Below are 57671 nucleotides of genomic sequence, written 5' to 3' on the forward strand. Positions count from 1 at the left end.
AATCTGAAGGACAATGCCGGCAACTCCGGCCCCTTCGGTCCTTACAGCTGGAACTACAGCTACACCCGCAGCTTTGACGGCGACAAGATGGTCAAAGACATCCAGATCAAGTTCTCGTTCGACGCGGACCTGAACTACAGCGACACGCAAAAAAGCGACTACATCAAAAAGGTGGAAGCCGGTGTCGAAGGGATCTGGGACAACAAGTACGCTATCAAGGACAACGCCACCGGCAAGCTGATTCCGATCCTGGTGGACGTCACCACCGACGGCCCGTTCAACCAGAACGTGCAAGTGCATGCCGGCGCCGGCCGCTCGGACATGCTCAACTGGTATGTGGGCGATGGCGCCAGCGTCAACGCGCACGAAGTGGGTCACATGATGGGACTGTACGATGAATACATCGGCGGCGCCGTCAACCAATATCCGAATCCCACGTTATCCAATGACGGCTTGATGGGACTGGGTGCGCTCAACGCCAATCCGACCATGTACGCGCGCTACTATCAGCAGTATTACGATTACATGAAAGAGCTTAATCCGGACTCCAGCATCATACTGACGTCGGTGCCGGAACCGTCCGAGCTGCTGATGATGAGCCTGGGCCTGGCGATGTTAGGACTATATGCGACGAAGCGAAAAACGTAGGCGGATGATGTTGCTGCTGCTGGCGCTGCCCTTGCCCGTGCTGGCCAGCGTGGATCAGGTCAGCGCGATCACGCTGCGCGATGTGCATCCACTGTACGGTGGACAGATCCTGTATCTGTCCGCCGACGGCAGCGGCTATTGCCAGCTGGTGACACATCCGTCCGGCACGGCCGAATTGCACGAACAGCGCTACCGGCTGGCGCTGCCGCCAGCGCGCGTGCGGACGCTGTGGCAGCTGCTGTCGGCCGACCAGCTGCGCGCGGCTAGCTCCAGCACGCAGCCCGGCCTGCCGGGCGCGGCCAGGCCGCGCATCGTGGCGCAGCTGGCGTCCGGCCAGCGCATCGACCTCAGCCGCTGGCAGCATGATCGCCAGCCGGAATTCGACGCCATCTACCAGGCGCTGCTGGCGATCACCCGCGACGCCGCGACCGGCAGCACACTGCTGGCCGAAGGCCGCTTCGATCCGCAATGGCAACCGCAACAATCTGCAACACATTAACAACTGGTAAGGGACACGCGCATGAATGTGCGTTAAGATAACACTCCCTCCTAGCATGAACGTGGTATCACACTGCTTTGCAAAACTTAACATAAACCTTCATTTTGTAGGGTTTATGTTTCTGCTTCTTTAAGCACGTATCCCTTACTGTAGAAACTGTATCCAGCGGTAATTGTCGGCTGGATGTCCCCTGCCCGCTGCTAAGCTCGTCATCGAAATCTCCTGTCGCCCCAAAGCTTCGGCGGCGTCCCTTCTCCACTCACCAAGGGATATCATGATCTTGCTCTTTTGCGGCCTGTCTGGTGCCGGCAAATCGACTCTCGCCCATAGCGTAAAAGCCCGCCTGAGTCGCGCTGTTGTTCCAGTCGAAATCATCGATGGCGATACTTATCGCGAACGCCTGTGTACCGATCTCGGTTTTTCGCGCCGCGATCGCAGTGAAAACCTGCGCCGTCTCGGCTTTGTGGCAGACCGTTTTGCCGCACACGGAATCGTCTCCATCATCAGCGCCATCAGTCCGTACGAAGACGTGCGCAACGAGCTGGTACAGTCGTATCCCAACGTCAAAGTAGTGCACATCGATTGCGCGCTGGACGAGCTGAAACGCCGCGACACCAAAGGTCTGTATCGCCGCGCCAGCCTGCCGGACGATGCGCCCGACAAGCTGCATGGCCTGACCGGCGTCAGCGATCCCTTCGAAGCACCCGCCGAGCCTGATCTGTATTTCAACACCCAGCACGACAGCATCGACGATTGCACCACCCGCATCTGCGACTACGTGCTGAGCCAGATGGCGGTGGCCAAGCGCCGGAGGGCACGTCTTGGATAACACCACGCTGGTCATCACCGGCATGCACCGCTCGGGCACCTCGCTGGTGACCAACTGGCTGCACAACTGCGGCCTGCAAGTGGGCGAGAGTCTGCTGGACGCCGGCAAGGGCAATGTCGAAGGCCATTTCGAAGACCTGGAATTCCTCAAGATCCACGAGGAGATCCTGGCCGACAAGGGCGCCGATCCATCCGGCCTGTTCGCGCCGTTCGACCTGATCCCCAGCCGCTACGAAACGGCCAAGATGAAGGCCATCATCTCGGTCAAGAATGCGCGCTACCAGCAATGGGGCTGGAAGGAACCGCGCACCTGTCTGTTCCTCAGCACCTATACCGAGCTACTGCCGCAGGCGCGCTACCTGGTGCTGCAGCGCGATTATCGCGAGGTGGTGCAGTCGCTGCTGAAGCGCGACTTCAGCTACATCGACGACAAGTACCAGGCCCGCAGCTGGCCGGTGCGGCTGGTGTGGAATCACTTCTACCGCTCGATCCGCTTCCGCAAGCACCGCGCCAAATACTACGACCGCTATCTGACCGCGTGGATCGTCTACAACCGCATGATCCTGAAAGCGCTGCACACGCTGCCGGAAGACCGCTACCTGGTGGTCAGCTACAAATCACTGAAGAGCCAGTGCGCCGACGTGTTCAACTTCCTCACCGACGCGTGGTCGTTCCGGCTGACGTACAAGAAGTTTACCGACATCTACCGCAGTGAGCTAATCAACACCAACACCGACCATCTGCCGGAAACCGCCGACGACCACCTGCTGGCGGAAGCGCAGCAGATCAGCGGCCAGATGCGCGCCTATCTGCAAAAGAGCAGCGAGCGGCTGGCGCACCAGGCCGGCACCCTCAGCGCCTCATCCGCCGCCTGAGATCTGTAGCATGCCGTTTTTGTGCAGCGTACTGATCTTGTTGTCCACGACGCAAAAACGCCCTGTATCATAGTGGGCTATCGCACCAACCGGTGCGATGGCCCACTCGTCCAACAGGGAGATGTCTGTGACACCAAAAATTATCAGCACGCTGCTGGCGGCTACCGCCATGACAGCCGCCAGCGCCACCGCGCTGGCCGCCCCCGCCGCCAAGCCCACCGTCGCCGAAGCCGAACGCTTCCTGGCCGACACCGAGGCTAAACTCAACAAACTGAATAACGAGCAGTCGCGCGCGGCGTGGGTCGGCTCCAACTTCATCACCGACGACACCGAGGCGATTTCATCCTACTTTGCCGAGCGTTACCTGACCGCCTCCGGCGAAGCCGCGATCGGCGCGCGCCGCTACAACGGTCTGAAACTGTCGCCGGCATCGGCGCGCAAGATCAACCTGCTGCAGCAAACCCTGGTGTTCGCCGATCCCAAGGAACGCGAACAATACGCCGCGCTGCAGGCCGCGCTGAACGGCGCCTACGGCAAAGCCAAATACTGCCCGACGCCGGACAGCTGCATGGCGCTGGGCGAAATGGAAAAAGTGCTGGCCACCAGCCGCGACGAAGCCAAACTCAAAGAGATGTGGGTCGGCTGGCACGCCCAGGCGCAGGACTACAAACAGAAATACGTCGACTACGTCGCGCTGTCCAACAAAGGCGCGCGCCAGATGGGCTTTGCCGACACCGGCGCGCTGTGGCGTTCGCAATACGACATGCCGCCGGAAGCGTTTGCCGCCGAAATGGAACGCCTGTGGCAGCAAGTCAAGCCACTGTATGACTCGCTGCTGACCTACACCCGCTACAAGCTGCGCGCCACCTACGGCCCGGACGTGGTGCCGCTGGACAGCCCGATTCCATCCCACCTGTTCGGCAATATGTGGAGCCAGAGCTGGAACAACCTGTACCCGCTGCTGAAACCCGCCACCGGCGCCAGCAGCTATGACCTGACCAAGGTACTGGAAGATCGCAAGACCGACGCCAAGCAGATGACCAAGTATGCCGAAGGCTTCTACACCTCGCTCGGCATGCAGAAACTGCCGGCCACGTTCTGGGAACGCTCGCTGCTGACCAAGCCGCGCGACCGCGACGTGGTGTGCCACGCCTCGGCCTGGCCGATCGACGAAAAGGACGACGTCCGCATCAAGATGTGCATCACGCCGACGGCGGAAGACTTCACCGTGATCCACCATGAACTGGGCCACGTCTACTACTTCCTCGGCTACGGCGGCCAGCCCTACCTGTTCCGCAACGGCGCCAACGACGGCTTCCACGAAGCCATCGGCGACACCATCGCGCTGTCGATCACACCGGCCTACCTGAAGCAGATCGGCCTGATGAACGAAGAACCCGACGTCACCGCCGACATCCCGCAACTGCTGCAGCGCGCGCTGAGCAAAGTCGCCATCCTGCCATTCGCCTACTCGGTCGACAAATGGCGTTGGGACGTCTACGCCGGCAAAACCAAACCGGCCGACTACGACAAGCGCTGGTGGCAGCTGCGCGAGCAATACATGGGCATGAAGCGTCCAGTAGCGGGCGACGACATCAAAGGCTTCGACGCCGGCGCCAAATACCACGTTGCCGCCGATGTCGCCTATTCGCGCTACTTCCTGGCCGACATGCTGCAATTCCAGTTCCACCGCGCGCTGTGCCGTGAAGCTGGCTATAGCGGCCCGCTGAACCGCTGCTCAATCTACGGCAACGCCAAAGCCGGCGCCAAGCTGCAGCAGATGCTCGCGCTGGGTACCAGCAAACCGTGGCCGGAAGCGCTGAAAGCCATCTCCGGCGAAGACAAAATCGACGGCAACGCCCTGCTCGAATACTTCGCCCCACTGAAAGTCTGGCTGGACCAGCAAAACACCGCCTTCGCCGCCGCCGAGAAGAAGTAACCCCAAACCCGGGGTCAATCCTCCCAATCCAACACGAGCTCTGCTGTAGGCGACGCCTACAGCAGAGCTCGTGTTGGATTGGGAGGATTGACCCCGGATTTACCTCTTTAGAGTAGCGCATTCTGGCTGCGCGGCTTCTACAATCTGCTCACCTTTTCAAGGAGAACGCAGATGAAGAAAACTTCGATTCTTTTGCTGGCGGCAGCGGCCTTCACTACGGCGCATGCGGCGCCGGCTACCTTCCAGACTATCAAGCAAATCAACGCTGGCGCGCTGAATGTCGGTTATGTGGATGAAGGCCCGGCCAATGGCCCGGTGGTGATTCTGCTGCACGGCTGGCCCTACGATATCTATAGCTACATCGATGTGGTGCCGATGCTGACCAAGGCCGGCTACCGCGTCATCGTGCCCTATCTGCGCGGCTATGGCACTACCCGCTTCCTTGATCCGCACGCGCTGCGCAACGGTCAGCCGGCCGCGCTGGCGCGCGATATCGTGGATTTGATGGATGCGCTGAAGATCGACAAGGCTACGCTGGCCGGCTACGACTGGGGCGCGCGCACCGCCGATATCGTGGCGGCGCTGTGGCCGCAGCGGGTGAATGGTCTGGTGTCGGTCAGCGGTTATCTGATCGGCAGTCAGCAGGCTGGCAAGCAGCCCTTGCCGCCGGCGGCCGAGCTGCAATGGTGGTATCAGTTCTATTTCGCCACCGAACGCGGACGCCTGGGCTACGAAAAGAACCATCATGATTTCGCCAAGTTGATCTGGCAGACGGCGTCGCCGAAATGGCGCTTCGATGACGCCACCTACGACCGCAGCGCGGCGGCGCTGGATAATCCGGACCACGTCGCCGTCACCATCTACAACTACCGCTGGCGCATGGGTTTGGAGCGCGGTGAAGCCAAGTACGACGCGCTGGAGGCCAAGCTGGCGACCGCGCCGCCGATCAGCGTGCCCACCATCACCATGGAGGGCGACGCCAACGGCGCGCCACATCCGGAACCGGCCGCCTACGCCCAGCGCTTCACCGGCAAGTACAAGCACGAGACCATCAGCGGCGGCATCGGCCACAACCTGCCGCAGGAGGCGCCGCGCGCGTTTGCCGATGCGGTGATCGAGGTCGGCCGGCTATAGCTTAGCAGTCGGCCGCTGCCACGCTGCCCTTCTGCATCTGGTCGCGGCAGCGCGCCGAGTCGCGCGCCATGGTGCGCTGGTTGTCTTCCTTCAGCCGCTGCGCTTCGCGCGCGCGTTCTTCCATGATCGGGCCGGCCGCAGCCAGATCCTTGTCCAGCCCCGGCACGCCGGCCGGACGATCGATGGTGGCGTTCAGGTCGGCGCGCACCGGCAGGTTGGTCCAGTAGGTGTTCTTGGCACCGCTGGTCCACACCGCCGTCACTTCCGGCGTGGCGATGGTGTTGACGCCGTCGGCAAATTCATAGGTGCGGCTGACCGGCGCCACGCCCAGCGACTTGCCGCCTTCATAGATGGTGGCGCCGGCCGGTTTGCTGTCGTAAGTCAGCATGGCGGTGCGCGGACCGGTGGTGGCGCAGCCGGCAAAGGCGGCGGCCATGGCGGTGATCAGGGCAAGACGTACGATTTTTTTCATTGGATATCTCCTCTCTCAGCGTTTAGCCGCACAGGTGGCGGCGATAAATTCGGCGTGGGTCGGCATCGCGTTGGCGCAGTTGGCGACCACGGTTTCTACTTCGTCCAGGAAGCCTTTGATCTCTTCCTCGCTGGTCAGGTCCACCAGCGGATGGTAGGACTTGGGCCGCATGCGCTGGCCGTGCATCACCTGTATCCAGTTATTTTTGGTGAACAGCTCCATCCCTTCGCGGAACACGCGGCCGTTAGTCAGGAACAGATCGATCTTGTGCTGCAGGCGCGCCGGCACTTCCATCTGACGGCAGTAGTTCCAGAACCGGCTGTCAGTGCGCTCGGTGGCCTTGTAATGCAGGATCACGAAGTCGCGCGCCCAGATGTATTCATCGTCCATCAGGCGGTTGAATTCGCGGATGTCGGCCGCCTCGAAACCGGCCGACGGGAAGTGCGTGATCAGATGCGCGATCGCGGTCTGTATCAAATGGATGCTGGTCGATTCCAGCGGCTCGATGAAGCCGCACGACAGTCCGATCGACACGCAGTTCTTGTTCCACGCCTTGGTGCGCTTGCCGGTGCGGAAGCGCACCGTGCGCGGCTCGGCCAGCGCTTCGCCATCCAGATTGTTCATCAGGATGGCGGTCGCCTCGTCGGCGCTCATGAATTTGCTGGAGAAGACGTGACCATTGCCGATGCGGTGCTGCAGCGGAATGCGCCACTGCCAGCCGGCGCTGTGCGCGGTGGCGCGCGTGTATGGCGTCAATTCCGGCGCGCTGGCGCACGGCACGGCAATCGCGGTATCGCACGGCAGCCAGTGCGACCAGTCCTCGTACGGCGTGTGCAGCGCGCCGTCGATCAGCAGGCCACGGAAGCCGGAACAGTCGATGAACAAATCGCCTTCGATCTTGCGGCCATCGTCCAGTACCACGGCGCTGATGTGGCCATCGGCGTCGCGCAGCTGCACGTCGCTGATCTTGCCCTCGATGCGCTGCACGTCGCGCTGCTCGCTGTAGTTGCGCAGGAATTTGGCGTACAGGCTGGCGTCGAACTGGTAGGCGTGCACGATGGTGTTGACCGGCGAATTCGGAATGTCGCTGCGCGCCCGCATGAACTTGTTGTGCATGCTGGCGACGTTGTTCAGCGCGTAGTGGTCCAGCGGCGGCGCCTTGCCGGCCAGGTACTGCTTCAGCCAGTACTGGTAGAAATCGATGCTCCACGCCTCCTGGCCGATGACGCCAAAGCCGTGGTAATAACGGTCCCCGATCTGGCCCCAGTTGACGAATTCGATGCCCAGCTTAAAGGTGCCCTGGGTCTGGCGCATGAACTCATCCTCGTCCAGGCCCAGCAGCCGGTTGAACAGGTTGATCATCGGGATGGTGGCCTCGCCGACGCCGATAGTGGCGATCTGGTCCGACTCCACCAGCTTGATGTTGTACTGGCCCTTCAATGTTTTGGCCAGCGCGGCCGCCGTCATCCAGCCGGCGGTGCCGCCGCCCACGATGACGATGTTCTTGATTTTGTGTTGATCCATCGGTCTCCCTCTCTGCTGCAAAGAAAAAAGGCCCCTTGCCGAAGCGAGTCGGTCAAGGAGCCTTTGGTCGCCTCAGGCGATTATCTTACATCTTGTAGTTGACGCTGAAGAACAGCGTGCGGCCGGTCTGGGTACGGGTTTTGACCGAACCGTCGGCGTTGCGTTCCACATAGTATGGGCTGTTCAGGTTGTTACCTTCAACGCGCAGGCCCAGGCCTTTCAGCGGACCGCTCTGGATCTCGTAACCGATCTGCGCCGACAGCCATTTCTGCGAATCGATGTACACCAGCGATGGGAAGCCGCCGACGGTATCGTTGGCTACGCTACCGACGTAACGCGAACGGTAGTTGTTGGCCACGAAGGCGCTGAAGCCCCATTTCTCGAAGTACAGTTGCAGCTTGGCGTTGGTTTTCGACAGGCCCGGCAGCGGGATGTTGCCGGCGTCCGCCACCTGGTCCGGATTCTTGCCGATGGTGTTAGGCAGTTTCACCGAGCTGAAGGTCGACGAGTAGCTGCCGCTGGCGCCAAAGCCGTTCAGAATCGGGTGGATCAACTCGAATGGTGCGGAAGCGGTCAGCTCCGCGCCTTTCAGGTTGCCGCCGCTACCGTTGACGGTGGTGGTGTAGATACCGCGATTGCCGCCCGCCAGGCTAGGCAGGCCGAAGGCCGCCAGGTAAGGCGTGAAGTCGTAGTTGGTATCGGTCTTCGACACGATGTAGCTGTTCAGCTTTTTGTAAAACACGGCGGCGCTGATGTAACCCTTCTTGGCGAAGTATTTTTCCAGCGACAAGTCCAGCGCATCGGCGCGGAACGGTTTCAGGTGCGGGTTGCCGGACGAACCTTCGTAGCGTGCTGGCGGTACCACGCCATTGACGGCGGTTGGCGTGTCGTTCTTGGCGAAGCTGAACGAGTTGCGCAGGTCGGTCATGTTGGCGCGCGCCACCTGCTTCGAGGCCGCGAAGCGGGCCAGGTAGCTATTGCCCAGGTCCACATTCAGATTCAGCGACGGCAGGAAGTCGTTGTAGCTCTCGCCATCAACCTGCTGGCCCGGTGCCGGGTTGTCCAGGGTCGGGGTCGAGCCGACGTTGGCGCGGAAACCGGCCGATTCCTGCTTGGTGTGCACAGCCTGGAAGCCGACGTTACCGCTGACCGGGAATTCGCCCACACGGGTATCGATGTCCAGCTTGGCGTAAGCGGTGGTCAGTTTTTCCTGCACGCCGTAGGACTTCGACAGAATGTCGTTGTTGTACTTACGGGTCAGCACGGTGCCTGGGATCAGGTCCACGCCCGGATCGAACACCAGCATGCTGAGGCCGGTGCCGCCAACGTTGTTGGCCACGGTCGAGCTGCTTGGGAAGGCCACGCGGTCGTAACCGTCGCCGGTTGCCGACTGGATCACGCCTTCATCGGCCACGCGTTTTTTCGAGCGGTTGGTGAAGTTGGCGCCGAATTTCAGATTGCTGAAGTAGCCGTTTTCCGGCAGTTCGTACTTGGCTTCGGCGCGCAGCGCGTTCACCTGGTCGGTGACGGTCGGGCCTTTGTAGTAACCGGCCTGCGACACCGAACCGCACGCCGAGTTGTTGGAGATGCCGGACCAGCCGCACTGGTTACGCACCGCCATGGTCGACGGATCGGTCAGGCTGTTACCGTAGGACATTTGCGGAATGGCGTTGTTCAGACCGGTCAGGGTCAGGTTGGCGTTGGCCGCAGTGCCGCCGTAGTACTCGACGTCACGCTCGACGCGCTCGGCCGAGTTGTGGCTCAGGTCGACCATGGCGCTCCAGCCATTGCCGATCTTCAGGTTGTTTTTCCAGCCGATCGACTTGATGGTGTCCTTGTCCAGGATGCCTTCGTTGCGGTCGATCAGGCCGACATTGTTCATGGTGGCCGAGCTCACCACGCCGTTCGACACGGTGGCGTTGGTGAAGGTGCCGGTGCCTGGAATCTGTACCTGGTTCAGCTTGATGTAGTCGTCGATCTTCGACCAGAACATGTCGATCTGGCTGTTGAAGTCGCGGTTAGGCTTGTAGGCGATGATCGCTGCCACGCCCTTGCGGTCGTCGCGGGTGTTGCGGGTGATGGCGTTGTAGCCGGAGCCGCCTGGCACCTTGGCGGTGACGGTGTCGCCGCTGGTGGTGGTCACTGGACCGGTGTAGTCACCCCAGGTGCTGAATTCATATTGCGACGAATCGTTGGTCTGACGCACGAAACCGATCGCCACACCGACGGTGCGGTTCAGGAACTGGTCGATATAGGTGGCGCTTTCGCGGTGACCTTTACCCTGCACGTCCAAGCCCAGGCCGTTCTTGTTGCGCTGAACTTTGAACTGGATGGTGCGGCCGCCGAAGGCCAGCGGGTCGATCAGCTGCTGATCGATGGTACCGGCCAGGCCGGCACCCATGACGGTGGCGTCGGTGGTTTTGTAAACGGTGGCGCCGGCGATCAGTTCAGCCGGATACGCGCTGAGGTCGACCGAGCGGCTGTCGCCGGTGCTGGTCTGTTCGCGGCCATTCAGCAGGTAGCCGGCGAAGTCCGGGCCCAGGCCACGGATGCTGACGGTGGAGGCGTTGCCGTCCTTGGTACGCTGGGTGGTCAGACCCGGCAGGCGTGCCAGCGATTCCGCGATGGTGGTGTCCGGCAGCTTGCCGATATCTTCGGCCGAGATGGCTTCAACGATGGAGCTGGCGTCTTTCTTGACCGAGATCGCGTCTTCAATACCACGGCGGATACCCGACACCGTCACGCTTTGTACCGAGTCGGTCGCGGCTGGCGCGCTCTGTGCGAACACAGGCTGGACCATGGTCGACAGCAACACGGCGCAGCCGGCTGCCACCGGGCTTAATTTAAACACAACACTGGCTGGAGCCGAGCCGGCGCCGCGCTGGTTGACGGAATTTTTCATCAGTGTGTCCCCTCATCATCTAAAAAATACCCGCCACTACCGCCGGCTTGCGCCATATCGACTACACGGGTCCAAGGTTTACGAACGTTCTGAAGGACGTTCTGAGCGGAATTTTGTACTAAAACTAGATTTCATGTCAATCAAGCTTCCGTTCACCTACGGCGTTACAGGGGCGCAAAGCCTGAGATTCCCTATGAAAACGTTGTTCCCGTTGTATTTCGGCTACAAAGTTTTTATCGCCACGGTGTAGTGGAACTACATTTTGACTACCAAGCTGGCTATTTTTTGTAGCAATTCCTACCGAGCTCCGATTGCTTGGTAGCAATTTGCTAGGTTCCGGGATGCCGCTTTGTATTAAAACTAGAAATTAGCCTGATTTCCATAGTATCCTCGCTGGATAACCACCACAATGCATCTGTAGTATGGCTACTACATGCGCTCCTGGGAGACTGTATGAACAAGCTGTTTGCCGCCGCGCTGCTGTCGGCGCTGCCCTTGGCCACCCTCGCCGCCCCTTACCACATCGATCACATGGACCCACCGCTGTGGTGGGCCGGCATGCATAACACCAAACTACAGCTGATGGTGCATGGGCCACAGATTGCCGACCTGGAGCCGGCGCTCAGCTATCCCGGTGTGCGCATCGCGGCGGTGAGCCGGGTGGCCAACCGTAACTACCTGTTCATCGACCTCGACATCGCGCCGGACGCCAAGCCTGGCAACCTCGACCTGCGCTTCGAGCGCGAGCGGCAGGTGGTGCACTATCACTACCAGCTACTGGCGCGCGCGCCCGGCTCGGCCCAGCGCGCCGGTTTCAGCCCGCGCGACGCCATTTATCAGGTGATGCCGGACCGCTTCGCCAATGGCAATCCGGCCAACGACAACGCCGCCGGCATGAGCGAGCGGGCCAACCGCGCCGATGGCGGCGGCCGCCATGGCGGCGACATTCGCGGCATGGCCGAGCATCTGGACTACATCGCCGGCATGGGCTTCACCATGTTGTGGCCGACGCCGCTGCTGGAATCAAATATGCCGGCCTACTCCTATCACGGCTACGCCACCACCGACCATTACCGCATCGATCCGCGCTACGGCAGCAACGAGGAGTACCGCGACTTCGTGGCGCAGGCGCGTGCCAAGGGACTAGGCGTGATCCAGGACGTGGTGCTGAACCACATCGGCAGCAAGCACTGGTGGATGCAGGACATGCCGACGCCGGACTGGCTGACCTATCAGGGCAAGTATGTGCCGACCGAGCATCACCGGGTGGCGCTGCAAGATCCGTATGCGTCGGAACAGGACAAGCGCAACTTCACCGCCGGCTGGTTCGTACAGAGCATGCCGGACCTGAATCAGGCCAATCCCTATCTGGCCACTTACCTGATCCAGAACGATATCTGGTGGATCGAGTACGCCGGGCTGTCCGGCCTGCGGGTGGATACCTACGGCTATTCCAACACCGACTTCCTGAGCCGCTGGTCCGGCGCGCTGATGGCCGAATATCCACACCTGAATCTGGTGGGCGAGGAATGGAGCACCATGGCGCCGGTGGTGGCGCACTGGCAGGAGGGCAAGCGCAATTTCAACGGCTATGTGTCGCACATGCCGAGCATGATGGACTTCCCGCTGACTGACGCCATGCGGCGCGGCCTGGCCGGCGGCGATGGCGACCAGCATAGCCTGACCTCTCTGTACGAAGCGTTGTCGCTGGACTATCTGTATCCGAACGCCGGCAATCTGGTGCTGTTCGAAGGGAATCATGACATGTCGCGCATCTTCAGCGAGCTGCATGGCGACGAGAATCTGTTCCGCATGGCGATGGCGTTTGTCGCCACCGCGCCGCGCATCCCGCAGTTCTACACCGGCAGCGAGATCCTGATGACCAGCACCATCAAGGAGCGCGACGATGCGTCCTACCGCGCCGACTTCCCCGGCGGCTGGAGCGGCGACACCATCAATGCCTTTACCGGCAAGGGGCTGACACCGCAGCAACTGGCGGCGCAGGCGTATGTGAAAAAGCTGTTCAACTGGCGCAAGGGCGCGTCGGTGATCCACAATGGCCGCATGATGCACTATGGCCCGGAGCAGAACACCTATGTCTACTTCCGTTACGACGACCAGCGCAAGGTGATGGTGGCGTTTAACAAGAACGCTACCGAGACGGTGCTGAACACGGAGCGCTTCCACGAAATGCTTGCCGGCGCCAAGGCCGGCAAGGACGTCATCACCGGCCAGCGCGTGTCGCTGGACGGGCTAGTCAAATTACCGGCACGCTCGGTGCTGATCCTGGAGGTGGAACAATGAAGCGCCCTGTCGCCCTATTGGCGTTATTGCCGTTCGCTGTGCTGAATGCCTACGGCGCCGCCACCGCCACCACCAACTATCGCACCTGGGACGGCAAGCAGGAGACGGTGCAATACGCCACGCCGGACGCCGGCGCCGCGCTGCGCAGCTACACGCAGTCGACCACCATGCGCGTGCGCGAAGGCGGCAAGCAGGAAATCGGCTACACCGAATCGGACGCGCTGCCGACGGTCCGCAGTGGCAATCTGGCCTTCGATGCGCTGTTCGCGCTGGCCGGCAATGAGATGAAGCTGGATTCGGTGAAGGAGATCCGCGACGGCAGCTACAACGGCGGCAATGCGATCGCCTGCGATTGCTTTGAAACCGGCGAGTTGTGGCATTACGTGTGGACGCGCGATCTGTCCTACGCGGCATCGCTGGGCGTGGGCATGCTGGACCCGCAGCGAACGCGCAATTCGCTGGAATTCAAACTGGCCGGCTATCGCGATGGCGCGCAAGGCGGCCCGCACGTCAGCGGCGACGGCTTCCAGATCGTGCAGGACACCGGCAGCGGCGGCAGCTGGCCGGTCAGTTCGGATCGTGTCAGTTGGGCCTTCGGCGCGGATGAAGCCTTGAAGGCGCTGCCGCCGGAGCAGCGCAAGGCGTTCGCGGCGACGGCGCTGCGGGCGCTGGTCAACACGCTGGAGAATGACCGCATTGCGATCTGGGACGCGGTCGATGGTTTGTACAGCGGCGAAGAATCCTTCCTCGATTGGCGCGAGCAGAGTTATGCGGCGTGGCTGCCGGGCGAGCTGTCGTTCATGGCCACCTCGAAGGCGCTGTCGACCAACGCGGCGCACTACAAGGCGCTGACGCTGGCGGCGCAACTGGCGGCGGAACAGGGCGACGCGTCGCGCGCGGGGCGTTATGCCGATTGGGCGGCGGCGCTGAAGGTCGCCATCAACAAGCGTTTCTGGCAGGCCGACAGCGGCATGTACAGCAGTGTGACGGCGGGCCATTTCGATGGCGCGGCGATGTACAAGTATGACTGGCTGGGACAGTCGCTGGCGATCGTCACCGGGATCGCGGATGCGCGCCAGGCGCAGAGCATATTGGCGCATTATCCGCATGGTCCACTGGGGGCGCCGGTGATCTGGCCGCAGCAGGCCGCGACGGCGGTGTATCACAATCGCGCGATCTGGCCATTTGTGACGGCGTTCGGGCTGAAGGCGGCGGCCATCGGCGGTAACGTTGCCGTTGCTGATGCGGCTTACGATACCTTGATGCGCGGCGCGGCGACCAATTTGTCCAATATGGAGAATCTGGAGTGGTTATCCGGACAGCCGATGCTGGATGATGGCAAGCTGAGTGGCCCGGTGGTGAATTCGCGCCGGCAGTTGTGGTCTGTGGGCGGCTATCTGGGCATGGTGGTCGGCAGTGTGTTCGGCGTGCAGACCACGGCAGATGGCATCACGCTCAAACCGTTCATCACGGCGCGGCTGCGGCGCGAGACGTTTGCCGGCAGTGAGGCGATTGCGCTCAACAATCTGAACCTGCGCGGCAAGCGTCTCAACGTGCGTGTGCGTTTGCCTGCGGCGGCGCGTGGCGAGGGCTACTACGCGGTGGCCGGCGTGACGCTCAACGGCAAACCGGCCGGCGCGGCGCTGGCGTGGGATGCGCTGGGCGCGGACAACACGATCGAGATCCGGCTCGGCAAGCTGCAGAGCGGCCAGCAGAACAAACGAAGCGTGAACGCAAAGCCGCTGGTGCAGGATGCGGCGGTGTACGCGCCGGCCGAACCGCGCATCGACAAACTGGAACGTGGCACCTACGGCTTCCCGACGCTGCACCTCGCCCCCGGCGGCACGGCGACAAGACGCGATGCGACGGCGACGGTGGCGGCTGGCGGCGCTGCGGCGGCGGGCCGCAGCGTGGTGGCTGGCGACGGCGTGGTGGCTGGCGACGGCGCGGTGGCGGGCGGCGGCGCGGTGGCGGGCGGCGGCGCGGACGGCATCGTGTACAACATCTACCGCGACGGCCAGTTGGTCGGGTCGCGTGTGAGTGCGCTGGAGTGGGCTGATCGTCATGCCGGCGGTTTGGCGAACGCCTGCTACGCGGTGGAAGCGGTGTACGTCGGCTCGGGCAACCGCAGTCACCACAGCATGCCGGCCTGCCTGAACAACGGCGAAGAAATCGCCATCTCTCGACCCGGCTGGGGCGCGCCGGCGGACACCTTCGCCCAAGCGTTCACGGTCGACAAGCAAGGTAACTACGCGATCCAGATCAAGTACCGCAACACCGCCCACCAGATCAACCTGGGCATCAGCGGCGGCGTCAAATGGGCCTCCCTGAAAGACAACAAGGGCGCCACCGTCGCCTACGACGTGATCCAGCTGCCGCACTCCCCCGCCAGCGAGCCGGCCAAGTACTCCACGCCGCTGCGCACCAACCTCAAGCCCGGCAACTACACGCTGGAACTGAGTGACTTCTACAACATGAGCTACATGCGCAACAACGCCAGCTACAGCGATGCGGGCGGCGTCCAGGGCGCATCCAACAAGTTCGACATCCACGGTATCCGCATCATGCCGCAACATTGAGGCCAACCCGCTGCCGGCGCCCCGCCAGCAGCGCCTCCATCTCCTCCGGCGCCACCGGAGGACTGATGCAGAAGCCGAACGCCTCATCGCAGCCCATCTCCGACAACTGCGCCAGTTGCTCATCGCTCTCCACGCCGGCCGCGATCACCCGCATGTTCAGGGTCTGCGCCATCTCGATAATCGCCCGCACCATCGCCCCGCCGCGCGCCAGATCATCGACAAAGCCTTTATCGATCTTCACCACATCCACCGTAAAGCGCCGCAGATAATTCAGCGACGCATAACCGGTGCCGAAATCGCTGATCGCAATCCGCACGCCGAGCTGCTTGAACTGCTGCAGAATCTCCTCCGCGTTCTGTCCCTTATCGATCAGCATCGCCTCGGTGATTTCCAGCTCGATGCAGCATCCCGGCACACCTGCCTTCTCCAGTATCGCCGCAAAGGTCGGCACGATCTCCTTGTGGAAGAACTGGCGCGGCGACAGATGCACCGCCACCATCAGCGTCTGCCCCTGCTCCATCCAGCGCCGCAGTTGCGCCGCCGCCGTCGCCATCACCCACGCCCCCACCGGCAGAATCAGCGCGCTCTGCTCCAGCACCGGCAGGAAATCCAGCGGCATCACCAGCCCCAGTTCCGGATGCTTCCAGCGCAGCAGCGCCTTCACGCCCACGATGCGCTGCGACTTCAGATCCAGCTTGGGCTGATAGGTCAGGATGAACTCATCATGCTCCTGTGCGTGCCGCAGCGCCGTCTCCAGGATCAGCCGCGAATACGCCTTGGCCTGCATGCTGGGCAGGAAGCGCAGGCTGGCGCCCCGGCCGCGCTGCTTGGCCGCGTACATCGCCAGGTCGGCCTTCTCGATCAGGGTTTCAATATCCTCGTCGTCATCCGGATACACCGCCACGCCGATGCTGGCGGCCACCTCCAGCAGCTCGCCATTAACGACAAACGGCTCCACGATCGCCTTCATGATCTTTTCCGCCACCTGTTGCGCATCGGCGCCGTGCTTCAGCTCCGTCAGCAGCACGATGAATTCATCGCCGCCCTGGCGCGCCACCGTGTCCACCTCGCGCACGCACTGGCGCAGGCGCTGGGCGAACTGCACCAGCACCTGGTCGCCGGCGTCATGGCCCAGCGTATCGTTGATGGATTTGAAGCGGTCGATATCGACAAACAGCACCGCCAGCAGACTGTCGTGACGGCGCGCATAGGCCACGCCGTGTTCCAGCTGCAGCTGGAACTGCAGCCGGTTCGGCAAGCCGGTCAGGCTGTCGTGATGGGCGATGAAGTCGAGCCGCATTTCAGTGTCGCGCTGCGCCGCCAGCGCCGTCTGCAATTGCGCGCAGCGCGCACGCAAACCGCGCGCCTGCCATTGACCGAAACACAGCGCCAGCAGACATGGCGCCGCACCGGCCACTACCGGCCATATGGTGTTCATGCTGTCCCTCTTCGTCGGGTGCACTACGGAAGAGGAAATGATAGAGGATAGGGTTGCGGCCGACAGACCGTTCACGCGCCCGCTTGAGGCACATCAAACGGCCTGTGGCAAATATCAGCGTGTCAGTTGCAGCATGCGTCCGCTTCCGGCCGCCAGCGCGGTCGGAGCCTGGCCCCGCAGCTTGAAGATGCTGACCGCTTCCGACAGACTGGCCGCCTGCTGCTGCAAGGCGTCCGCCGCCGCCGCCGCTTGCTCGACCAGCGCCGCGTTCTGCTGCGTCACGCTGTCCATCTGCGTGATGGCGATGCTGATCTGCTCGATGCCATCGCGCTGCTCGCCGCTGGCCACCGAAATTTCACCGATGATGGCGGTCACGCGCTGCACGCTGGCCACCACTTCGCTCATGGTGTCGCCGGCCTGGCCGACCAGCTTGCTGCCCTGCTCGACCCGGCCCACCGAGGTGCCGATCAATTCCTTGATTTCACGCGCGGCGGCGGCCGAGCGCTGCGCCAGGTTGCGCACCTCGGACGCCACCACCGCGAAACCGCGGCCCTGCTCGCCGGCACGGGCCGCTTCCACCGCCGCGTTCAGCGCCAGGATATTGGTCTGGAACGCGATGCCGTCGATAACGCCGATGATGTCGACGATCTTGCGCGAACTGTCGTTGATCTCGCCCATGGTATGCACCATCTGCGCCACCGCGTCGCCGCCCTTGACCGCCACGCTGGACGCGCTGTCGGCCAGCCGGCACGCCTCGGCCGCGTTCTCGTTGTTCTGCTTGACGGTGGTGGTCAGCTCCACCATGGCGGCCGCCGTTTGCTCCAGCGAGCTGGCCTGCTCCTCGGTGCGGCCGGACAGATCCAGATTGCCGGCGGCGATTTCCACCGTGGCGCCGTGGATGGTCTCGGTCCCGCTGCGGACCTTGCCGACGATATTGCTGAGGTTATCCTGCATCAGCCGCAGCGCCCCCAGCAGATCGCCGATCTCGTCCTTGCTGGTGACCCGCACCTCGCTGCTGAGATCGCCACCGGCCACGGTCTGCGCCACCCCCACCGCCGCCTGCAGCGGCACCGTGATGCTCTTGATCAGCGACACCACCGTCACGCAACCCACCACCAGCGTGATCAGCAGCGTCACGCCCATCGCCAGCAAGGCCTGGCGGTGCGCGGCCGCGTTGTCCGCCGCCATGGACTCGCCCAGCCGCTTGGCCTCGGCGCCGATGTAGGCGACGATGTCATCGATCTTCTTGGTCGGCTCGCGGTCCATGCCCTTGACCAGCGCATCGACCACATGCGCGCTGTCGGGGTTAGCGGGATCGTATTTTTTCAGCGCCGCCATATAGCGCGCCACCAGCTCGTTCTGGGTTTTGATGGCCTCCTCCACCAGCGGCGTGCTGAGCTGGAGTTGGTCGAGCAGCGCGGCCAGCTTCTGCAGCTCGGCGCGGGTGCTCTCGCCGCCCTGGACGAAGGCCTTGCTGTATTTGTCGAACTGGGCCGTATCGTTACCGCGCAACAGCGTGTTCTTCCACTCCTGCACCTGGATCTTGAATTCCACCTGCGCGCCGCGCGCCGTGTCGATGGCCTGGCTGATCGCCACCGAGCGCGCCATCGCGTCTGCGCTGCGCTGATTGCCGTGATCCAGCGCGCGCCAGCCGGAGGTGGCGACCACCGCCAGCGCGACGAAGAAGAAGGCGCCCAGCAAACCCAAACGCACGCCTATCTTGAGATTGGCGAGTTTCATCGTTTCCTCCTTGGCAAAGGCTGTTAACCATCATGCACGCCGGACGCACACTTGCCAATAAGGAGCAACAGAAATAGTCGCGGATTCTCGCCGCTACAACAGCTGGCGGGCGTAAATATTGGTAGGACGACCATCCGGTGGCATCGGCACATGCTCGATGAAGCTCAGGCCCAGCTTGGCCAGCAGATTGATCGACACCGTGTTGGCCGGATTGGTGATCCCCATCAGCCGCCGAATGCCCAGCACATCGCGCGCATAGGCCACCACGGCGGCGGCGGCCTCGTAGGTATACCCCTGGCCGAAGTAGGCCGGGCGGATGGCGTAACCGATGTCGACGTCCGGCAGCGTGTCGCGCTTGATCAGGCCACACAAGCCCAGTGGCTGGCCATCGCTCTTGCGCTCCATCACATACAGCGAATGGCCGTGGCGCGTCTGCATCGCCAGCGGGCCGTCGAGGATGGCCGCGCGCGCGCCGTCGACGCTGCGGATGCCCTTGTCGCCGATATGCTCCAGCCAGGTGGGATCGTTGACCAGTTCGTAGTAAAACGCCGCATCGTCGGGATGCATCAGGCGCAGGTTGAGGCGGGCGGTTTCCAGTATCTTCATGCGTCCGGCCAGTGCGAAGGATCGGCCAGCAACTGGTACATCACGTACACATCCACATAGCCCAGGTGTTGATGACGGTAAGCGCGCGGCAGCGTGCCGACGATGGAAAAGCCCAGCTTCTTCCACAGCAGCACGGCCGGCATATTCGAGCTGACCACGTAATTGAACTGCATCGCCAGATAACCCTGGGTGCGGGCCCGGTCCAGGCAATCGCCGCCCAGCAGCTTGCCGACACCGACGCCCTGCGCCGCCGGGCTGACCATGAACGAGGCGTTGGCCACATGTGAACCGCGATCGCGCTGGTTGGCCACCAGGCGGTACATGCCGACCAGCCGTTCGTTGTTGTGGATCGCCACAAAACTCTGCACGCCGGGGCCGAACCAGTAATCGTGGCAATCGTCGCGGCTGGTGTCGGCCGCGAAATAATAGGTGTCGCCGCTGGCGATCAGTTCCTGAAATATTTCCCACATGGCGGCAAAGTCGGCCTCCGTGGCGGGTCGGATGGCGATTTCTTTCAAGGTAACTCCAGGCGGATTTAACAGTGTCCAATTGTCATGTATTTCGCGCGCTTGCACAAGCCGTGCACGGCGCGGCCCGCTCAGCGCCCCAGCCGGAAATCCACGCTGGCGGGACGGCCCGGCAACTCCAGATTGGCGCGCGCGCGCGGCGATTCGGCAATGATTTTTCCGCGCCGCATCACCAGCCGGCGCGCCGCGCGCAGGCGGATCGCCTCCACCGGATCGGCCGCGTCCAGCAGCACCAGGTCGGCATGACAGCCGGGCGCGACGCCATAACCTTGCAAGCCGAGGATGGCGGCCGGGGTCGCGGTGACAGCCTGGAAGCAATCGCGCATCGCCTGCTGGCCGGTCATCTGCGCCACATGCAAGCCCATGTGCGCCACTTCCAGCATATCGCCCGAACCCAGGCTGTACCACGGGTCCATCACGCAATCGTGGCCGAACGCGACCGGGATGCCGGCCGCCAGCAACTCCGGCACCCGCGTCATGCCGCGCCGCTTCGGATACGTGTCGTGACGGCCCTGCAGCGTGATATTGATCAGCGGATTGGCCACCGCCGCCACGCCCGCCTCGCGGATCAGCGGCAGCAGTTTGCTGACGTAGTAATTGTCCATCGAATGCATCGATGTCAGGTGCGAGCCGGTGACGCGGCCGTGCAAGCCCAGCCGGTTGCTCTGGAACGCCAGCGTTTCGATATGGCGCGACAGCGGATCGTCCGACTCGTCGCAATGCATGTCCACCATCAAACCCTGATCGGCGGCGTACTCGCACAGAATGCGCACCGATTCCGCGCCCTCGGCCATGGTGCGCTCGAAGTGCGGAATGCCACCCACCACATCCACCCCCATCGCGATCGCGCGTTTGAGGTTGAGCAGCGCGTTGGGCGCGCGCAGCACGCCGTCCTGCGGGAACGCCACCAGTTGCAGATCCAGATAAGGCGCGACCTGGCGCTTGACCTCCAGCAGCGCCTCCACCGCCAGCAGGCGGTCGTCGCAGACATCGACGTGAGAGCGGATCGCCAGCAGGCCGCGTGCCACCGCCCAGTCGCAATACTGCAACGCGCGCTCGATCAGCGCCTGCTGGGTCAGCTGCGGCTTCAGTTCGCCCCATAGCGCGATGCCTTCCAGCAAAGTGCCGGACGCATTGACGCGCGGCAGACCATAGCTGAGGGTGGCGTCCATATGGAAATGGGCATCAACGAAAGGTGCGCTCAGCAGATCGCCGCCGGCATCGATTTCCTGCGCCGCCTGCAACGGCAAACGCGGCCCCACCGCCATAATCCGGCCATGTTCGATGGCAACGTCGACACCCTGCTGCCCGTCGGCCAGATTGGCGTTGCGTATCACGACATCCATCTGCACTCCCGTTGATTTTAAGTAAAACCATTGTAGGCATTTTCACCAAAATACACCAATTGTTGCATCGCATTAATTGATGAATGTCGTATGCATAAGGATGGTGTAAAAAATAACTTTCCAAGCCCAACATTGGCCGCTAGAATGGGCTTATTGCGTTGCATCATAATTTCAGGAGAAACCATGTCTTCGATCACCGAACAGTTTTCCGCAGCCACGAAATCGCAACTTGAAGCGCAATTCCAGATCTTCAGCACGCTGGCCAACACCGCTGTGGACAGCGCGGAGAAAGTCATCGCCCTGAACATCAGCACCACCAAGGCCTCGGTGGAAAAATCGTCGTCCGCCGCCAAAAAACTGTGGTCGGCCAAGGACCCGAAAGAATTCTTCACGTTGAGCACCACCGAGCCGGCCAGCTTCGACGGCCTGCTGGCCTACGGACGCGAGCTGTACAGCATCGCCACCACCGCCCAGAACGAGCTGATACAGAGCGCCCAGAGCACGCTGAAGCAAGTGACCGACCTGGCCGCGACCAAGGCGACCGTGCTGAGCAAAGCCACCCCGCCAGCGCTGGCCGCCGCCGTCAGCGCTGCGGTAACGGCCGCCAACGAACCGACCGCCGTGGTGGCCGGCGTGGCCGCCGAACCAGCGCCGGTGCCCAAAGCACCGAAAGCCGCCAAACCCGCCGCCGCCCCGATCGAGATCCCGGAAGAAGACACCTTCGTCGAAGTCAAAGTCGAAGCCAAGCCACCCTTCCCAAGCGCCGCCATCGCCCTCGATCCAGAAGCCAAGCCCGCCAAAGCCGCCGCCAAAAAGCCGGCCGCCAAGAAGTAAACCCACCTTCGCCGCCGCCCGCGCGGCGGCGTTTTTCCTGTGCATGTTGTATCCTAGCGGGCTACACGGTTTACCGAGGCAACATGCATGTCTAAACTCTCCCGGCTGATCGGCGGTTTCGTTCGCCAGCACAGCCGCGCCTATATTTTGTCCGGCGCTATGCTGGCCGGCGTCGCGGTGCTCAGTATTCTGGTGCCGCGCAAGGTCGGCGCCATGATCGATGGCCTGGCCAACCATACTTTGTCCGGCCGCGCGCTGTGGTGGGAAATCGGTACGCTGCTGTTGATCGGCGTCGGCATTTATTTTCTGCGCGTGGCGTGGCGGCAGATTCTGTATGGCGCGGCTTACCAGTTGGGCGTGTCGCTGCGGATTCGCCTGTACACCCGCTTGACGCTGCAAGGTCCGGCCTTCTACCAGCGCCAGCGCACCGGCGATCTGATGGCGCTGGCCACCAACGATATCGACGCCATCGAGATGGCCGCCGGCGAGGCCATGCTGGCCGGCTTCGACGGCGCGCTGACGCTGGTGATGGTGCTGGGCGTGATGCTGCTCGGCGTCGACTGGCGCCTGGCCTGTATCGCGCTGCTGCCGTTCCCGCTGATGGCGTGGGCGTTCTGGTATATCTCGGGTCATATCCACACCGCGTCGACCGATTCGCTGAAGCGCTTCAGCGCACTCAATGATCATGTGCAGGAGACGCTGTCCGGCGTGCGCAGCTTGCGCGCGCTCGGTCTGGAACAGCGCAGCGCGCAGCAGTTTTCGGCGCTGGCGTCGAAGGCGTCCGACGCCAGTCTGCGCGCGCAAGTCTGGGAGGCGGCCTACGAGCCTGCGGTCGGTCTGACGCTGACCGCCGCCAGCGGCCTGACGCTCGGCCTGGGCGGCTATCTGGTGTGGCACAACCAGCTGACCATCGGTGCGCTGACCAGTTTCACCATGTATCTCGGTCAGCTGATCTGGCCGATGTTTGCCGCCGGCTGGGTACTGTCGCTGATTGAACGCGGCCGCGCCGCCTGGCAGCGCTTGCAGCCGATGCTGGATGCGCCATTGGCGATCGACGATCACGGCACGCTGGCTGAAGTACCGACCGGCCTGCTGCGGCTGGATGGTGTCGGCTACGCTTACGCCGAACAAAGCACGCCGGCGCTGAGCGATATCTCGCTGATGCTGCAACCGGGTCAGACCCTGGGTCTGGTCGGCCCCACCGGCAGCGGCAAGTCGACGCTGCTGCGGGTGCTGCTGCGCCAGCTCACGCCGCAGCATGGCAGCGTGTATTGGAGCGGCCATCCGCTCGACAAGTATCAACTGCGGGCGCTGCGCGCGGCGGTCAGCTGGGTGCCGCAGGAGTCGTTCCTGTTCTCGGCCTCGATTGCCGACAATATCGCGCTGGCGCGCCCGGACGCCACCCGCGCCCAGATCGAACACGCGGCAACGCTGGCCGCGATTCACGACGATATCCTGCTGTTCGCCGACGGCTATGAAACCCAGGTCGGCGAGAAAGGCATCACGCTGTCCGGCGGCCAGCGCCAGCGCGTGGCGATCGCCCGCGCGCTGCTGGCCGATAACGAATTGCTGCTGCTGGACGACGCGCTGTCCGCCGTCGATACCGGCACCGAAACCCGCATCCTCGACCATCTGGAAGAGCTGCGCCAGGCCCGCCACGGCCGCAGCGCGGTGATCGCCAGCCACCGCCTCAGCTCCGTGGTCAACGCGGACCTGATCATCGTGCTGCGCGATGGCCGCATCAGCGAAACCGGCAGCCACGAAGAACTGCTCGCGCTGGATGGCTGGTACGCCAGCCAGTGGCGCTATCAACAATTGGAAGCCAGCCTTGATGAAGCCTGATACCAAGCCTGAAACGAAACCCGACACCACCAACCAGATGCGCCAGGCGATCGCGCTGCTGCGCCGCGCCGCCCTCCCCGACCAGCACCATCTCGGCTGGGCCGTGCTGTGGCTGGCCGCCGCCGCGCTGCTGGAAGTGCTCGGCCCCATCATGGGCAAGGCGCTGATCGATGAGCACCTGCTGCCGCACCATCTGGACTGGCCGCGCATGGCCGCGCTGCTGGCCGGCGTGGTGCTGACCGGCTGGATCGCCAGCGGCCTGCGTTACCTGCAGCTGGTGCGCCTGTCCGGCCTCGCCATGCGCTCGGTGATGCGGCTGCGCGAAATGGTCTACACCCACGTGCTGCTGCTGCCAATGGCCTTCTTCGACCGCGCCATCACCGGCCAACTGGTGTCGCGCGTCACCAACGACACCGAGGCGGTGAAAAGCCTGTACATCCAGGTGCTGTTCGTGATGCTCGATTCGACCATCGTCTTGGTCGGCACCGTGTGCGCGATGGCCTGGCTGGACTGGCGCCTGATGCTGATCGTGCTGGCGCTGCTGCCGGCGGTGCTGCTGATCGTCTGGCTGTACCAGCGCTGGAGCGCGCCGGCCGTGACCCGCGCCCGCGCGCTGCGCAGCGAGATCAATGGCCAGATGGCGGAATCGATCGGCGGCATGAGCGTGCTCCAGGCCAGCAACGCCGAACAACGCTTCGGCCGCCGCTTCGCCACCACCAATCAGGATCACTACACGGCGCGCCTGTCCGAGCTGCGCGCCAATGCCTGGCTGCTGCGGCCCGCGCTGGACCTGTTCAACATCATCCTGCTGGCGGCGGTGATCTTCATGTTCGGCCACCGCGAGATGACCGCCACCGAAGTCGGTGTGCTGTATGCCTTCATCAGCTATCTGGCGCGCGTGATCGAGCCGCTGATTCAGATCACCATGCAGTTCAGCCAATTGCAGCAGTCGGTGGTGGCCACCGCGCGCGTGGCCACGCTGCTGGATGAAGGCGCGGCGCAGGAACACCGCGCCAGCGGCGACGCGGTTGCAGCGCGCGCCACCGCCGCCAACGATAGCGGCGCGCCGGCCATCGCCATCCGCCATCTGAACTTCGCCTACAACCCCGGCCAGACGGTGCTGCACGATTTGTCGCTGGAGATCCCGCAGGGCGATTTCGTCGGCATCGTCGGCCACACCGGCAGCGGCAAGTCGACGCTGCTGTCGCTGCTGCTGCGCTTCTATCCGGCGCAGCATGGCAGCATTCTGGTGCACGGCATGCCGCTGGACGCGATCGACAATGAACGCTTCCGCGCCGAAGTGGGCCTGGTGCCGCAAGACCCGTTCCTGCTGGCCGCCTCCGCGCGCGAGAACATCGACATGGGCCGCGGCCTGTCGCAAGAACAAATCGAGGCGGCGGCGCGCGCCGCCCATGCGCACGATTTCATCACGGCGCTCGACCAGGGCTACGACACGCCGCTGGGCGAAGGCGGCTCGCGCCTGTCGGTCGGCCAGAAGCAGCTGATCGCGATCGCGCGCGCGCTGGCCGGCACGCCGCGCATCCTGCTGCTGGACGAAGCCACCTCGCACATCGATTCGCAAACCGAGCAAATCGTGCAGGTCGCGCTGGATGAATTGCGCGGCAAGGTGACGGTGATCGCCATCGCGCACCGCCTGTCCACCATCCGCGACGCCGACCGCATCATCGTGCTGAATCACGGCCGCATCGCCGAAACCGGTCCGCACGAGCAGTTGATGCAGATCGATGGCGGTCTGTATCAACGCCTCTACCTGTTGCAGCAGTTGGCGGCGTAAGGCGATTGCCCCCGCCAGACTGTGGGATTTTGGCGAAAAATCACATTATTCAGGATTTCTTGACTGCAACAAGTCTATAATTGTCTAGACATTGCGGGGCAAATCGCGGGAGCGTCAAGTTGGCTGGATCGATACACGGCGGGAGTTGGACCACGCGGCGCGTGCTGGCGTTGGCGTCCGTGTGCGCGCTGGTGTTGGCGCCCGCCTGGGCGCGGGCGCAGGCGCAGGCGCCGCTGGACCAGCGCATCGTCGAGATCCGCGAACGAAGCCGCTTCGTTCCCGACCAGGCACTGGTCCAGCTGCAAAAGCTGCAGCCGGAGATGGCCGCCGCCTCGCCCCACACCCGCGCCGAATTCCTCACCCAGATGAGCGCCGCGCGCATGCGTCTGGGCCAGAACGACGTCGCGCTGGAAGCGGCCGAACAGGTGATCGCCTTCGGCCGATCGCTGCACGACAACGCCATCGTCGCCAAGGGCATGCTGACCAAGACCTATGTGCTGTTCGCGCAGGCCGATATCGCCGCCGCCCACAGCCTGGCCTTCGAAGCCGAACGGCTGGCGCTCACCACCAGCGACAATCCGCTCAAGGTACAAGCCACCGTCACCGCCGGCCAGACCTACGCCGAGCAGGGCAACTTCCCGGCCGCGCTGGTCAAGCTGCAGCATGCGGTGGAGTTGGCGCGGCCGCCGCAGACCGACGCCATCAGCCTGGTGGCGGCGCTGAACGCGCTGGCCAAGCTGCATATCCAGATGAAGGAGTACGACAACGCCTCGGAAACGCTGGGCGAGCTGCTGGCCGAAACCGCCAAACTGCATTCGCCCGGCCGCATGGCGATGGCCCGCATCACCGAGTACGCGCTGGCGATCGATTCCGGCCAGCCCAAGCGGGCCTTGCGCGCGCTGCAGGATAGTCTGCAACTGGAGCGCGACATGGGCGCGGAACAGATGGTCGGCATCACGCTGGTGAATCTGTCGGACAGCTATCTGAAACAGCGCGACTTCGCCCGCGCGGCGCAATACGCGCAGGAGTCGCTGCAGTCGACATTAAAGACCGGCGACAAATCGGTGGAGGCCACGGCGCGCGTCAATCTCGGCCAGTCTTACCTCGGCATGGGCCGTCTGGCCGAAGGCAAGAAACAGTATGAGCTGGGCATGGCGCGCTACGAGCAGGAGAACAACAAGCCGGATCTGCAGGCGGCCTTGCGCGAGTATGGCGAGGCGCTGGAGCGAGTGGGCGACCTGGCCGGCGCGGTGTCAGCCTATCACCGCGAGCGTGCCATCTCCAACGAGCTGTTTGAGAAACGCCGCCAGCAGGCCACGCTGGAGCTGCAGGAAAAGTATGAAACCGAAAAAAAGCAGCGCCAGATCGATCTGCTGAGTCATGAGAATCAGGTCAAGGGCGCGGAGCTCGACAACCGCCGGCTGCAGCAGCGTGTGTGGTGGCTGCTGGCCCTGGTGTTCGCGCTGGCCGCGGCGGTGGTCGGCCTGTTGTACCGCAAGGTGCGGCACACCAATGCACAGCTGCAGGTGAAGAACCTGGAGCTGAAGGCGCAATCGACGCTGGACCCGCTGACCACGCTGTACAACCGGCGCCACTTCCAGGATTTCATGCGCACGCTGAATACGCAGCAGCGCCAGGACGACATGGTCGGCGCGCTGTTCCTGATGGACGTCGATCACTTCAAGCATATCAACGACAACTACGGCCATGCGGCCGGCGACGCGGTGCTGAAGATGATCGCGGAAAATCTGCGGGTGGCGCTACGCGAGACCGACATGATCGTGCGCTGGGGCGGCGAGGAGTTTCTGGCCTTCCTGCCGGCGATTCCGCGCCACGGCGTGGATGAAATCGCGCGCCGCATCCTGACCAGCATTTCGTCGCAGGCTTTGCAATATGGCGAGCATCAGATCACGGTGCAGGTGTCGGTCGGCTTTTCGCCGTTCCCGCTGATACCGGGCGGCCAGCTGCTGGCGTGGGAGCGGGCGGTGAATCTGGTCGACATGGCGCTGTATCTGGCCAAGGCCCATGGCCGCAACCGCGCTTACGGCGTGCGCGGTTTCGAGAACTTCCACCTGACCTCGATGGAAGCGATCGAACAGGATCTGGAGCGCGCCTGGCGCGCCGGCTTTGTCGATTTGAGCGTGGTGCTGGGCGGCGATCCCGACACCCATCCGCCGACGCCGACCGAACAGACCAACGTGGTCTCGATCAAGCACGCCGCCGCCAAGGGCGGCCGCTAAACAAGCAGAGCGGCGCCTACTTCTTGGCCTCGCGTTCGTCGGCGGCGCTCTGCATCTTCTCGCCGGCGCGTTCCAGCTTGCGGCCGGCTTCCTTGGTGGCGCTGTTCAGCGTCTCGCCGGCCTTGTCGGCGGCCTTGTCCAGCTGCTGGCTGGTTTCCTTGGCCGCATCGCTGAGCTGCTGGCTGGCCTGCTGCGCCGCGTTATCCAGCTTGTGTCCGGCCTGATCCAGCTTCTGACCGGCCTGCTCGGTGGCCTGATCGATCTTGCGCCCCGCGCGCTCGGCCGGCCCGGCCTCGCTGGGATCTTCCTTCTTCTGACAACCGCCCAGCAGCGCCAGCGCCGTCAACGTCACTGCCACATAACGCATCATCATGATCATCTCCTGAAAGAATAGGTTCTTTCCAAAAGCATACAACTTCACGCCCTACCACCGCGCACGAAACACCTCGTTACAAAATAAACACTATTTACAAAATACGCAACTGCTAGACTGGGAATACATTCACTGAAGAAAGTTCGCGATGCGATTCCGATTTGCCGCGCTTGCGCTCAGCATGCTGTTTGCCAACGCCGCCGCCGTGGCCGGGCAGGCGGATTGGCCGCTGAGTTATGAAGGCAAATCGACCAACCAATTCATCTTGGATAAACGGGCCACGCAACTGGTCAACAGCAGGCTACCCTCGGCGTTGTCCGAGCAAGTACTGGCGTCGCTGGGCGGGCCGCCGGATGCGGTGCTAATCGCGCAGCGGCGCTACGTCAGCGTATCGGCCTGCCGCCCCCACAGCTGCGATGAAAAAGGCTTCCTGTGGGTGGACACCCAAACCGGCGCCAGCCTGGGCGCCTATCATGTACCCGACACACTGCTGCTGGGCTCAAACAGCCTGTCGGCCGATCACATCCCGCCCCAGGCCAGGGCCGCGCTGATCGCATGGCTGGACGACCACGATTTAACCACGACATCGGTCAGTTTCGTCGGCCGCGACGGCCAGCAACAGCCGCTGGACGCAGCGCGTTACAGTGACCCAGAGAAGTTCCGCCCGCCGCCGCAAGGCCCGTCGTTCGACTGCCAGCGCGCCGCCAGCAACGTTGAAAAAATCATCTGCGCCGATGGCGCGTTGTCCGCGCAGGACCTGGCGTTAAGCCAGCTGTATCAACGGATACGGCTAGGCTCGGGCAGCACCATCGCCCAGGAACAACTCAAGACCTTGCAACGCGACTGGCTCAAAGCACGCGACCAGCAATGCAATACCGCCGACTGCCTCGCCGACCAATACAAGACGCAATACGAGCGTCTGCGCAACTGGACACCTACCCAATGAAAACGCTAATCTGCATAGCCGCACTGGCCATCCCGCTGATCGCCTCCGCCGAGCGCGCCGACCGCTTCGAGCAAACCGTGATCGCCTCTGACGGCGCAATGCATTACGACACCATCAAAGGCGTGGTGCACGCCAGCGACAATGTGGTGCTCACCAAAGGCAGCTTGTGGATCGCGTCCGACAGCCTGACCGTGACTGAAACGCCGGACGGCTATCACGTCTACACCGTCCATGCGGCCAACGGCCACCTGGCCAGGTTCAAACAAAAGCAGGATTCCACCGACGATAAATGGATCCACGGCGAAGGCAGCACCATCACCTACGTGGAGAAGGACGACTTGCTGACCATCGACGGCCACGCCAATGTCAAATTCCTGGCCAGCGGCAAGGTAACGGAAGAAGCCGCCAGCGCCAAAATCACCTACGACGCCCACAGCGAACAATTCTTCACCGAAAACGCCGATGGCGCGGCCAAAACCCGCTCCATCGTCACCATCGCGGCGCGGCCCGACCCATTAAAAAAGCCGCTGTAACAGCGGCTTATTCGGCGACGATTTTCTTCGGCGGCGGCGGCGGCGCGAAGTCGATGGTTTCAGAGGCCGGCGCGGTATTCATCGCATCGGATTTCTCCAGCCAGGTCATCAGCTTTTCCATGCGACGAATCAAAATGCCCTTGCTGCTAATGTAACCCACCTGCTCGAAATTCTCCGGCTTGCTGACCATCTTGGACACGGTCGGCAAATTCTCCGCCAGGCGCTCGAACGCCTTGCGCGCCTTTTGCTCCCACTTGACCAGATTGGCCTCGTTGAAGCGGTTGCTCTCATAGTAAATCGTTAGCGTACGATCATGATTGCCATATCCGACAATCGCCGCCCCCATCCGCACCGCTTCCAGCACATCGGTTTTGATCGCCGCCGTCGGCACAAACAAGGCGGCGCGGCCGCTCGTATCCGGCCGCTCCAACGGCAAATCCTGTCCCATCAATACAGTCATTATGCTTCCTGTCGTTATTGCCAAGGAGTTGCTGCAAGGCTATTTTTCCATTTTATATCGCTCCCTTGCCCATTACAAGGAGAATGCGCGGCGGCGTGGCGTGGCGGGCAAACCCTTATAATGCGGGCTGAACCCTTACAAACCGCCTCACCATGACGTCCACCCCATCGCGTTTCGGCGCCATTCCCGAAGCCGCCGTCGACCGCGCCGGCGTTTATCTGCGCGACACCCTCGGCATCGCGCTCGAACACCGCGCCCCGCACGCCGCGCTGATCGTCTACGACACCCGCACCGACCTGAATCGCGCCCTGACCGAAGCCTATCGCCGCGCCGCGCCCGACGCCGAATTCATCGACTTCGACCAGACCACGCCGGACGCCATCCTGGCCACCTTCGCGCGCCTGCAAGCCGGCGACCTGGTGGTGCTGGTGCAGTCGAGCAGCTTCCGCATGGACGCCTACCGCATCCGCATCGAATTGTTCAAGCGCGGCCTGAAAGTGATCGAGCACGTGCACCTGTCGCGCATGCCGGGCCAGCAGGGATTGGACTACATCGAATCGCTGGCCTATGACCCGGCCTACTATCGCGGCGTCGGCCACGCGCTGAAGGCGCGCATCGACCGCGCCCAACACGGCATGGTCGACAGCGGCGATGGCGCGCAGCTGGTGTTCGGTTCTCCGTTCGAATCGGCCAAGCTGAATATCGGCGACTACAGCGGCATGACCAATATCGGCGGCCAGTTCCCGCTGGGCGAGGTGTTCACCGAAGCGCAGGATCTGGAAGCGGTGCATGGCCGCGCGCGTATCTTCGTGTTTGGCGACACCAAATTCCTGGTCAACCGCCCGGCCGCGCCGATCACCATCATCGTTGAAAAAGGCCGCATCACCGGCACCGAAAACAGCACGCCGGAATTCGACAATATGCTGGCCATCATCCGCGAGCATGAGGGTGAGGTGTGGTTGCGCGAACTGGGCTTCGGCATGAACCGCGCGTTCTCGCGCGAGCGCATGGTGGACGATATCGGCACCTATGAGCGCATGTGCGGCATCCACTTGTCGCTGGGCGCCAAGCACGGCGTCTACACCAAGCCGCAGCTGAAGCGCAAGGACGCGCGCTACCACATCGACGTCTTCGCCGTCACCGATGGCGTCTACCTCGATGACCAGCGGGTCTACCGCAACGGCGCCTGGGAAGCGCCGTCCAATTAATCGTCCACCACGTCGTAGTCGGTGAACAAGCCGTCGGCGGTCAGGTAGACCAGCAGCTTGCGCTGCGGTTTGCCGTCCGCCTTGAACGCCAATACGCTGGCCACCTTGCCGCCATGGCGTTCGATCTCGCGGCCGGCCACCGCTTGCTGATCCAGGAAAGTCAGCGCGGTGATGTTCGCCAGCTCGCCGATCGGGCGATTGCCAAAGTCGCGCTTGACGCCGTCGGCGGCCAGCGGCGAATCGGAAAACGCGCTGCTGCCCTGCGCGGCGGCGGCAATCAGCGCTTGCAGCTTGCGGGTGCGCGCGGGGTCCGGATCGCGGCGCGCTTTCAGCGTGTGCAGCAACGGGCCAATACGCGGCGCCTTGCTGGTTTTCTCCTTGGTCTTCACTTCCACAGCCGTCACCTCGCCGTGCGCATCAAAGATGAACAACAGCTCGCAGTTGCGTGATGTCGAGTAAAAACGGTGCGTGCCGGTGGGGATGAATACTTCGTCGGGGAAGCCGCCGGCGATGCCCAGCAGACGGCCATCCTGTACATCGAAACTGCCCATCGCGTTGCTGGATAACTCATGGCGGCCGGTGTAGCGCGCCAGCGACCTGGCATCGAGCTTGATGGCGGCGGGCTTCAGCACCTGCTCGTTGTCCGCATCCGGCCAGTGATAGGCGCGGCCGACGGCGGTCGCCAACCGCCCCATCATGCGGGAATTGTCGTTGGTGTTGATCATGATGACCACGCCCTGGCCGGTGCGGGAAAATGCCGTCAGCAGCGTATCGAAGCCTTCGTCGCGGCCACCGTGCGAGAAGCGTTGCGCGTCGCCGCTGCCCTCCAGGAAGATGCCCAGGCCGGCGCTGTCTTTTTGCGGCGTCAGCATCTGCCGCGTCATGTCGGCCGAGATCACCGGATTAGCGCTGCCGGCCAACGCCTGCTGCAGGCCAATGGCGAAACGCGCCAGGTCCGACGCGGTGGTCCACAAGCCGGCGGCCGCCATTTCGGGATACACGTGCCAGCGTCCCGCCACCACGCTGCGGTCGGCCAGATGCCCGCTGGCGTTCAGGCGCGCGCGCTCGGCCGTCGGTGGCTGCTGGTAGGAGCTGTCGTTCATCCCCAGTGGCTTGAGCACGGCGTCGCGCATATAGTCGGGGAAGGTTTGGCCGCTGACGTCGGCCACCAACTGCTGCATGACGGTGAAGCCGCCGCCGGAGTAGCGCATCTTGCTGCCGGGGGCGATGTCGACCCGCACCGGCGGCGTGTTGGCGGGCGGCTCGCCGTTCAGCACTTGCACCACCGTCGGCACCGGCGCGCCGATGGCGTAGCCGGGGAAGCCATGCACGGTCAGCCCTGCGCTGTGGCTGAGCAAGCGACGCAGCGTCACCTTGTTTTCAGCGGTCAGCGCATTGTCCGGCACCTTCCACGTCACCAGCCTGGCGTTGACGTCGTCGTCCAGCGCCAGCTTGCCCTGCTCCACCAGATGCAGCGCGCCCAGCGCCGCCACCGGCTTGCTGACCGAACCAGCCTGGAACAGCGTGTCGGCGCTGACCGGCGTCTTGCCGCCCTTTTCAGTCACCCCATAGCCCTGCGCCCTGACGATCTTGCCGTTGTCGATGATGGCCAGCGACAGCCCGGGAATCTGGCGCATCTTCATTTCCGCCTGGATGATGTCGTCCAGTTCATCGGCGTGAGCGCCACCGGCGCACAACAAGGCAAAGGCGATTGCGACGGCGTGAAGTCTCATAGACTGCTCCTCAAGTTCAAGTAAGGGCCGATATTGCGCATCATGCGCGCGACGTATTCATCTTTTTCGCCAACCGGTGCGACGTAGTGCATGGCCGCTTGTGCCTCGTCCACGCCCTCCAGCCGTGCAATCACCCAACTGGCCAGATACTGCGCGCTCAGACAGCCACCCGCAGTGGCGACGTTTTCGCGCGCAAAGAACGGCTGATTCAGCACTTCGATGCCGGCTTCCTGCACCCAGGGCTTGGTGGTGAGGTCGGTGCAGGCGGGGAGGTTGTTCAGCAAGCCCAGCTTGGCCAGTATCAGCGCGCCCGAACACTGGGCACCCAATAATTGCCGGCTCGGGTCCAGCTTGAGCTGCGCCATCAGCGCGGCGTCGGCGGCGATCTGCCGGGTCAGGATGCCACTGCCGACCAGCACCGCGTCGGCTGTCGCGGCGTCGGCCAGCGAGCATTGCGCCTCCAGCGTGACGCCGTTCATCGATGTCACGCGCGGCTCGGGACAGGCAAGGGAGACGCGCCAGCCGGGCTTCTTGATCCGGTTCAGCATACCCAGCGCGATCAGTGAATCGAGCTCGTTGAAGCCTTCAAACGTCAGTATGGCGATGTGCATGATGGCGATATTGAAGTAGCGAATTCGTCCATCTTACGTGAATGTCATTAAATTGACGACAACAATCCACTTTGATTCAAGGCCCGGTCCCACGGCGGAATGGGCTGGTATTCGGCCACCAGAAAATCGATCAGGGCGCGCACTTTGGGCGAGGGCTGGCGGCTGGCGGGGTATAGCGCGCTCAGATGGTTCAACGGTAGCTGCCAGTCGCTCAGCACCGGCACCAGCGTGCCCTCCATCAGGCTGCGCCAGGCCAGGAAGGTGGTGTTGTAGACGATGCCGAGACCACGCTGCGCCGCCTGCTGCAGCACCAGTCCATTATTGGCGGTGAACGCCGCCGGCACCCGCACCGACTGCCGCTCCTCGCCACGCGTGAAGTGCCATTGCGTGCCGTCGGTCAGATGGCTGAAGTGCAGGCAGCGGTGCTGCTGCAGATCCTGCGGCGTCAGCGGCGCGCCATGCCGCGCCAGATAGGCCGGTGACGCGCACAACACGCCACGGCACGGCGCCAAGGGCCGCATCGCCAGCGCGTGCACGTCCGGAATGCCGCCCACCCGTATCGTCAGGTCGAAGCCATGTTCGATCGGATCGAGCAGCGCGTCGTCGACGTACAGCATCGGCTCCAGCTGCGGATGCAGCAGCGCGAAGTCGGCCAGCGCGCCGGCCAGCCATTCGCTGCCGAAGCTGGACGGCGCCTGTATCCGCAACGGCCCGGCCAGATCGTCGCCGGTTTGCGCCACCGCGCGCGCCGCTTCCTGCGCGTGCGCCACCGTCGCCGTGCACGGCGCCAGATACGCCTGGCCGACATCGGTCAGACTGACTTCGCGCGTGGAGCGGTGCAGCAGCCGCGCCCCCAGCTTTTCCTCCAGCTGCAGAATGGCCTTGCTGACCATGGCCCGCGTCAGGCCCAGCCTACGGCCGGCTTCGCTAAAATTGCGCAGCCTTGCCACTTCGACAAAAATTTCCATCGCACGTAACTGGTCCATGGCTGGATTGTCTCTATTTTGGCGACAATGTGTCAACCTTTTGCCGATTGTGACGCCCTCGCCACGGCCGTAAAATGCTCAACATCGACTATTCCCCGACGGAGCTGGAAATGCTGACAGAAGCACAAAAACAACAATATCAACGCGATGGTTTCATCGTCATCCCGGGCTTTAAATCGCCGGCGGAGATCGCCGCGCTGCGCGCCCGCGCCGGCCAGATTGTCAACGATTTCGATCCAGCCACCCAATCCGGCATCTTCAGCACCATCGAGCAGGAAAAGACCACCGACGATTACTTCCTCGGCTCCGACAACACCATCCGCTGCTTCTTTGAAGAAGAAGCCTTTGGCGCCGACGGCCAGCTGAAACAGGCCAAGGAACTGTCGATCAACAAAATCGGCCACGCCATGCACGACCTCGACCCGGCCTTCCGCGCCTTCACCGCCGATGCGCGCCTGGAGCAGCTGGCGCGCGATCTGGGCCTGAGCGATCCAAAGGTATGGCAATCGATGTACATCTTCAAGCAGCCCGGCATCGGCGGCGAAGTGCGCTGGCACCAGGACGCCACCTATTTCGACACCGATCCAGTCAGCGTCACCACCTTCTGGTTCGCGCTGGAAGACGCCACCCTGGACAACGGCTGCATGTGGGCCGAACCAGGCGGCCATCGCGGCCCGATGCGCGAACGCTTCCTGCGCAACGGCGACGACGTGCGCATGGAAAAGCTGAGCGACCTGCCATGGCCGGACAACAGCACCGCCGTGCCGCTGGAATGCAAGGCCGGTAGCCTGGTGTGCTTCCACGGCCTGCTGCCGCACTACAGCGCGCCGAACCGCTCGGCGGTATCGCGTCACGCCTACACGCTGCACGTCACCGATGGTGCCACCAACTACTCGCCGCAGAACTGGATTCAGCGCGACGACAAGCTGCCGGCGCGAGGCTTCGTGTAATGCGCATTCAGATTTTCGCCGCCCAGTGGGGCAACAACGAGCTGCCGGCGCCGGTGTTCATCGAGCGCGTGAAGGCCGCCGGTTTCGACGGCATCGAAATGTCGCTGCCGCTGGACGCCGCCGAGCGTGACGACTGGGTACGCCAGATCGCCGACGCCGGCCTGCAGCTGATCGCCGCGCAGTGGGAGACGGTATTCCACCCCGGCTTCGAGCCGCACAAGGCCGCGCTGGCCGAACTGCTGCACAACTGCTGCGCCGCCAAACCGGTCCACATCAACTGCCACACCGGCAAGGATTACTACACGCCGGCGCAGAACCTGGAACTGCTGCAATTGGCCGACGATATCTCGCGCCAGCACGGCGTGCCGATCTACCACGAGATCCACCGCAGCCGTTTCAGCGGCCACCCGATGCTGCTGCTGCCGTATCTGCAGCAGATGCCGCAGCTGCAGCTGACCGCCGACCTGTCGCACTGGTGCTGCGCCTGCGAATCGCTGTTGGAAGACCAGCCGCAAACGCTGGCCGCCACGCTGCCGCACGTGCGCCACATCCACGCCCGCGTCGGTCACGCCCAGGGTCCGCAGGTGGGCGACTTCCGCGCCCCGGAATCGCAAGCCGCACTGCAAGCACACCTGTCGTGGTGGGACGAGATTATTCGCCTGCGCCGCGAAGCCGGCGCCGAACGCATGACCATCACGCCGGAATTCGGCCCGGTGCCCTACACCCAGACCCTGCCCTACACGCAGCAGGAAGTGGCCAACGCGTGGGAACTCAACGTCGCCATGCTGCAGCTGCTGCGCCAGCGCTACGCCTGACCCGCTTCCTCCTCCGGCGCCGGCGACAGCGGCAGCACCAGCAGCACGCTGGTGCCCGCCGCCGGCACCGACTCCACCCGTATCGTCCCCTTCAACACACCGGTCACAATGTTATAAACGATATTCATCCCCAGCCCGGAACCGCCCTGCCCCATCTTGGTGGTGAAGAAGGGATCGAAGATCTTGTGCAGCACCACGTCGGTCATGCCGACGCCATTGTCCTTCATCTGCAGCAGCACCAGATCCTTGCCCTCGCGCCGCGCGCTGATGAGCAGGGTGCCGCTGTCGCGGCCATCGAAGCCGTGCAGCAGCGCGTTGCCGATCAAATTGCTCAGCACCTGGCTCAAGCTGCCCGGATACGAATCGAACTCCAGATCGGCCGGCACATCCACCGTCACCGCGCAGCCCTTGCGGCGCAGCTGCGCCGCGTAGGTGGTCAGCGTATCGTGCAGCACCTCGTCCAGCCGGAAGCGGCGCCGCTGGCCGCTGGCCTGATCCACCGCCACCTGCTTGAACGAGGTAATCAGATCGGCCGCGCGGGTCAGTGAACTGCTCATGATGTCGCACGCCTTGCGCGCATCGGTCAGCAGCGCATCCAGCGCCGAACGCTTCATGCCGCCGCCCTCTTTCATGCGGCGTTCGAAATCGCCCACCATGTCGCCCAGCGAGGTCGCGGTCAGCAGGCTGTTGCCGATCGGCGTATTCAACTCGTGCGCCACGCCGGCCACCAGCGCGCCCAGCGACGCCATCTTCTCCGAGGTTTGCAGATTGGTCTGCGCCTGCTTCAGCGTCACCACCACCCGCGACAGATCGTTGCGCGCCTGCTCGGCGTTATGCTTCTGCAGTTCCAATTCCTGCAGGCTGAATTCCAGCCCGTGCCGCACGTCCGACTCGCGCCGGTTGGCCACCAGCAGCGCCGCGATCAGCGCGCTGATGATGATGCCAACGAGACCGATCAACACCACCGGCAAGCGCGAACTGCCGTAGCGCGCGCCGGCGCGTCCTTCAAACTTGACGATCCAGTGGCGCTGCCCGACCGACAGCACGGCTTGCGCGCGCAGTCCCGGCACGTTCTCGCTGCGTTCCTGCTCGCTCTCCACCTTGCCGTCGCTGTCGTACAGCAGGGTGTCGGTGCCGGGTGGCGGCGGTTTACCGCTCTGGAAGCCGCCATCCTCGATGCGCACATGCAGATGGTCCAGCAGCGACGGCTCGATCACCTCGCGCATCAGCGCATTCACGCGGAACACGATCGCCACAAACCCCTCCAGCGCCTCGCGCCGCTGCGCCGTGGTCTCCTGCGGCATGCCGACCCGGTACACCGGCGCGCGCGCCACGAAGCCCGGTTCGCCGCTGGCGTCCTGCACCAGCGTGATACGCTCGGTGGCGACGATCTCGCCGCTGTCGCGTCCCAGCTCCAGCGCCTTCAGGTGCGGCGGCAGCGCCGCCAGATCCAGCCCGAAGGCGTTCTCGTTACCCTTCAGCGGTTCGGTGTATTCGATCAGGTAATGCAGCGGACGGCGCGTGGCCGGATGCACATGGAAGCCGGGATAGCCCTGCGGCTCCAGCGCGCGGTCGCGCCGCACCCGTTCGACGAACGCCGGCAGCTCGGCCTCCGGCACCAGCCGCACGAATTGCAGCGCCTGAAAACCGGGGTAGCGCCGCTCGACTTTGAGCTCGCTGACAAAGCGGTGAAATTGCAGCCGGTCGATCTGGTCGTTGAGCGCATACATGCCCTTCATGGCGTGCAGCGTGTCGAAATAAATCTGCAAGCGGTTCTGGGTGTCGCGCGCCACCTTTTCGGTATCGCGCTGGAAGCTGGCCTGCACCTGCAGCCGCTGCTGCTCTTCCATCACAAAATAGCAGGTCCAGGCTGTCAGGCATATCCCGACAAAGAAAGCCAGGTAGCCGCGCCCGCGCATAATCAGCGGACTGGATCGCTATAGCGTTCGGCGATGGCCATGAATTCCTCCTCCACCGTCAGCATGGCGTCGACCACGTCGGGATCGAAATGTTCGCCGCTGCCCTGCCGTATCATCTCCATCGCGGTTTCGTGGGTGAAGGCCGGCTTGTAGACACGCTTGGAAATCAGCGCGTCATACACATCGGCCACCGCCATCAGCCGCGCCGACATGGGTATCGTCTCGCCCTTCAACCCTTCCGGATAGCCGGAGCCGTCGAACTTCTCCTGGTGCGAATAAGCGATCTCGCGCGCGTAGCGCAGGAAGGTGTTGGTGTAGCCCAGCGCATGCTCGACATTGACGATGGCGTCGCGGCCATACACCGTGTGCTTCTTCATGATCTCGAACTCGGCGTCGGTCAGGCGGTCCGGCTTGAGCAGGATGGCGTCCGGGATCGACACCTTGCCGATGTCGTGCAGCGGCGCCGCCTTGAACAGCGCCTTGATATTGGCGTCGCTCAGCTCTTCCTCGAAGCGCTTGTGCGATTGCAGCTGGCGCGCCAGCGCCACCACATAATGCTGCACGCGGCGCAGATGGTTGGCGGTTTCGTATTCGCGCGTTTCGGCCAGCGAGGCCAGAGCCCAGATCATCGCGTCCAGCATCTGGCTCAGTTCCAGCGTGACCTCTTCCACCACATGTTCCAGCAGATTGCGCTGCTGCTTCAGCAGTTCGCGCGAATGGCGCAGCTGCAGATGGGTGCCGACGCGCGCGCGCAGCACCTCGCCGATCACCGGCTTGGCCACCACGTCGGCGCCGCCGCAGGCCAGCGCGCGCTGCTCATCGACTTCGCGTTGCAGGAAAATGACGGGAATCTCGGCGGTGTCGGGGCTGGACTTGAGCTGCTGGCACACGCTGTAGCCATCGACCTGCGACAGTTGCGCGTCCACCACCACCAGATGCGGGCGTGGCACGTGCTGCATGATGTCCAGCGCGGCGCGACCGCTGTTGGCCAGCCGGACTTCGTACTGATCTTCCAACATCGCGTTCATCTGGATCAGCTGGTCCGTAGCCTCATCGACGATCAGTACGATGGCCTTTTTGACATTCATGCGCCGCCACTCCCCGTGTGTACTTTCTCCCATCATAACCGAGTGGAATTGCACGCCCAAAACTATTTTCGCCACCTAGCTTGCAATTATATAGCGCACTACCTATACTGCAAACATGGAAACCCAAACGCCACCTCATGCCGTCCCGCAGCTGGACGGCCAATTGTGCTTCGCCTTGTATTCGACTTCGCTGGCGATGAGCAAGCTGTACCGCAAGCTGCTGCGCAGCCTCGGCCTGACCTACTCGCAATACCTGGTGATGATGGTACTGTGGGAAAAAAACGAACTGACCGTGTCGGAAGTGGGCGAACGCCTGTTCCTCGACTCGGCCACGCTGACGCCGCTGCTGAAACGGATGGAAGCGGCCGAACTGATCACCCGCACCCGCGCCGCCAACGACGAGCGCCAGGTCATCATCAAGCTGACGCCGCACGGCGACGCGCTGCGCCACGAGGCCGCCAAGCTGCCGCCATCGATTCTGCAGGCGACCCAGTGCAATGTGGAGCAGCTGAGCGGCATCAAGCGCCAGCTCGACGAACTGCGCTCCAGCCTGATGACCGCCGCCGCTTAAGCCTATGAACACACCACTCTACACACCGCTGGCGGACGCCGTCTCCGCCCTGCGTCAGGACGGCTACGCCCTGTTGCAGCCGCAGGATGTGGCCGCGCTGGCCGGCCTGTCCCTGAACAGCCTGAACGCGCTGATCCCGAGCTGGGACGCGCTGGAACTGGACAACTACCTGAAGGACGGCGGCCGCTACCGCCGCCGGCGCCACTCCTGCTTTGTCCAGCACAGAAACGAACTGAGCCAGACCGAGCACCGCGCGCACTGGCAACCGCTTGAATACAACGCCCTGCACGGCGGCATGAACCGCATGTTCGAGCCGGTGCTGCCGGCCACCGTGGCGCAACCGGCCTGGCCGGCGCTGATCACCGCGATCGGCCAGTTGTGCAGCGCGGCACGCGATGACGCCGATAACGGCGCGCAAGCGGCGCCGTGGTATGTGGAAGCGCACCAATTCCGCATCGACACCGCCGATGGCATCGGCCGTCCGACCCCGGAAGGCGCGCACCGCGACGGCGTCGATTTCGTCGCCGTGCTGCTGATCGGCCGGGTCGGCATCAAGGGCGGCGAAACCCGCGTCTTCGAGGCCGATGGCCCCAACGGCAAACGTTTCACCATGACCGAACCGTGGACCATGCTGTTGTTGAATGACGAAACTGTCATCCATGAATCCACTCCCATCCAGCCGCTGGCGGCGCACGGCCATCGCGATACGCTGGTGCTGACCTGGCGCGCACATGGCTTCCAGGGACCGGTTCCCTCTGACGACTAAATCCGATATAGTCTGTACAGCTAACAATGCACCAGGAGGGTGGTCTGTGGACACCAGCTACGAAATACAGCCCGATGAAGTCGAAATCCTGATTGTCGAAGACAGCCCCACCCAGGCTGAACGCCTGCGCCGTCTGATCCAGTCGATGCGCTACAACGCGCGCGTCGCCTCCAATGGCCGCGTGGCGCTGGAAGCGATCCGCGAACGCAAGCCGCACCTGGTGCTGTCTGACATCGTCATGCCCGAGATGGACGGCTACACGCTGTGCCGCGCCATCAAGGCCGATCCGGAATTGCGCGACATCCCGGTGATCCTGGTCACCTCGCTGATGGACCCGAAGGACATCATCCGCGGCATCGAATGCGGCGCCGATAACTTCATCCGCAAGCCGTATGCGGAAGACTATCTGCTGAACCGCATCGGCCACATGCTGATGAACCAGAAGCTGCGCAAGAACCAGAACATGGAGATCGGCATCGCTCTCTATCTGGGCGAGCAAAAGCACTTCATCAACGCCGACCGCCAACAGATTCTGGACTTGCTGATCTCCACCTACGAACAGGCGGTGCAGGTCAACAGCGAACTGCAGGCGCGCGAGCGCCAGGTGATCGAGCTGAATATGCGGCTAGCGCACCATGCCGGCGAGCTGGAAACCATCAACCGCGAAATCGCGCTGAAGAACCTGGAGCTGGCCGAAGCGAGCCGCATGAAATCGGCCTTCATCGCCAATATGTCGCACGAGCTGCGCACACCGCTGAACGCCATCATCGGCTTCACCGGCGCGCTGCTGATGAAACTGCCCGGCCCGCTGACGCCGGAACAGGACAAGCAGCTCAACACCATCCGCACCAGCGCCCGTCACCTGCTCTCGCTGATCAACGACATCCTCGACGTCGCCAAGATCGAAGCCGGCAAGGTCACGCTGGAACTGGAAACGGTACAGTGCCAGGAAGTGGTCAAGGATGTGGTGGACACGCTACGTCCGCTGGCGCTGCAAAAGAACCTGGCGCTGGAAATGGAACTGGCCGATCCCGCCATCGTGCTGGAAACCGACCGCCGCGCGCTGACCCAGATTCTGCTCAACCTTGGCAACAACGCCATCAAATTCACCGAAGTGGGCACGGTGCGGGTGACGCTGGCCGAGCGTGCCGGTGAAAACGGCGGCAAGAATTTGATCGAGTTCTCGGTGGCCGACAGCGGCGCCGGCATCCGCGAAGAAGACCAGGCCAAGCTGTTCCAGGCATTCTCGCAGCTGGATTCGACCTCGACCCGCCACGCCGAAGGCGCCGGCCTCGGCCTCTACCTGTGCCAGAACCTGGCCAACCTGATCGGCGGCTCGCTATTCTTCAAGAGCGATTTCGGCCACGGCAGCACCTTCACCTTGGCTTTGCCTCGTAGCAATTGATTAAAAGAATGTGCGGTGCAGCACAAAAGGCTTTGATTTTAAAAAAAGATGACCATAATAACAACGTAATTCTACGGTATTGCAGCGCAACATAAATGGAGGTATAGTGGAACTGTCTCCTCCAATCCGTTCGCTGAACATTGGAATTCAACCCGCACCGTTTGGTAGCGGGTTTTTTTTTGCCCCGGCGCCCAGCGCCCGGCACTGCCCCTTGGGGAGCTCTTTTTGAGAAACGGTCTAATCCAGTCTAAACGAGGCCGATTCGGTCTAACACAGTCCAAAATCTGGTCAGCCAAGTCTAATTCGGTCTAGAAAAAAGGGGCAAAAGTCTAATTCGGTCTTTTCTAAGAGGCCGAAAGTCTAAAACGAACTAAATTCCGGTTCCCGTGTCCAACCTTTAGACTCATTTCAGAGGGGGACCAAATCATGCCGTACGAACCCATGCGCCCCGTAGATCTGCCGCTCACCGATTTCATGGATCTGGAATTCCACTTGATGGATACCCGTCCCGCACATCACTAACGCCGTCCATATTCGCCAATCGGCACGCCAAAGGCCGCAACGCCTGGCGTTTCATCTGGCTCCGCTTCCCAGGCGAGGATTACTGGGAACGCGCCGCCGATTACAGAAACCGCTTCAACCGGCTGCAGTTAGAACGGTCTAAAAATTAGCGCTCAGAACTGAATTCTGGACCGTTTTAGACTTTCGCCTGTTTTTTTGCGACCGTTTTAGACTTTCATCGCGGTTTCTTAGACTGTTTTAGACCGGCAGCGTCGATTCTTAGACCGTGTTAGACCCGCTTGGCCGCGTTTAGACTGGTTTAGACCGGACTCGGATTTTAGCTCCCCCATCCTCCACCCTCCCCTGATCCGAAGATTTTTGCTTTGGTTTGCAATATTTGCATTTTGCCGCCGTCTACACATCGAAGCTGAAGTAGCGAGTACTTCAGCAATAAATTAAACAAACGATTTAGTTATATCATTTGTTTGAATTGTGTGATGTAATCGCCGGCATGAACGCTAAACCTACCCATCATGATTCCAGCCAGCCCGCCGTCGCCGAAGACGCCCGCAAGCCGCGTTCGGACGGCGAACTATCGCGCGAGCGGCTGCTGCATGCCGCCATGCGCCTGTTCGGCGAACAGGGCTACTCCAAAACCTCGACCCGCGAAATCGCGCAGGCGGCCGGCGCCAATGTGGCCGCCATCAGCTACTACTTCGGTGACAAGGCCGGGCTGTATCAAGCCTGCTTTGCCGTGATCTGCACGCCGACGGCCGACAACATCGACCAGTTCGCGCAACCGCACTTCACGCTGCGCGAGGCGCTGCAGGGCTATTACACGCAGATGATCGCGCCGCTGATGGCCGGTGGCGACGCCGACGCCATGCTGCGCCTGTTCTACCGCGAGATGCTGGAACCAACCGGCATCTGGCAGCAGGTGATCGAGACCAACATCCTGCCGGAGCACGCGGCGCTGGTGCAGGTGCTGTGCCGCCACCTCGGCCTGGCCGCTCCGGACGATGGCGTGCACCGGCTGGCATACGCGATCGCGGCGATGTGCGTGCAGATGCTGATCGCGCGCGACGTGGTGGCGCGCATCACGCCGCAGATGATGGACACGCCCGACGCCATCGCCGCCTGGGCCGCGCATCTGGTGGGGTATGCGGAGACGCTGGTGCTGGCGGAAAAAAACAAACTTCAACAAGGGAAAGCATGAGTATTTTTTTACGCGCGGCCGCAGTGGCGGTCGCGGCGACGCTGAGCGCCTGCGCCGTGCAGCGCCCGGCGCCACAGGTGGATGCGCTGGCGCCCCAGCAATGGCAGGCGCCGTTGCCGCACAATGGCAGCCAGACCGATCTCGCCACCTGGTGGCGCGGTCAGGCTGATGGCCTGCTGGCGGAGCTGATCGAGTCTGCGCAGAGTGCCAGTCCGACGGTGGCATCGGCGGTATCGCGCATTGCGCAGTCGCGCTCAGACCGCGTGACCGCCGGCGCCGCGCTGGTGCCCAATGTGGATGCGGCGGGCAGCGTGAGCCGCTCCAATCAGCAATCGAGCGTACCGATGGGGACCACTACCCAACTGGCGCTGAATGCCTCGTGGGAGCTGGATCTGTTTGGCGCCAATCGTGCCACGCGTGACGCGGCGCAGGCGCGTCTGGAAAGCGCGCACGCTGGCTGGCATGATGCGCGGGTGTCGGTGGCGGCGGAAGTGGCCAATCAGTATTACGATCTGCGCGCCTGCGAGCAGTTGCTGGCGGTGGCGCAGCAGGACGCCGTCTCGCGCGCCGACACCGCCCGTCTGACCGAGCTCAGTGCCAAGGCGGGCTTCCAGTCGCCGGCCAGCCTGTCGCTGGCGCGTGCCAGCGCGGCCGATGGCAACAGCCGCTATCTGTCGCAACGCGCCGCCTGCGATGTCGACGTCAAAGTGCTGTCGGCGCTGACCGCGATTGCCGAACCGGCGCTGCGCCAGAAGCTGGCCGCCGGCTTGAATGCCAACGTCGCGACTGAGGCGCCAGCAATGGCGATCACCGAACTTCCGGCGCGCACGCTGAGCCAGCGGCCGGACGTGTTCACCGCCGAACGCGAAGTGGCCGCCGCCAGCGCGGAAGTCGGTAACGCCGACGCGCAACGCTATCCGCGTCTGTCGCTGGGCGGCTCGGTCGGCGTCGCCAACTTCCTCACCGGCGGCGTCAACACCCACACCGACACCTGGACCATCGGCCCGCTGTCGGTCTCGATGCCGGTGTTTGATGCCGGCCGCCGCGCCGCCAACGTGGAAGCCGCCAAGGCCCGCTACGACGCCGCCGTGATCAGCTACCGCTCCACCGTGCGCACCGCCGCCAGCGAAGTCGAACAAGCGTTGGTCAACCTGGACAGCACCGCCGCCCGCGCCGGCGACGCCCAGACCGCGCTGGAAGGCTACCGCGCCAACTACAGCGCCGTCGACGATCGCTACAAGAACGGCATGGCCAGCCTGTTCGAACTGGAAGACGCGCGCCGCACCCGTCTGAGCGCCGAACAAACCGTCATCAATCTGCAGCGCGAACGCAGCGCCGCCTGGGTCGCGCTGTACCGCGCCGCCGGCGGCGGCTTCACGCCGACCGCGAGCGCCATCAATACCAGCGCCGCCAACTAATCCACACAGCCCGACATGAAAACCAAACTCAAACCCCTCGCCTACGTCCTGGTGGCCGCCTTCGCCGTCGCCGCCGCCGGCATCGCCGCCTACGCGCCGTCCACCCAGGCCGCCGACGACAAGAAAACCGACGCGCCCAAGCCCGCGTTGACCGTCACCACCACCAAACCCAGCGCCGCCAGCCTGCCAATCAAACTGGCCGCCAACGGCAACGTCGCCGCCTGGCAGGAAGCTGTTGTGTCGTCCGAATCGAACGGTCTGCGCCTGACCGAGGTGCGGGTCAACGTCGGCGACGTGGTCAAAGCCGGCGACGTGCTGGCCGTGTTCTCATCCGAGACCGTCAACGCCGACATCGCCCAGGCCCAGGCCGCGCTGCATGAAGCCGAAGCCAACGCCGCCGATGCCGCCGCCAACGCGGCGCGCGCGCGCACGCTGCAAAACTCCGGCGCCCTCAGCGCGCAGCAGATCAGCCAATACAACACCGCCGAGCAAACCGCCAACGCCCGCATCGCCTCCGCCAAGGCCACGCTGGCCAGCCAGCAGCTGCGCCTCAAATACACGCGCGTGGTGGCGCCCGACAGCGGCATCATCTCGGCGCGCAGCGCCACCGTGGGCGCGGTGTCCAGCGCCGGCACTGAGCTGTTCCGCATGATCCGTCAGGGCCGCCTCGAATGGCGCGCAGAGGTGGTTGCCGCCGACCTGCGTCACCTCAAGCCCGGCGTCAGCGCGGTGGTGAAAGCCGCCAACGGCAGCGAAGTCACTGGCAAGGTGCGCATGATCGCGCCCACGGTTGACCTGCAAACCCGCTCGGCGCTGGTGTACGTCGACCTGCCGCAGAATGCCGGCAGCAAGGACACGCCGTTCAAGGCCGGCATGTTCGCCAGCGGCCAGTTCGAACTGGGCGCCTCCGACGCCATGACCGTGCCGCAGCAAGCCATCGTGGTGCGCGACGGCTTCAGCTTCGTGTTCCGCCTCAACGCCGACAAGCACGTCAGCCAGCTCAAGGTGCAACCGGGCCGCCGTCTCGGCGACCGCATCGAAGTGCTGGGCGGACTGAATGCCGGCACCGACATCGTGGTGCGCGGTGCCGGCTTCCTCAACGACGGCGACCTGGTACTGGTCAGCGCCGACGCGCCGGCCAAAGTCGCCGCCAAATAAGGACCGCTCATGAATTTCTCCGCCCTCTCGATCAGGAATCCGATCCCGGCGATCATGCTGTTTGTGCTGTTGTCGCTGGCCGGCTTCATGGCCTACAAGGCCAATCCGGTGCAGGACTTCCCAGACATCGAACTGCCCATCGTCACCGTCACCGCCACGCTGGACGGCAGCGCGCCGGCCCAGCTGGAAACCGAAGTCTCGCGCAAGATCGAAGACTCGGTCGCTACGCTGCAAGGCGTGAAAAACATCTACACCACCGTGCTGGATGGCGTCTCCACCACCACCATCGAATTCATCCTGGAGAAGAACATCTCCGACGCGGTGAACGACGTGCGCGACGCGGTGGCCCGCGTCAAGGCCGACATGCCGGCCGAAATGCGCGACCCGCAGGTGACCAAGGCCACCACCGCCGGCCGCGTGGTGCTGACCTTTACCGCCACCGCCGCGCCAACCCACGGCGAACAGCCGGACGCGCAGGAACTGAGCTGGTTCGTCGACAACGCCGTCTCCAAGCGCCTGCTGTCGGTGCCGGGCGTGGGCGCGGTCAAGCGCGTGGGTGGCGTGTATCGCGAAATCCGGGTCGAACTGGATGACGCCCGCATGGCGGCGCTGCGCGTGTCGGCGCTGGACGTCTCGCGCCAGCTGCGCAACGTGCAAAAGGAAGCGCCGGGCGGACGTGGTGACGTCAGCGGCGCCGAACAATCGGTGCGCACCATCGCCACCGTGCAGACCGCGGCCGAACTGGCGCGCATGGACCTGCCGCTGAGCGACGGCCGCCGCGTGCGGCTGGACCAGGTGGCCACCGTCACCGACACCGTGTCCGAACCGCGCGCCGTGGCGCTGCAGGACGGCCTACCGGTGGTCGGCTTTGAAATCTTCCGCACCAAGGGCGCCAGCGAAACCGAGGTCGCCAAAGGTGCGCGCGCCGCCGTCGCCGAACTGCAGAAGAACAATCCCAAGATCGAACTGAAACAGGTGATCGACAACGCCCATCCGGTCGAGGAAAACTTCGAAGGCTCGATGGAACTGCTGTACGAAGGCGCGCTGCTGGCGGTGCTGGTGGTGTGGTGGTTCCTGCGCGACTGGCGCGCCACGCTGGTGGCGGCGGCCGCGTTGCCGCTGTCGGTGCTGCCGGCCTTCCTCGGCATCTACCTGTTCGGCTACACGCTGAACACCGTCACTCTGCTGTCGCTGGCCTTGGTGGTGGGCGTTCTGGTGGACGACGCCATCGTCGAAATCGAAAACATCGAGCGCCATCTGCGCATGGGCAAAACGCCGATGGAAGCGGCGCTGGAAGCGGCCGACGAAATCGGCATGGCGGTGATCGCCACCACCTTCGCGCTGGTGGCGGTGTTCCTGCCGACCGCCTTCATGAGCGGCGTGGCCGGCCTGTTCTTCAAACAGTTCGGCTGGACCGCCGTGATCGCGGTGCTGGCATCGCTGGTGGTGGCGCGTTTGCTGACGCCGATGATGGCGGCCTATCTGCTGAAACCCGCGATCCACAAGGAACAGCAGGACGGCTGGCTGATGACGCGCTACATGACCGTGATGAAGTGGTGCCTGACGCACCGCCTGGCCACCGCCTGCGCGGCCGGCGCCTTCTTCGTCAGCTCGATCATGCTCACCGGCCTGCTGCCGACCGGCTTCGTGCCGGCCGCCGACCGCGCGCAAACCCAGATCACGCTGGAACTGCCGCCCGGCTCCACACTGGCCGAAACCAGCGTGGTGGCCGAGCAAGCGCGCCTGGCGGCGATGCAGGTCAAGAACGTCAAATCGGTATTCAGCTCCATCGGCGGCGGCTCCAGCGGCGACGCCTTCGCGCCCGGCGCGGCGGCCGAAGCGCGCAGCGCGGTGCTGACCGTGACCACCGTGCACCGCACCGAACGCAAGGAATCGATGCCCGACATCGACGAAGCGATCCGCCATCAACTGGCGTCGATCGCCGGCGCCCGCTTCAAGGTCGGCCCGCCGGACAATGGCGTCAAGATGCAACTGGTGCTGCGCAGCGAAGACCCGGTGGCGCTGAAGGAAGCCGCGCAAAAAGCCGAGCGTGAACTGCGCACCCTGAAAGGCGTGGGCAACGTGCGCTCCACCGCCTCGCTGGTGCGGCCGGAGATCATCGTCAAACCCGACTTCGCGCGTGCCGCCGACATGGGCGTCACCGCCGCATCGATCGGCGAAACCGTGCGCGTCGCCACCGCCGGCGACTACGACACCAACCTGACCAAAATGAACCTGCCGGAGCGCCAGGTGCCGATCCGCGTCAAGCTGCCGGACAGCGTGCGCGCCGACCTGGACGCCATCGGCCGCCTGACCGTGCCGGGCAAGAACGGCCCGGTGCTACTGGCCACCGTGGCCGACATCAGCATGGAAAGCGGCCCGGCGCAAATCAATCGCCTCAACCGCAGCCGCAACGTCACGCTGGAAGTGGAACTGGGCAAACGCGGCCTGGGTGAAGTCAACGACGAAGCGCGCGCACTGCCGGCGCTGAAAAACCTGCCGCCGGCGGTGAAGATCGCGGAGCTGGGCGACACCCAGGAAATGGCCGCGCTGTTCGCCAGCTTCGGCATCGCCATGCTGATCGGCGTGTTGTGCATCTACTGCGTGCTGGTGTTGCTGTTCAAGGACTTCATGCAGCCGGCGACGATTCTGGCCGCGCTGCCGCTGTCGATCGGCGGCGCCTTCGTGGCGCTGCTGATCACCCGCAGCGCGCTGTCGATGCCATCCATGATCGGCCTGATCATGCTGATGGGGATCGTCACCAAGAACTCGATCCTGCTGGTCGACTATGCTATTCTGGCGCGCCAGGCTGGCATGAGCCGATTTGAAGCGCTGGTCGACGCCTGCCACAAACGTAGCCGGCCGATTCTGATGACCACCATCGCCATGGGCGCCGGCATGATGCCGCTGGCGCTGGGCTGGGGCGCCGACCCGAGCTTCCGTTCACCGATGGCGATCACCGTGATCGGCGGCCTGATTACATCGACCTTACTGAGCTTGCTGGTGGTACCGGCGGTGTTCACCTACGTCGACGACTTCGAACATTGGCTGGGCCGCATGCTGCGCAAGCTGCGGCGCGAACCGGCCGCCCAACAAGGAGAGGTACATGCAATACGAGATAAAAGAACTGCCTGAAGTCCGCGTCGCCTATCTGCGCTACAAAGGACCGTTTGGCGCCGCCATCGGCGACTTCTGGAAAGAAGTATTCACGCCGTGGCAGACCGCGTTCCGCCTGAACGGCAAAGTGACCTACGGCGTGGCGCAGGATGATCCATCCACCACGCCGGCCGACCAATGCCGCTACGACGCCTGCGTCGAAGTGGCGGCCGACTACGCGATCCAGCCGCCGGCCAAGGAAGCGCACCTGCCGGCGGGCCGCTACGCGGTCTACGCCTTCCAAGGCACAGCCGACCAGGTGCCGGCCGCGTGGGGCGCCTTCTTCGGCCAGGTGCACGCCGACGGCAAAGCCGACGAAGGCGCCTGCTTCGAACGCTACCCTGCCGACTACGCGATGGACCCCGCCACCGGCGTGTTCACCGCAGACCTCTGCATTCCGGTTAAATAATCACTTCGCGGCGGCGCTCCAGCCGCCGCCCATGGCGCGGTACAGGTCGACCGAGGCGGTGAGGATGCGGGTTTTCAGTTGCAACCGGCCGACGTCAGCGGTGAATAGCGTGCGCTGGGCGTCCAGTTCTTCCAGATACGAGGCGTAGCCGTTGCGGTAGCGGTTGTGCGCGATGCGCAGCGTTTCGGCGGCGGTGGCGCGGCGGGCGTCGTTCTGGATCGCTTGTTCTCTCAATCTGACGATGGCGCCCAGGCTGTTGTCGGTTTCGGCAAACGCGCTGCGCACGGCGCTTTCGTAGGCGTAGATGGTTTGGTCGCGTTGGGCGGCGATGGCGTCGGTCTGGTGCTGTATGCGGTCGCCTTCAAACACTGGCGCGGCGACGGCGCCGGTCAAGTGCCACAGCGCGGTCGGCGCGTTCAGCAGGTCGTGCCATTTCAGATTTTGTACTCCACCTACCGCGGTCAGTTTGAACGACGGCAGCAGTTGGTCGCGTGTGGCCTGCAGGTTGGCGTTGATGGCGACCAGGTTGTATTCGGCGCGCGCGATGTCGGGCCGGCGCCGCAGCAGTTCGGATGGCAGTCCGGCCGGTACCACTGGCGCTTGTAGTGCTTCGAGTTCGATGCCGCGTTCGATCGGTCCGGGATTGCCGCCAGTGAGGATGGACAGGGCGTTTTCCTGTTCGAAGATCTGGCGCTTCAGCTGAGGTATGGTTTCGGCGGTGGTCTGGTATTCGGCCTGCGCTTGCAGGTATTCGAGCCGCGAGCTGTAGCCGACGTCGAACTGTTTCTGCGCCAGGTCGCGTGATTGTTCGCGCAGTTTGAGGGTGGCTTCGGTCAGCGCCAGTTGCGCGTCCAGGCCGCGCAGGTTGAGGTAGCCCGAGGCGACGGTGGCGGCGATCGATAACGCTGCGGCGTCGGCGTTGGCTTGTTCGGATTGCCAGGTGGCGGTGGCGGCGTCGGTCAGGGCGGCCAGCCGGCCCCACATGTCGACTTCGTAGCTGGCCTGGAATTCGGCCTGGTAGATGTTGGTGACGTAGGGGACGCCGTTCCACGCCAGTTGGCGCGCGCGCGTTGGCGCGGTGTCGACGCTGACGTTGGCTTGCTGTCCGGCGGCGGCTACGCCGACCAGCGCGCGGTACTGCTGCACGCGGGCGCGGGCGACGCGCAGGTCGCCGTTGTTTTGCAGCGCTTTGGTGACCAGCGCCGTCAGCGCGGGATCGCCGAAGCTTTGCCACCATTCCCGCGCCACCTCGCCGCTGCCCTGCCCTTCGACCGCCGTGCGCCACGCCGTGGGCACCTGCAAGGTCGATGGCGGCGGCGGTGCGACAGTCGCCGCGCAACCGGCCAGCAGCAGCGTAGCGCCCAGCAAAGCGGTGCGGCTCATGGTTGCGCTCCGGCCGGCGGTGCGCGGTGCTTGCGGCCCTCTTCGTCCACCACCACCGAGGTATCGATGCTGACGATCACCGACATGCCCGGCGCCAGCCGGCGCGCCTTGGCCTGGCCCGCATCGATGCGGATCCGCACCGGGATACGCTGCGCGATCTTGACGAAGTTGCCGGTCGCGTTATCGGCCGGCAGCACGCTGAATTCCGAGCCGGTGGCCGGCGAGATGCGCTCCACCACGCCGGTCAGCTGCGCGCCATCCAGCGCGTCGACCTTGAAGGTGGCCGGCTGCCCCACCTGCACATTGTTCATCTGCGTCTCTTTCAGATTGGCGATCACCCACAACTGCTTGGGCACCAATCCCATCAACTGCGCGCCGGTGTTCACATACGCGCCCTTGCGCACCGTGACCTGCCCCAACTGGCCATCCTCCGGCGCCGTGATGCGGGTGTTATCCAGATCCACCCTGGACGCCTTCAGCGCCGCCTCCGCGTTCGCCACCGCCGCCTCCAGCGATTGCTTGTTGACCGTCACCGAACGCACCTGCTGCCGCGCGATCTCCAGATTGGCGCGCGCCTGCGACACCGCCGCAACCGTTTGCGTGCGCGCCGCCTTCGATGCATCCTGCTCGCGCAAGGACAGCGAGCCATCGGCCGCCAGCGAATCGACCCGTTTCAGATCGGCCGCCGACTTGGCCGCCTGCGCCTCCGCGTTGGCCAGCGTGGCCTCGTTCAGCAGCACGCCCGCCTGCGCCGAGCGCTGCGACTGCGCCCAGTTCTCCAGCGCCGCCTTTTGCGCCGCCAGCTGCGCCTGCGCCTGATCGTAGCGCTGCTGATAAATACGGTCGTCAATCTGCGCCAGCAGCTCGCCCTTGCTAACGTACTGGAAGTCCTGCACCTTGACGTCCACCACATAGCCCGGCAGTTGGGTGCCGATCAGCGTGACCTGCCCGCGCACCAGCGCGTTCTCGGTCGAGACCACGGCGCTGCTGAACGGCGGCAGTCGCCACGCGTACAGCACAATCAGCACGCCGACCAGCGCCACCAGCGAGAACAGCGCCGCCGAAATGATCTGCGCACGCCGGTCCGGCGCCGGCGCGGTGGGTGCCGCCGCAGCCACTGCCGCTGCCGCCGCTGCGGCAGCCACCGCCGCCACGCGGCTGTCGGAAGAAGAGACGTTGTCTGGAGTGTTCTTATCGTTAGCCATGTGTTCAGTGAGATCCGGAATTGTTAAGGGAGACACCCGCCATGCCCGTCTGCGCGTTGGTCGCCGGCGCGCCCTGGCACGCCGTGCAGATCGTCCACAGATAGCGCGCCAGCAGCCACGCCATGGTCAGCAGCGCCAGCACGGTGATCGCCAGGAAGACATCGTTGTAGGCCAGGATGTTGGCCTCGCGCGTGGCCACCGCGCTGAGCGAGGTCAGGCCGCTGGACGACACGCGCGCCGCCACCAGCGGATCGAGCAGGGTCAGATGATCGACCAGCACGCTGGAATGATACTTCTCGCGCACCACCTGGAAGGTGCCGGTCAGCGCGGTGCCGAGCAGGCTGCCCAGCGTCTGCGTAATCGAGAACATCACCGAGAAGCTGACCAGATTACTCGGCGCCGCGATCACCGCGCCAAAGCCGGACACGAAGGTCGGCCCGACAAACAGCGCGCCGCCAAAGCCGAGCAGGAACTGCGACAGATACAGATCCTGCGGCCGCGTCAAATTGGTGGCGTCGGAATCGAGGTAGGCGCCAAGCGCCATCACCGCCAGCGAAAACAGCAGCTGGCCTGGAATCCGCGCCGGCGAAATCCACAGCGCGCTAATCACCATGCCGGCCACCGCGCCCGCCATGGTGATCCACCACAGCGTCAGCATCTGGTCGTTGTTCAAACCCAGCGCCTGCAAAAAGCCGACCGTGCCGCTGGCCTCCGACTGCACCACGCGGATCAGCAGCACCGACAACGCCAGCCGCGCGATATTGCCATTCGAAAGCCAGCGCGTGTTCAGCAGCGGCCGCGCGCGATTGTGTTCGACCGCCAGCGCGGCGACGATCAGCGCGATGGCGCCGGCCAGGCTGTAGCCGACCCAGCGCGCCTCCAGCCACCACACCGAGCGGCCCAGCGCCAGCACCGCCGACAGCAGCGCCACGCCGGGCGCGAACAGGCCGAAGGTGACAAAGTCCATTTTCTCGAATACCTTGATGCGATCGCCCGGCGGCAGTTTCAGCGACAGCACGCAGGCCAGCGACACCAGCGCCAGCCCCAGTTCGAAGAAGTACAGGCCGCGCCACTCCGCGATTTCCATCAAGTCCGACGAGAACAGCCGCGCCATCGGAATCGCCAGTTGCGAGAAACCGATGCCCAGCACCGCGCCCTTGAGCCGGTGCTGCGCCGGGAAGGCTTGCAGCGTGTAATACAGTCCCAGCGTGGTCAGCGCGGCGCCGCTCATGCCGTGCGCTGCCCGCACCGCGATGGCCGAACCCAGACCGTGCACGAACAAGTGCGCCACGGTGACGCCAGCGTACAAAATCAGGAACAGCTCCGTGAACAGCCGCAGCCCGTACTGCTGGCGGAATTTGACCAGCAACAGGTTCATCGACACATTGGCCATCACATAGGCGGCCGGCAGCCACTGGATTTCGGTCGAATACACGCCCAGCGAGCCTTGCAGGTACGGCAGGTTGACCGACACCAGCGCATTCCCCAGGCCACCGGTGATGGCGACGATGAACCCCACCAGCAGAAAGGCGATCCGCTTCGGGAACGAATGATGAGGGGTGGACGGCGATCCGGGCAAGGTGGGACGCTCGTGCGGCTGCCAGACTTGAGGGGCGTAAACGTCCATGCTTCAAGGGGGTCCATAAATGCGTTATGGCGAGCATATCACTATGCCCGCCATGGGGGAAATACTTCGATGGGGAGAGAATTACAACGGAGCGGCGTCGCGCTCACGCCGGAAGTCGCGGTGAGCGGCCAGCGCCTGGCGGAACGCGGCCAGCGCCGGCTCCAGCGCTGCCGGATCGGCGGTCCATAGCGCCGGATCGGCGGTGCCATCCTCCAGCGCCGGCGGCACGCCAACCTTGGTCAGCAAGTCCTGGCCGGCGCCTATCGCCAGGATAGGCTTGCAGTGGCGGTACTGCTGGCGCACGAAGTCGCGCGCGTCGGGGTCGCGCATCAGCATGGCGACGCTGGCGGCGCCGTCGGCGATCACCACCGCGTCGTACAGCACTGCCGGCGCGGCTTCAATCGAGACCTCGACGTCGATGCGGCTACCGTCGTAAGCCACCAACTGTCCCAGTTGCGGCGACACCACACGCGGCACCGCGCCGGCCGCCAGCAGCTCGGCATAGACCGCGTGCAGCGTCGGCGCGTCGACGCCATGGCCGGCCAGGATCGCCACTTTGCGCGTCTGCGCACCCTTGGCGCCCGGCCGCGCCAGCAACGACAGCGACGGCGATGGCGGGTACTGCGGCGGCGGCGCGCTGGTCGCCAGCGGCATCGGCGGCGGCACCTCGAGTCCCAATCCCTGGGCCACGCCCTCGGCCAGGATCGGGTCGACATTGGCCAGCATCGACAGCAGCCGCACGCGGATCGCCGGCGTCTGCACCTTGCTCAGCTCAAAGCGGTAGGCGTTGACGATGTGTTCCTGCTCGGCCGGCGTCTGCGAGATCCAGAACAAACGCGCCTGCGAGTAGTGGTCGGCAAACAGTTCGGGCTTGCCGCGCACTTTGTCATCGGGCGGCTGCGGCAGACTGGCGAAGGCGGTGGTGAAGCCGGCCATGCCGACCTGGAATGGACAACCGCCGCCCAGCGAATTCGGCTCGTAGGCGACGCGGCCGCGATGCACGGCCTGGCGGTGCATGCCGTCGCGCTGGTTGTTGTGCACCTTGGCCAGCGGCGCGTTGATCGGAATTTCGTGGAAGTTGGCGCCGCCCAGGCGGCTGATCTGGGTGTCCAGATACGAATGGATGCGGCCCTGCAGCAGCGGGTCGTTGCTGAAGTCGATGCCGGGCACGATGTGGGCGGTGCAGAACGCCACCTGCTCGGTCTCGGCGAAGAAGTTATCCGGGTTGCGGTTCAAGGTCATCTTGCCGACGATTTGCACCGGCACCAGTTCCTCCGGCACGATCTTGGTAGGGTCCAGCACGTCGAACGGGAATTGCTCCGCCTGTTCTTCGGTGAAGATCTGCAGGCCCAGTTCCCACTCCGGATAGGCGCCGGCTTCGATGGCTTCCCACAGGTCGCGGCGATGGAAGTCGGGATCAGCGCCGGTGATCTTGGCCGCCTCATCCCACACCAGCGAATGGGTGCCGGCCAGCGGCTGCCAGTGGAATTTGCAGAACACCGACGCGCCCTGCGCGTTCACCAGGCGGAAGGTGTGCACGCCGAAGCCCTGCATGGTGCGGTAGCTGCGCGGGATGGCGCGGTCGGACAGGTGCCACATCAGCATGTGGGTCGATTCCGGCATCAGCGTGACGAAGTCCCAGAAGGTGTCGTGCGCGCTGGCGGCCTGCGGGATGCCGTTGTTCGGCTCCGGTTTGACGGCGTGGATCAGGTCCGGGAATTTCATCGCGTCCTGGATGAAGAACACCGGGATGTTATTCCCCACCAGATCCCAGTTGCCCTCCTCGGTGTAGAACTTGACGGCGAAACCGCGCACGTCGCGCACGCTGTCGGCCGAGCCGCGCTCGCCGGCCACGGTGGAGAAGCGCACGAACACCGGGGTGCGCTTGCCGGCGGCGGCAAACGGCGCGGCGCGGGTGAGGTCGCTCAGATTCTGATAACTCTCGAAATAGCCATGCGCGGCCGAACCGCGCGCGTGCACCACCCGCTCGGGGATGCGCTCGTGGTCGAAGTGGGTCAGTTTCTCGCGCAGGATGAAGTCTTCCATCGCGGTCGGGCCGCGCAGGCCGACCTTCAGCGAATTCTGGTTGTCGGCCACCGGCACGCCCTGATTGGTGGTCAGGCGCTGCTCGCTGGCGTCGGCGCGCACGCGGTCCAGATCACCGGCCGGGCACACGCCCAGCGGCGGCACGCCGCCGCCGGTTTTGGCTGAACCATTGGTTTCGCTGGTGCTGCTGGCGCTGGCGGCGGCATGCGGCACCGGGCAGGTCTGGCCCGGCTGCGGCGTGCGCGCGGCCTCACCGTGCTCGCCGGCCTTGTTGGCGTTGTGGGGAATGGCGGCGGCGCTCTGCTGAGTGCCACCGGCTTTGTCCAACAGCGCCTGCTCTCGCGGGCTGGCGCCGCCCAGATGATCCGGCAATGCGGCGGAAGATGGTCCGGAGAAGGAACTCATCACGGAACCGGCGCCTGCGGTCTTGGCCGGTGCGGTCGTACTCTTGGTCATGTGTCTTCCTTGGCGTATGGCGTGGGGATTTGCCGGCACAGCCGGCAGCGGCCGGTCCGCGTGGAAAACGCGGCCGGCGGCTGTGGGACGGGGCGGATGCTTACTTGCTGCTGCGGGAACCCAGCAGTTTGGAGATGCCGTAGCCGGCGGCAGCGGCCACCAGCACCGACACCATCGGATTGGCGCGCACCCGGGTGCGGCTCGATTCGGTGATGTTCTTGCAGGTTTCCACGGCCTGTTTGCCGCGCGCGGCCAGGCGCTCGGAGGCGCTTTGCACGCCGTCGGCCACAGTATCGACGCCATTATGGGCCTGGGTGGCCAGGCGGTCGGTGGCGGGCGGCACTTTTTCGGCGACGCGGTCGATGGTGGCGTGGGCGTCGGCGCGCAGGTCTTTGCCGATCTGGGTGACGCCGTCACGCGCGGTGTTGATCTTGTTGTCGATGGTGTTGTCGGTGCTGTTTTCCATGATGGCAATCCTCTCGTGTTGGTTCAGTATGGGAACGACCACAATAGGCGCATCGACCATGCTTGACCGTGCGGAAGCTAACAATGTGAAAAATGGCTCCTTTATGTGAACTGGCACACGGACGCGCCCGCCCGCGCGGCGCATGCTACCAATGACGAACCTTATCCATCTGGAGAGCGGCATGTTTCCTATCT

At 63.9% G+C, this 57671-nt stretch carries 45 protein-coding genes and 1 pseudogene (2 of these 46 running past the window's edge); 26 read left to right on the top strand and 20 right to left on the bottom strand.

Annotated features, from left to right (window positions below):
• The 6 genes from GJ699_RS20055 to GJ699_RS20080 all read left to right on the top strand — a co-directional run.
• Window positions 1–648, top strand: the 3' portion of a protein-coding gene (locus GJ699_RS20055) for a PEP-CTERM sorting domain-containing protein (RefSeq protein WP_154379528.1). It extends 129 nt beyond the left edge of the window; the window shows 648 of its 777 coding nt (coding positions 130–777); the start codon falls outside the window, past its left edge; its stop codon occupies window positions 646–648.
• Between the two features lie 4 nt (window positions 649–652).
• On the top strand, window positions 653–1147 hold the full coding sequence (locus tag GJ699_RS20060) for a hypothetical protein (protein WP_154379530.1): 495 nt from the start codon (window positions 653–655) through the stop codon (window positions 1145–1147).
• A 274-nt stretch (window positions 1148–1421) separates the two neighbouring features.
• Window positions 1422–1976, top strand: coding sequence for an adenylyl-sulfate kinase (gene cysC, locus GJ699_RS20065; RefSeq protein WP_154379532.1), 555 nt, complete (start codon window positions 1422–1424; stop codon window positions 1974–1976).
• The gene (locus tag GJ699_RS20070; RefSeq protein ID WP_154379534.1) at window positions 1969–2850 is read left to right on the top strand and encodes a sulfotransferase family protein; all 882 of its coding nucleotides are present in this window, start codon (window positions 1969–1971) and stop codon (window positions 2848–2850) included. The genes cysC and GJ699_RS20070 overlap by 8 nt, the downstream gene beginning before the upstream one ends.
• A gap of 121 nt (window positions 2851–2971) precedes the next feature.
• On the top strand, window positions 2972–4789 hold the full coding sequence (locus GJ699_RS20075) for a M2 family metallopeptidase (RefSeq protein ID WP_154379536.1): 1818 nt from the start codon (window positions 2972–2974) through the stop codon (window positions 4787–4789).
• A gap of 171 nt (window positions 4790–4960) precedes the next feature.
• Window positions 4961–5923 (top strand): alpha/beta fold hydrolase, encoded by a 963-nt coding sequence (locus GJ699_RS20080; protein WP_154379538.1) that lies wholly within the window; start codon window positions 4961–4963, stop codon window positions 5921–5923.
• Window position 5924: 1 nt separating this feature from the next.
• Here GJ699_RS20080 and GJ699_RS20085 read toward each other — a convergent pair whose 3' ends face one another.
• From GJ699_RS20085 to GJ699_RS20095, 3 genes are all read right to left on the bottom strand, one after another.
• Complete coding sequence (locus tag GJ699_RS20085) at window positions 5925–6395, bottom strand: hypothetical protein (protein WP_154379540.1); 471 nt, start codon at window positions 6393–6395, stop codon at window positions 5925–5927.
• A 15-nt stretch (window positions 6396–6410) separates the two neighbouring features.
• Window positions 6411–7919: a tryptophan halogenase family protein gene (locus GJ699_RS20090; protein ID WP_154379542.1), complete on the bottom strand. Its 1509-nt coding sequence runs from the start codon at window positions 7917–7919 to the stop codon at window positions 6411–6413.
• 85 nt (window positions 7920–8004) lie between these two features.
• Window positions 8005–10821: a TonB-dependent receptor gene (locus tag GJ699_RS20095; protein ID WP_154379543.1), complete on the bottom strand. Its 2817-nt coding sequence runs from the start codon at window positions 10819–10821 to the stop codon at window positions 8005–8007.
• Between the two features lie 453 nt (window positions 10822–11274).
• Here GJ699_RS20095 and GJ699_RS20100 point away from each other — a divergent pair, with 453 nt between their 5' ends.
• Both GJ699_RS20100 and GJ699_RS20105 read left to right on the top strand, forming a co-directional pair.
• On the top strand, window positions 11275–13125 hold the full coding sequence (locus GJ699_RS20100; RefSeq protein ID WP_154379545.1) for a glycoside hydrolase family 13 protein: 1851 nt from the start codon (window positions 11275–11277) through the stop codon (window positions 13123–13125).
• Entirely contained in the window at window positions 13122–15704 is a 2583-nt protein-coding gene (locus GJ699_RS20105) for an alpha-L-rhamnosidase-related protein (RefSeq protein ID WP_195763595.1), read from the top strand. The genes GJ699_RS20100 and GJ699_RS20105 overlap by 4 nt, the downstream gene beginning before the upstream one ends.
• On the opposite strand, the gene GJ699_RS20110 is transcribed toward GJ699_RS20105, so the two are convergent.
• From GJ699_RS20110 to GJ699_RS20130, 5 genes are all read right to left on the bottom strand, one after another.
• Window positions 15688–17142, bottom strand: a complete 1455-nt coding sequence (locus GJ699_RS20110; RefSeq protein ID WP_154379547.1) for a putative bifunctional diguanylate cyclase/phosphodiesterase — start codon at window positions 17140–17142, stop codon at window positions 15688–15690. The genes GJ699_RS20105 and GJ699_RS20110 overlap by 17 nt on opposite strands.
• 114 nt (window positions 17143–17256) lie before the next feature.
• The gene (locus GJ699_RS20115; protein WP_154379549.1) at window positions 17257–18882 is read right to left on the bottom strand and encodes a methyl-accepting chemotaxis protein; all 1626 of its coding nucleotides are present in this window, start codon (window positions 18880–18882) and stop codon (window positions 17257–17259) included.
• Between the two features lie 93 nt (window positions 18883–18975).
• Window positions 18976–19488, bottom strand: a complete 513-nt coding sequence (locus GJ699_RS20120) for a GNAT family N-acetyltransferase (protein ID WP_154379551.1) — start codon at window positions 19486–19488, stop codon at window positions 18976–18978.
• Window positions 19485–20006, bottom strand: coding sequence for a GNAT family N-acetyltransferase (locus tag GJ699_RS20125; RefSeq protein WP_154379553.1), 522 nt, complete (start codon window positions 20004–20006; stop codon window positions 19485–19487). The genes GJ699_RS20120 and GJ699_RS20125 overlap by 4 nt, the downstream gene beginning before the upstream one ends.
• Before the next feature lie 80 nt (window positions 20007–20086).
• A complete protein-coding gene (locus tag GJ699_RS20130; protein WP_154379555.1) occupies window positions 20087–21361 on the bottom strand; it encodes an amidohydrolase family protein in 1275 nt (424 codons plus the stop codon).
• Window positions 21362–21544: 183 nt separating this feature from the next.
• Here GJ699_RS20130 and GJ699_RS20135 point away from each other — a divergent pair, with 183 nt between their 5' ends.
• From GJ699_RS20135 to GJ699_RS20150, 4 genes are all read left to right on the top strand, one after another.
• Window positions 21545–22195 (top strand): phasin family protein, encoded by a 651-nt coding sequence (locus GJ699_RS20135; protein WP_154379557.1) that lies wholly within the window; start codon window positions 21545–21547, stop codon window positions 22193–22195.
• A gap of 87 nt (window positions 22196–22282) precedes the next feature.
• Window positions 22283–24037, top strand: coding sequence for an ATP-binding cassette domain-containing protein (locus GJ699_RS20140; protein ID WP_154379558.1), 1755 nt, complete (start codon window positions 22283–22285; stop codon window positions 24035–24037).
• Window positions 24027–25832 (top strand): ABC transporter ATP-binding protein, encoded by a 1806-nt coding sequence (locus tag GJ699_RS20145; RefSeq protein WP_154379636.1) that lies wholly within the window; start codon window positions 24027–24029, stop codon window positions 25830–25832. Before GJ699_RS20140 ends, GJ699_RS20145 begins: the two co-directional genes overlap by 11 nt.
• Before the next feature lie 119 nt (window positions 25833–25951).
• A complete protein-coding gene (locus GJ699_RS20150; RefSeq protein WP_154379560.1) occupies window positions 25952–28072 on the top strand; it encodes a GGDEF domain-containing protein in 2121 nt (706 codons plus the stop codon).
• A gap of 16 nt (window positions 28073–28088) precedes the next feature.
• On the opposite strand, the gene GJ699_RS20155 is transcribed toward GJ699_RS20150, so the two are convergent.
• Window positions 28089–28445 (bottom strand): apolipophorin, encoded by a 357-nt coding sequence (locus GJ699_RS20155; RefSeq protein WP_229262194.1) that lies wholly within the window; start codon window positions 28443–28445, stop codon window positions 28089–28091.
• Between the two features lie 148 nt (window positions 28446–28593).
• On the opposite strand from GJ699_RS20155, the gene GJ699_RS20160 reads away from it, so the two are divergent.
• Together GJ699_RS20160 and lptA are read left to right on the top strand one after the other, a co-directional pair.
• Window positions 28594–29391: a lysozyme inhibitor LprI family protein gene (locus tag GJ699_RS20160; protein ID WP_154379564.1), complete on the top strand. Its 798-nt coding sequence runs from the start codon at window positions 28594–28596 to the stop codon at window positions 29389–29391.
• A complete protein-coding gene (gene lptA / locus GJ699_RS20165) occupies window positions 29388–29924 on the top strand; it encodes a lipopolysaccharide transport periplasmic protein LptA (protein ID WP_195763596.1) in 537 nt (178 codons plus the stop codon). Before GJ699_RS20160 ends, lptA begins: the two co-directional genes overlap by 4 nt.
• A 7-nt stretch (window positions 29925–29931) precedes the next feature.
• Here the strand turns inward: lptA and GJ699_RS20170 are convergent, their stop codons facing one another.
• The gene (locus GJ699_RS20170; RefSeq protein WP_154379568.1) at window positions 29932–30384 is read right to left on the bottom strand and encodes a hypothetical protein; all 453 of its coding nucleotides are present in this window, start codon (window positions 30382–30384) and stop codon (window positions 29932–29934) included.
• Between the two features lie 152 nt (window positions 30385–30536).
• Here GJ699_RS20170 and GJ699_RS20175 point away from each other — a divergent pair, with 152 nt between their 5' ends.
• On the top strand, window positions 30537–31592 hold the full coding sequence (locus GJ699_RS20175; protein ID WP_154379570.1) for a hypothetical protein: 1056 nt from the start codon (window positions 30537–30539) through the stop codon (window positions 31590–31592).
• On the opposite strand, the gene GJ699_RS20180 is transcribed toward GJ699_RS20175, so the two are convergent.
• Genes GJ699_RS20180 through GJ699_RS20190 form a run of 3 tightly spaced genes read right to left on the bottom strand, consistent with a single transcriptional unit; the run spans window position 31589 to window position 34922 of the window.
• Window positions 31589–33325, bottom strand: a complete 1737-nt coding sequence (locus GJ699_RS20180) for a serine hydrolase domain-containing protein (RefSeq protein ID WP_154379572.1) — start codon at window positions 33323–33325, stop codon at window positions 31589–31591. The genes GJ699_RS20175 and GJ699_RS20180 overlap by 4 nt on opposite strands.
• Window positions 33322–33936: a DJ-1/PfpI family protein gene (locus tag GJ699_RS20185; RefSeq protein ID WP_154379574.1), complete on the bottom strand. Its 615-nt coding sequence runs from the start codon at window positions 33934–33936 to the stop codon at window positions 33322–33324. The genes GJ699_RS20180 and GJ699_RS20185 overlap by 4 nt, the downstream gene beginning before the upstream one ends.
• A 47-nt stretch (window positions 33937–33983) precedes the next feature.
• Window positions 33984–34922, bottom strand: coding sequence for a LysR family transcriptional regulator (locus GJ699_RS20190; protein ID WP_229262195.1), 939 nt, complete (start codon window positions 34920–34922; stop codon window positions 33984–33986).
• 110 nt (window positions 34923–35032) lie between these two features.
• Here GJ699_RS20190 and GJ699_RS20195 point away from each other — a divergent pair, with 110 nt between their 5' ends.
• Both GJ699_RS20195 and GJ699_RS20200 read left to right on the top strand, forming a co-directional pair.
• Window positions 35033–35872, top strand: a complete 840-nt coding sequence (locus tag GJ699_RS20195; protein WP_154379576.1) for a phytanoyl-CoA dioxygenase family protein — start codon at window positions 35033–35035, stop codon at window positions 35870–35872.
• Window positions 35872–36687, top strand: a complete 816-nt coding sequence (locus GJ699_RS20200; RefSeq protein WP_154379578.1) for a sugar phosphate isomerase/epimerase family protein — start codon at window positions 35872–35874, stop codon at window positions 36685–36687. The genes GJ699_RS20195 and GJ699_RS20200 overlap by 1 nt, the downstream gene beginning before the upstream one ends.
• On the opposite strand, the gene GJ699_RS20205 is transcribed toward GJ699_RS20200, so the two are convergent.
• Together GJ699_RS20205 and GJ699_RS20210 are read right to left on the bottom strand one after the other, a co-directional pair.
• Window positions 36678–38537 carry a CHASE domain-containing sensor histidine kinase gene (locus GJ699_RS20205; protein WP_229262196.1) on the bottom strand — a complete coding sequence of 620 codons (1860 nt, stop codon included), beginning with the start codon at window positions 38535–38537 and terminating at the stop codon, window positions 36678–36680. The two genes, GJ699_RS20200 and GJ699_RS20205, sit on opposite strands and share 10 nt — an antisense overlap.
• Window positions 38538–38608: 71 nt before the next feature.
• Window positions 38609–39694, bottom strand: a complete 1086-nt coding sequence (locus tag GJ699_RS20210) for an HD domain-containing phosphohydrolase (RefSeq protein WP_154379583.1) — start codon at window positions 39692–39694, stop codon at window positions 38609–38611.
• 115 nt (window positions 39695–39809) lie between these two features.
• Between GJ699_RS20210 and GJ699_RS20215 the strand changes: the two genes are divergently transcribed.
• The 8 genes from GJ699_RS20215 (at window position 39810) to GJ699_RS20250 (ending at window position 50294) form a co-directional block, all read left to right on the top strand.
• On the top strand, window positions 39810–40265 hold the full coding sequence (locus tag GJ699_RS20215) for a MarR family winged helix-turn-helix transcriptional regulator (RefSeq protein WP_154379585.1): 456 nt from the start codon (window positions 39810–39812) through the stop codon (window positions 40263–40265).
• A gap of 4 nt (window positions 40266–40269) precedes the next feature.
• Complete coding sequence (locus GJ699_RS20220) at window positions 40270–41031, top strand: 2OG-Fe dioxygenase family protein (protein WP_154379587.1); 762 nt, start codon at window positions 40270–40272, stop codon at window positions 41029–41031.
• Between the two features lie 46 nt (window positions 41032–41077).
• Window positions 41078–42436, top strand: coding sequence for a hybrid sensor histidine kinase/response regulator (locus tag GJ699_RS20225; protein WP_371867603.1), 1359 nt, complete (start codon window positions 41078–41080; stop codon window positions 42434–42436).
• A gap of 1012 nt (window positions 42437–43448) precedes the next feature.
• A complete protein-coding gene (locus GJ699_RS20230) occupies window positions 43449–44153 on the top strand; it encodes a CerR family C-terminal domain-containing protein (protein WP_154379589.1) in 705 nt (234 codons plus the stop codon).
• On the top strand, window positions 44150–45571 hold the full coding sequence (locus GJ699_RS20235) for an efflux transporter outer membrane subunit (RefSeq protein ID WP_154379591.1): 1422 nt from the start codon (window positions 44150–44152) through the stop codon (window positions 45569–45571). The genes GJ699_RS20230 and GJ699_RS20235 overlap by 4 nt, the downstream gene beginning before the upstream one ends.
• Before the next feature lie 15 nt (window positions 45572–45586).
• Entirely contained in the window at window positions 45587–46729 is a 1143-nt protein-coding gene (locus GJ699_RS20240) for an efflux RND transporter periplasmic adaptor subunit (protein ID WP_154379593.1), read from the top strand.
• A 9-nt stretch (window positions 46730–46738) separates the two neighbouring features.
• Window positions 46739–49864: an efflux RND transporter permease subunit gene (locus GJ699_RS20245; protein ID WP_154379595.1), complete on the top strand. Its 3126-nt coding sequence runs from the start codon at window positions 46739–46741 to the stop codon at window positions 49862–49864.
• Window positions 49836–50294, top strand: coding sequence for an AraC family transcriptional regulator (locus GJ699_RS20250; RefSeq protein WP_154379597.1), 459 nt, complete (start codon window positions 49836–49838; stop codon window positions 50292–50294). The genes GJ699_RS20245 and GJ699_RS20250 overlap by 29 nt, the downstream gene beginning before the upstream one ends.
• Here GJ699_RS20250 and GJ699_RS20255 read toward each other — a convergent pair whose 3' ends face one another.
• The 5 genes from GJ699_RS20255 to GJ699_RS20275 all read right to left on the bottom strand — a co-directional run bounded on the left by GJ699_RS20255 (window position 50295) and on the right by GJ699_RS20275 (window position 57477).
• Window positions 50295–51677, bottom strand: a complete 1383-nt coding sequence (locus GJ699_RS20255) for an efflux transporter outer membrane subunit (protein ID WP_154379599.1) — start codon at window positions 51675–51677, stop codon at window positions 50295–50297.
• Window positions 51674–52882 carry an HlyD family secretion protein gene (locus GJ699_RS20260; protein WP_154379601.1) on the bottom strand — a complete coding sequence of 403 codons (1209 nt, stop codon included), beginning with the start codon at window positions 52880–52882 and terminating at the stop codon, window positions 51674–51676. Before GJ699_RS20260 ends, GJ699_RS20255 begins: the two co-directional genes overlap by 4 nt.
• A 4-nt stretch (window positions 52883–52886) precedes the next feature.
• The gene (locus GJ699_RS20265) at window positions 52887–54509 is read right to left on the bottom strand and encodes an MFS transporter (protein ID WP_154379603.1); all 1623 of its coding nucleotides are present in this window, start codon (window positions 54507–54509) and stop codon (window positions 52887–52889) included.
• Window positions 54510–54590: 81 nt separating this feature from the next.
• Window positions 54591–57011 (bottom strand): catalase, encoded by a 2421-nt coding sequence (locus GJ699_RS20270; RefSeq protein ID WP_154379605.1) that lies wholly within the window; start codon window positions 57009–57011, stop codon window positions 54591–54593.
• Window positions 57012–57111: 100 nt separating this feature from the next.
• Complete coding sequence (locus tag GJ699_RS20275; RefSeq protein WP_154379607.1) at window positions 57112–57477, bottom strand: ElaB/YgaM/YqjD family protein; 366 nt, start codon at window positions 57475–57477, stop codon at window positions 57112–57114.
• A 181-nt stretch (window positions 57478–57658) separates the two neighbouring features.
• On the opposite strand from GJ699_RS20275, the pseudogene GJ699_RS35005 reads away from it, so the two are divergent.
• Window positions 57659–57671, top strand: a pseudogene (locus GJ699_RS35005) (hypothetical protein); its annotated part runs 1864 nt beyond the window's last position; the annotation flags it as partial.

The sequence above is a fragment of the Duganella guangzhouensis genome, from assembly GCF_009674535.1.
GTDB classification, from domain to species: Bacteria; Pseudomonadota; Gammaproteobacteria; order Burkholderiales; family Burkholderiaceae_D; genus Rugamonas; species Rugamonas guangzhouensis.

Excerpts from the sequence above, each read along its gene's own strand:
- GJ699_RS20085 (WP_154379540.1), bottom strand. The coding sequence starts at position 6,395 with ATGAAAAAAATCGTACGTCTTGCCCTGATCACCGCCATGGCCGCCGCC.
- GJ699_RS20250 (WP_154379597.1), top strand. The coding sequence starts at position 49,836 with ATGCAATACGAGATAAAAGAACTGCCTGAAGTCCGCGTCGCCTATCTG.
- GJ699_RS20270 (WP_154379605.1), bottom strand. The coding sequence starts at position 57,011 with ATGACCAAGAGTACGACCGCACCGGCCAAGACCGCAGGCGCCGGTTCC.
- GJ699_RS20220 (WP_154379587.1), top strand. The coding sequence starts at position 40,270 with ATGAACACACCACTCTACACACCGCTGGCGGACGCCGTCTCCGCCCTG.
- GJ699_RS20115 (WP_154379549.1), bottom strand. The coding sequence starts at position 18,882 with ATGAAACTCGCCAATCTCAAGATAGGCGTGCGTTTGGGTTTGCTGGGC.
- GJ699_RS20265 (WP_154379603.1), bottom strand. The coding sequence starts at position 54,509 with ATGGACGTTTACGCCCCTCAAGTCTGGCAGCCGCACGAGCGTCCCACC.
- GJ699_RS20245 (WP_154379595.1), top strand. The coding sequence starts at position 46,739 with ATGAATTTCTCCGCCCTCTCGATCAGGAATCCGATCCCGGCGATCATG.
- GJ699_RS20080 (WP_154379538.1), top strand. The coding sequence starts at position 4,961 with ATGAAGAAAACTTCGATTCTTTTGCTGGCGGCAGCGGCCTTCACTACG.
- GJ699_RS20260 (WP_154379601.1), bottom strand. The coding sequence starts at position 52,882 with ATGGCTAACGATAAGAACACTCCAGACAACGTCTCTTCTTCCGACAGC.
- GJ699_RS20110 (WP_154379547.1), bottom strand. The coding sequence starts at position 17,142 with ATGAACACCATATGGCCGGTAGTGGCCGGTGCGGCGCCATGTCTGCTG.
- GJ699_RS20075 (WP_154379536.1), top strand. The coding sequence starts at position 2,972 with ATGTCTGTGACACCAAAAATTATCAGCACGCTGCTGGCGGCTACCGCC.
- GJ699_RS20210 (WP_154379583.1), bottom strand. The coding sequence starts at position 39,694 with ATGAATGTCAAAAAGGCCATCGTACTGATCGTCGATGAGGCTACGGAC.
- GJ699_RS20130 (WP_154379555.1), bottom strand. The coding sequence starts at position 21,361 with ATGGATGTCGTGATACGCAACGCCAATCTGGCCGACGGGCAGCAGGGT.
- GJ699_RS20185 (WP_154379574.1), bottom strand. The coding sequence starts at position 33,936 with ATGCACATCGCCATACTGACGTTTGAAGGCTTCAACGAGCTCGATTCA.
- cysC (WP_154379532.1), top strand. The coding sequence starts at position 1,422 with ATGATCTTGCTCTTTTGCGGCCTGTCTGGTGCCGGCAAATCGACTCTC.
- GJ699_RS20170 (WP_154379568.1), bottom strand. The coding sequence starts at position 30,384 with ATGACTGTATTGATGGGACAGGATTTGCCGTTGGAGCGGCCGGATACG.
- GJ699_RS20095 (WP_154379543.1), bottom strand. The coding sequence starts at position 10,821 with ATGAAAAATTCCGTCAACCAGCGCGGCGCCGGCTCGGCTCCAGCCAGT.
- GJ699_RS20105 (WP_195763595.1), top strand. The coding sequence starts at position 13,122 with ATGAAGCGCCCTGTCGCCCTATTGGCGTTATTGCCGTTCGCTGTGCTG.
- GJ699_RS20275 (WP_154379607.1), bottom strand. The coding sequence starts at position 57,477 with ATGGAAAACAGCACCGACAACACCATCGACAACAAGATCAACACCGCG.
- lptA (WP_195763596.1), top strand. The coding sequence starts at position 29,388 with ATGAAAACGCTAATCTGCATAGCCGCACTGGCCATCCCGCTGATCGCC.
- GJ699_RS20230 (WP_154379589.1), top strand. The coding sequence starts at position 43,449 with ATGAACGCTAAACCTACCCATCATGATTCCAGCCAGCCCGCCGTCGCC.
- GJ699_RS20135 (WP_154379557.1), top strand. The coding sequence starts at position 21,545 with ATGTCTTCGATCACCGAACAGTTTTCCGCAGCCACGAAATCGCAACTT.
- GJ699_RS20120 (WP_154379551.1), bottom strand. The coding sequence starts at position 19,488 with ATGAAGATACTGGAAACCGCCCGCCTCAACCTGCGCCTGATGCATCCC.
- GJ699_RS20195 (WP_154379576.1), top strand. The coding sequence starts at position 35,033 with ATGCTGACAGAAGCACAAAAACAACAATATCAACGCGATGGTTTCATC.
- GJ699_RS20100 (WP_154379545.1), top strand. The coding sequence starts at position 11,275 with ATGAACAAGCTGTTTGCCGCCGCGCTGCTGTCGGCGCTGCCCTTGGCC.
- GJ699_RS20090 (WP_154379542.1), bottom strand. The coding sequence starts at position 7,919 with ATGGATCAACACAAAATCAAGAACATCGTCATCGTGGGCGGCGGCACC.
- GJ699_RS20145 (WP_154379636.1), top strand. The coding sequence starts at position 24,027 with ATGAAGCCTGATACCAAGCCTGAAACGAAACCCGACACCACCAACCAG.
- GJ699_RS20235 (WP_154379591.1), top strand. The coding sequence starts at position 44,150 with ATGAGTATTTTTTTACGCGCGGCCGCAGTGGCGGTCGCGGCGACGCTG.
- GJ699_RS20160 (WP_154379564.1), top strand. The coding sequence starts at position 28,594 with ATGCGATTCCGATTTGCCGCGCTTGCGCTCAGCATGCTGTTTGCCAAC.
- GJ699_RS20190 (WP_229262195.1), bottom strand. The coding sequence starts at position 34,922 with ATGGACCAGTTACGTGCGATGGAAATTTTTGTCGAAGTGGCAAGGCTG.
- GJ699_RS20255 (WP_154379599.1), bottom strand. The coding sequence starts at position 51,677 with ATGAGCCGCACCGCTTTGCTGGGCGCTACGCTGCTGCTGGCCGGTTGC.
- GJ699_RS20140 (WP_154379558.1), top strand. The coding sequence starts at position 22,283 with ATGTCTAAACTCTCCCGGCTGATCGGCGGTTTCGTTCGCCAGCACAGC.
- GJ699_RS20060 (WP_154379530.1), top strand. The coding sequence starts at position 653 with ATGATGTTGCTGCTGCTGGCGCTGCCCTTGCCCGTGCTGGCCAGCGTG.
- GJ699_RS20205 (WP_229262196.1), bottom strand. The coding sequence starts at position 38,537 with ATGGAAGAGCAGCAGCGGCTGCAGGTGCAGGCCAGCTTCCAGCGCGAT.
- GJ699_RS20215 (WP_154379585.1), top strand. The coding sequence starts at position 39,810 with ATGGAAACCCAAACGCCACCTCATGCCGTCCCGCAGCTGGACGGCCAA.
- GJ699_RS20155 (WP_229262194.1), bottom strand. The coding sequence starts at position 28,445 with ATGATGATGCGTTATGTGGCAGTGACGTTGACGGCGCTGGCGCTGCTG.
- GJ699_RS20180 (WP_154379572.1), bottom strand. The coding sequence starts at position 33,325 with ATGAGACTTCACGCCGTCGCAATCGCCTTTGCCTTGTTGTGCGCCGGT.
- GJ699_RS20175 (WP_154379570.1), top strand. The coding sequence starts at position 30,537 with ATGACGTCCACCCCATCGCGTTTCGGCGCCATTCCCGAAGCCGCCGTC.
- GJ699_RS20200 (WP_154379578.1), top strand. The coding sequence starts at position 35,872 with ATGCGCATTCAGATTTTCGCCGCCCAGTGGGGCAACAACGAGCTGCCG.
- GJ699_RS20240 (WP_154379593.1), top strand. The coding sequence starts at position 45,587 with ATGAAAACCAAACTCAAACCCCTCGCCTACGTCCTGGTGGCCGCCTTC.